This is a genomic window from Halorubrum sp. 48-1-W, assembly GCF_003287355.1.
Classification (GTDB): domain Archaea; phylum Halobacteriota; class Halobacteria; order Halobacteriales; family Haloferacaceae; genus Halorubrum.
The window spans coordinates 56729-113892 of sequence record NZ_QMIM01000016.1; the positions used below are offsets into that span (position 1 = coordinate 56729).

52 protein-coding genes and 4 pseudogenes (2 of these 56 running past the window's edge) are annotated in these 57164 nt (G+C 66.0%); 35 read left to right on the forward strand and 21 right to left on the reverse strand.

Features of this window, described 5'->3' with window-relative positions; translation table 11 throughout:
- Positions 1-756, forward strand: partial view of a bacterio-opsin activator domain-containing protein gene (locus tag DQW50_RS08420; RefSeq protein ID WP_112078846.1) — the end only. It extends 2184 nt beyond the left edge of the window; the window shows 756 of its 2940 coding nt (coding positions 2185-2940); the start codon falls outside the window, past its left edge; its stop codon occupies positions 754-756.
- 111 nt (positions 757-867) lie between these two features.
- Entirely contained in the window at positions 868-1005 is a 138-nt protein-coding gene (locus DQW50_RS08425; RefSeq protein ID WP_112078847.1) for a rubrerythrin-like domain-containing protein, read from the forward strand.
- Between the two features lie 4 nt (positions 1006-1009).
- Here DQW50_RS08425 and DQW50_RS08430 read toward each other — a convergent pair whose 3' ends face one another.
- The gene (locus tag DQW50_RS08430; protein ID WP_112078848.1) at positions 1010-1534 is read right to left on the reverse strand and encodes a multiprotein bridging factor aMBF1; all 525 of its coding nucleotides are present in this window, start codon (positions 1532-1534) and stop codon (positions 1010-1012) included.
- 115 nt (positions 1535-1649) lie between these two features.
- On the opposite strand from DQW50_RS08430, the gene DQW50_RS08435 reads away from it, so the two are divergent.
- Both DQW50_RS08435 and DQW50_RS08440 read left to right on the forward strand, forming a co-directional pair.
- On the forward strand, positions 1650-2336 hold the full coding sequence (locus DQW50_RS08435) for a hypothetical protein (RefSeq protein WP_112078849.1): 687 nt from the start codon (positions 1650-1652) through the stop codon (positions 2334-2336).
- Positions 2337-2445: 109 nt separating this feature from the next.
- Entirely contained in the window at positions 2446-4308 is a 1863-nt protein-coding gene (locus DQW50_RS08440) for a DEAD/DEAH box helicase (protein WP_112078850.1), read from the forward strand.
- 34 nt (positions 4309-4342) lie between these two features.
- On the opposite strand, the gene aroA is transcribed toward DQW50_RS08440, so the two are convergent.
- Positions 4343-5680 (reverse strand): 3-phosphoshikimate 1-carboxyvinyltransferase, encoded by a 1338-nt coding sequence (aroA, locus tag DQW50_RS08445; protein WP_112078851.1) that lies wholly within the window; start codon positions 5678-5680, stop codon positions 4343-4345.
- A gap of 123 nt (positions 5681-5803) precedes the next feature.
- Here aroA and DQW50_RS08450 point away from each other — a divergent pair, with 123 nt between their 5' ends.
- The 6 genes and pseudogenes from DQW50_RS08450 to DQW50_RS08470 all read left to right on the forward strand — a co-directional run bounded on the left by DQW50_RS08450 (position 5804) and on the right by DQW50_RS08470 (position 11959).
- Positions 5804-6949 carry a metal-dependent hydrolase gene (locus DQW50_RS08450; RefSeq protein WP_112078852.1) on the forward strand — a complete coding sequence of 382 codons (1146 nt, stop codon included), beginning with the start codon at positions 5804-5806 and terminating at the stop codon, positions 6947-6949.
- Positions 6950-7120: 171 nt separating this feature from the next.
- Complete coding sequence (locus DQW50_RS08455; RefSeq protein WP_112078853.1) at positions 7121-7927, forward strand: proteasome assembly chaperone family protein; 807 nt, start codon at positions 7121-7123, stop codon at positions 7925-7927.
- Between the two features lie 88 nt (positions 7928-8015).
- The gene (gene trmB / locus DQW50_RS08460; protein WP_112078854.1) at positions 8016-9068 is read left to right on the forward strand and encodes an HTH-type sugar sensing transcriptional regulator TrmB; all 1053 of its coding nucleotides are present in this window, start codon (positions 8016-8018) and stop codon (positions 9066-9068) included.
- A gap of 178 nt (positions 9069-9246) precedes the next feature.
- Positions 9247-10155 (forward strand): annotated as a pseudogene (locus DQW50_RS08465) (mechanosensitive ion channel family protein); the annotation flags it as partial.
- Positions 10156-10244: 89 nt separating this feature from the next.
- Entirely contained in the window at positions 10245-10307 is a 63-nt protein-coding gene (locus DQW50_RS18850) for a hypothetical protein (protein WP_394338582.1), read from the forward strand.
- A 104-nt stretch (positions 10308-10411) separates the two neighbouring features.
- Entirely contained in the window at positions 10412-11959 is a 1548-nt protein-coding gene (locus DQW50_RS08470; protein ID WP_112078856.1) for an MATE family efflux transporter, read from the forward strand.
- Between the two features lie 61 nt (positions 11960-12020).
- Here the strand turns inward: DQW50_RS08470 and DQW50_RS08475 are convergent, their stop codons facing one another.
- The gene (locus DQW50_RS08475; protein ID WP_112078857.1) at positions 12021-12248 is read right to left on the reverse strand and encodes a flagella cluster protein; all 228 of its coding nucleotides are present in this window, start codon (positions 12246-12248) and stop codon (positions 12021-12023) included.
- Between the two features lie 134 nt (positions 12249-12382).
- On the opposite strand from DQW50_RS08475, the gene DQW50_RS08480 reads away from it, so the two are divergent.
- Both DQW50_RS08480 and DQW50_RS08485 read left to right on the forward strand, forming a co-directional pair.
- Positions 12383-13447 carry a Gfo/Idh/MocA family protein gene (locus DQW50_RS08480; protein WP_112078858.1) on the forward strand — a complete coding sequence of 355 codons (1065 nt, stop codon included), beginning with the start codon at positions 12383-12385 and terminating at the stop codon, positions 13445-13447.
- 85 nt (positions 13448-13532) lie between these two features.
- Positions 13533-14723: a DUF418 domain-containing protein gene (locus tag DQW50_RS08485; protein WP_112078896.1), complete on the forward strand. Its 1191-nt coding sequence runs from the start codon at positions 13533-13535 to the stop codon at positions 14721-14723.
- Positions 14724-14749: 26 nt separating this feature from the next.
- Here DQW50_RS08485 and DQW50_RS08490 read toward each other — a convergent pair whose 3' ends face one another.
- The 6 genes and pseudogenes from DQW50_RS08490 to DQW50_RS08515 form a co-directional block, all read right to left on the reverse strand.
- Complete coding sequence (locus tag DQW50_RS08490) at positions 14750-15529, reverse strand: fumarylacetoacetate hydrolase family protein (protein ID WP_112078859.1); 780 nt, start codon at positions 15527-15529, stop codon at positions 14750-14752.
- Positions 15530-15578: 49 nt separating this feature from the next.
- Positions 15579-15989 (reverse strand): hypothetical protein, encoded by a 411-nt coding sequence (locus DQW50_RS08495; RefSeq protein WP_112078860.1) that lies wholly within the window; start codon positions 15987-15989, stop codon positions 15579-15581.
- Positions 15989-16291: pseudogene (locus DQW50_RS08500) on the reverse strand (hypothetical protein); the annotation flags it as partial. The gene DQW50_RS08495 and the pseudogene DQW50_RS08500, both read right to left, overlap by 1 nt.
- A 66-nt stretch (positions 16292-16357) precedes the next feature.
- Positions 16358-16633: pseudogene (locus DQW50_RS08505) on the reverse strand (ubiquitin-like small modifier protein 1); the annotation flags it as partial.
- Positions 16634-16948: 315 nt separating this feature from the next.
- Complete coding sequence (locus DQW50_RS08510) at positions 16949-17473, reverse strand: Lrp/AsnC family transcriptional regulator (RefSeq protein WP_112078861.1); 525 nt, start codon at positions 17471-17473, stop codon at positions 16949-16951.
- Positions 17474-17557: 84 nt separating this feature from the next.
- The gene (locus tag DQW50_RS08515) at positions 17558-18895 is read right to left on the reverse strand and encodes an aspartate aminotransferase family protein (RefSeq protein ID WP_112078862.1); all 1338 of its coding nucleotides are present in this window, start codon (positions 18893-18895) and stop codon (positions 17558-17560) included.
- A 170-nt stretch (positions 18896-19065) separates the two neighbouring features.
- Here DQW50_RS08515 and DQW50_RS08520 point away from each other — a divergent pair, with 170 nt between their 5' ends.
- The 6 genes and pseudogenes from DQW50_RS08520 to DQW50_RS08545 all read left to right on the forward strand — a co-directional run.
- Entirely contained in the window at positions 19066-20544 is a 1479-nt protein-coding gene (locus tag DQW50_RS08520) for a CoA-acylating methylmalonate-semialdehyde dehydrogenase (protein ID WP_112078863.1), read from the forward strand.
- Between the two features lie 241 nt (positions 20545-20785).
- The gene (locus DQW50_RS08525; RefSeq protein ID WP_112078864.1) at positions 20786-22450 is read left to right on the forward strand and encodes an amidohydrolase; all 1665 of its coding nucleotides are present in this window, start codon (positions 20786-20788) and stop codon (positions 22448-22450) included.
- Positions 22451-22642: 192 nt separating this feature from the next.
- Positions 22643-24520 (forward strand): CocE/NonD family hydrolase, encoded by a 1878-nt coding sequence (locus DQW50_RS08530; RefSeq protein WP_112078865.1) that lies wholly within the window; start codon positions 22643-22645, stop codon positions 24518-24520.
- A gap of 4 nt (positions 24521-24524) precedes the next feature.
- Positions 24525-25019 carry a hypothetical protein gene (locus DQW50_RS08535; protein ID WP_112078866.1) on the forward strand — a complete coding sequence of 165 codons (495 nt, stop codon included), beginning with the start codon at positions 24525-24527 and terminating at the stop codon, positions 25017-25019.
- A 54-nt stretch (positions 25020-25073) separates the two neighbouring features.
- Positions 25074-26168 (forward strand): polymer-forming cytoskeletal protein, encoded by a 1095-nt coding sequence (locus tag DQW50_RS08540; RefSeq protein ID WP_112078867.1) that lies wholly within the window; start codon positions 25074-25076, stop codon positions 26166-26168.
- A 105-nt stretch (positions 26169-26273) separates the two neighbouring features.
- Positions 26274-26780: pseudogene (locus DQW50_RS08545) on the forward strand (putative sulfate/molybdate transporter); the annotation flags it as partial.
- A gap of 8 nt (positions 26781-26788) precedes the next feature.
- On the opposite strand, the gene DQW50_RS08550 reads toward DQW50_RS08545, so the two are convergent.
- Both DQW50_RS08550 and DQW50_RS08560 read right to left on the reverse strand, forming a co-directional pair.
- The gene (locus tag DQW50_RS08550) at positions 26789-27748 is read right to left on the reverse strand and encodes a hypothetical protein (protein WP_198664642.1); all 960 of its coding nucleotides are present in this window, start codon (positions 27746-27748) and stop codon (positions 26789-26791) included.
- A gap of 222 nt (positions 27749-27970) precedes the next feature.
- A complete protein-coding gene (locus DQW50_RS08560) occupies positions 27971-28813 on the reverse strand; it encodes a translation initiation factor eIF-2B (protein WP_112078868.1) in 843 nt (280 codons plus the stop codon).
- 95 nt (positions 28814-28908) lie between these two features.
- Here DQW50_RS08560 and DQW50_RS08565 point away from each other — a divergent pair, with 95 nt between their 5' ends.
- The 7 genes from DQW50_RS08565 to DQW50_RS08595 all read left to right on the forward strand — a co-directional run bounded on the left by DQW50_RS08565 (position 28909) and on the right by DQW50_RS08595 (position 35050).
- A complete protein-coding gene (locus DQW50_RS08565; protein ID WP_112078869.1) occupies positions 28909-30147 on the forward strand; it encodes a PLP-dependent aminotransferase family protein in 1239 nt (412 codons plus the stop codon).
- A gap of 108 nt (positions 30148-30255) precedes the next feature.
- Complete coding sequence (locus DQW50_RS08570; RefSeq protein WP_112078870.1) at positions 30256-30651, forward strand: hypothetical protein; 396 nt, start codon at positions 30256-30258, stop codon at positions 30649-30651.
- A 126-nt stretch (positions 30652-30777) separates the two neighbouring features.
- A complete protein-coding gene (locus DQW50_RS08575) occupies positions 30778-31878 on the forward strand; it encodes a GAF domain-containing sensor histidine kinase (RefSeq protein WP_112078871.1) in 1101 nt (366 codons plus the stop codon).
- A gap of 68 nt (positions 31879-31946) precedes the next feature.
- Positions 31947-32885, forward strand: a complete 939-nt coding sequence (gene mch, locus DQW50_RS08580) for a methenyltetrahydromethanopterin cyclohydrolase (RefSeq protein WP_112078872.1) — start codon at positions 31947-31949, stop codon at positions 32883-32885.
- Positions 32885-33430 carry a hypothetical protein gene (locus DQW50_RS08585; protein WP_112078873.1) on the forward strand — a complete coding sequence of 182 codons (546 nt, stop codon included), beginning with the start codon at positions 32885-32887 and terminating at the stop codon, positions 33428-33430. The genes mch and DQW50_RS08585 overlap by 1 nt, the downstream gene beginning before the upstream one ends.
- 88 nt (positions 33431-33518) lie before the next feature.
- A complete protein-coding gene (locus DQW50_RS08590; protein ID WP_112078874.1) occupies positions 33519-34724 on the forward strand; it encodes a potassium channel family protein in 1206 nt (401 codons plus the stop codon).
- A complete protein-coding gene (locus DQW50_RS08595; protein ID WP_198664643.1) occupies positions 34721-35050 on the forward strand; it encodes a nuclear transport factor 2 family protein in 330 nt (109 codons plus the stop codon). The genes DQW50_RS08590 and DQW50_RS08595 overlap by 4 nt, the downstream gene beginning before the upstream one ends.
- A 39-nt stretch (positions 35051-35089) precedes the next feature.
- On the opposite strand, the gene arcS is transcribed toward DQW50_RS08595, so the two are convergent.
- On the reverse strand, positions 35090-36946 hold the full coding sequence (gene arcS, locus DQW50_RS08600) for an archaeosine synthase subunit alpha (protein ID WP_112078875.1): 1857 nt from the start codon (positions 36944-36946) through the stop codon (positions 35090-35092).
- 229 nt (positions 36947-37175) lie between these two features.
- Here arcS and DQW50_RS08605 point away from each other — a divergent pair, with 229 nt between their 5' ends.
- On the forward strand, positions 37176-37667 hold the full coding sequence (locus DQW50_RS08605; RefSeq protein WP_112078876.1) for a hypothetical protein: 492 nt from the start codon (positions 37176-37178) through the stop codon (positions 37665-37667).
- Positions 37668-37759: 92 nt separating this feature from the next.
- Here the strand turns inward: DQW50_RS08605 and DQW50_RS08610 are convergent, their stop codons facing one another.
- The 3 genes from DQW50_RS08610 to DQW50_RS08620 all read right to left on the reverse strand — a co-directional run bounded on the left by DQW50_RS08610 (position 37760) and on the right by DQW50_RS08620 (position 40726).
- Complete coding sequence (locus DQW50_RS08610; protein ID WP_112078877.1) at positions 37760-38203, reverse strand: hypothetical protein; 444 nt, start codon at positions 38201-38203, stop codon at positions 37760-37762.
- 127 nt (positions 38204-38330) lie between these two features.
- Positions 38331-39377, reverse strand: coding sequence for a geranylfarnesyl diphosphate synthase (gene idsA3 / locus DQW50_RS08615; protein WP_112078878.1), 1047 nt, complete (start codon positions 39375-39377; stop codon positions 38331-38333).
- Positions 39374-40726, reverse strand: a complete 1353-nt coding sequence (locus tag DQW50_RS08620; RefSeq protein ID WP_112078879.1) for a ribonuclease J — start codon at positions 40724-40726, stop codon at positions 39374-39376. Before DQW50_RS08620 ends, idsA3 begins: the two co-directional genes overlap by 4 nt.
- 396 nt (positions 40727-41122) lie before the next feature.
- On the opposite strand from DQW50_RS08620, the gene DQW50_RS08625 reads away from it, so the two are divergent.
- Together DQW50_RS08625 and DQW50_RS08630 are read left to right on the forward strand one after the other, a co-directional pair.
- A complete protein-coding gene (locus DQW50_RS08625; RefSeq protein ID WP_112078880.1) occupies positions 41123-41365 on the forward strand; it encodes an LSM domain-containing protein in 243 nt (80 codons plus the stop codon).
- Positions 41362-41538, forward strand: a complete 177-nt coding sequence (locus DQW50_RS08630) for a 50S ribosomal protein L37e (protein WP_112078881.1) — start codon at positions 41362-41364, stop codon at positions 41536-41538. The genes DQW50_RS08625 and DQW50_RS08630 overlap by 4 nt, the downstream gene beginning before the upstream one ends.
- Before the next feature lie 110 nt (positions 41539-41648).
- On the opposite strand, the gene DQW50_RS08635 is transcribed toward DQW50_RS08630, so the two are convergent.
- The 4 genes from DQW50_RS08635 to DQW50_RS08650 form a co-directional block, all read right to left on the reverse strand.
- Positions 41649-42734: a deoxyhypusine synthase gene (locus DQW50_RS08635; protein WP_112078882.1), complete on the reverse strand. Its 1086-nt coding sequence runs from the start codon at positions 42732-42734 to the stop codon at positions 41649-41651.
- Between the two features lie 110 nt (positions 42735-42844).
- Positions 42845-43117, reverse strand: coding sequence for a ubiquitin-like small modifier protein 1 (locus DQW50_RS08640; RefSeq protein WP_112078883.1), 273 nt, complete (start codon positions 43115-43117; stop codon positions 42845-42847).
- A 25-nt stretch (positions 43118-43142) separates the two neighbouring features.
- Positions 43143-44537, reverse strand: a complete 1395-nt coding sequence (locus DQW50_RS08645) for a cation:proton antiporter regulatory subunit (protein ID WP_241964379.1) — start codon at positions 44535-44537, stop codon at positions 43143-43145.
- On the reverse strand, positions 44534-45829 hold the full coding sequence (locus tag DQW50_RS08650) for a potassium channel family protein (RefSeq protein ID WP_112078884.1): 1296 nt from the start codon (positions 45827-45829) through the stop codon (positions 44534-44536). The genes DQW50_RS08645 and DQW50_RS08650 overlap by 4 nt, the downstream gene beginning before the upstream one ends.
- Positions 45830-45948: 119 nt before the next feature.
- Between DQW50_RS08650 and DQW50_RS08655 the strand changes: the two genes are divergently transcribed.
- From DQW50_RS08655 to DQW50_RS08665, 3 genes are all read left to right on the forward strand, one after another.
- A complete protein-coding gene (locus DQW50_RS08655) occupies positions 45949-47115 on the forward strand; it encodes an NAD-binding protein (RefSeq protein ID WP_112078885.1) in 1167 nt (388 codons plus the stop codon).
- Between the two features lie 164 nt (positions 47116-47279).
- Entirely contained in the window at positions 47280-47738 is a 459-nt protein-coding gene (locus DQW50_RS08660; RefSeq protein WP_112078886.1) for a PaaI family thioesterase, read from the forward strand.
- Between the two features lie 427 nt (positions 47739-48165).
- Positions 48166-49248 (forward strand): type I restriction endonuclease, encoded by a 1083-nt coding sequence (locus tag DQW50_RS08665; RefSeq protein ID WP_112078887.1) that lies wholly within the window; start codon positions 48166-48168, stop codon positions 49246-49248.
- Positions 49249-49259: 11 nt separating this feature from the next.
- Here DQW50_RS08665 and DQW50_RS17595 read toward each other — a convergent pair whose 3' ends face one another.
- Complete coding sequence (locus DQW50_RS17595; protein ID WP_127341322.1) at positions 49260-50201, reverse strand: hypothetical protein; 942 nt, start codon at positions 50199-50201, stop codon at positions 49260-49262.
- Between the two features lie 165 nt (positions 50202-50366).
- Here DQW50_RS17595 and DQW50_RS08670 point away from each other — a divergent pair, with 165 nt between their 5' ends.
- The 4 genes from DQW50_RS08670 to DQW50_RS08685 are packed head-to-tail and all read left to right on the forward strand — an operon-like array spanning position 50367 to position 56864.
- Entirely contained in the window at positions 50367-51872 is a 1506-nt protein-coding gene (locus DQW50_RS08670) for a class I SAM-dependent DNA methyltransferase (RefSeq protein ID WP_112078888.1), read from the forward strand.
- A complete protein-coding gene (locus DQW50_RS08675) occupies positions 51865-53187 on the forward strand; it encodes a restriction endonuclease subunit S (protein ID WP_112078889.1) in 1323 nt (440 codons plus the stop codon). Before DQW50_RS08670 ends, DQW50_RS08675 begins: the two co-directional genes overlap by 8 nt.
- Positions 53180-56149 (forward strand): type I restriction endonuclease subunit R, encoded by a 2970-nt coding sequence (locus tag DQW50_RS08680; protein WP_112078890.1) that lies wholly within the window; start codon positions 53180-53182, stop codon positions 56147-56149. The genes DQW50_RS08675 and DQW50_RS08680 overlap by 8 nt, the downstream gene beginning before the upstream one ends.
- Entirely contained in the window at positions 56142-56864 is a 723-nt protein-coding gene (locus DQW50_RS08685) for a M48 family metallopeptidase (RefSeq protein ID WP_112078891.1), read from the forward strand. The genes DQW50_RS08680 and DQW50_RS08685 overlap by 8 nt, the downstream gene beginning before the upstream one ends.
- A 23-nt stretch (positions 56865-56887) precedes the next feature.
- On the opposite strand, the gene DQW50_RS08690 is transcribed toward DQW50_RS08685, so the two are convergent.
- Positions 56888-57164 carry the 3' portion of a DUF429 domain-containing protein gene (locus DQW50_RS08690; RefSeq protein WP_112078892.1) on the reverse strand. Its footprint extends 452 nt past the window's final position, so 277 of the gene's 729 nt are visible here — the last part of the coding sequence; its start codon lies beyond the right edge, outside the window; the stop codon is at positions 56888-56890.

The window sequence follows — 57164 nt, forward strand, 5'->3', positions numbered from 1 at the left end:
GAGGTGTTCGCGGAGCTCGGCGAGACGATCGCCTCCGCGATGGGCGCGATAGAACGGAAGAACGCCCTGCTGACGACGTCGACGACGCGAGTCGAGTTCGCCGTCGAGGACCCGTCGTTTCTCCTCTCGCGGCTGGCGCGTGCCGCCTCGTGTACGGTGGCGTATCAGGGTGGCGCACGCCAGACGGCAGCCGGGAGCTACGTCTTCGTCGACGTGGACGGGGCGACCGTCGAGTCGGTCACAGCGGTCGCACGGGGGCTCCTCGTGGTGGAGTCGGTCAAGGAGATCAACGCGACGGAGACGGGGGGCGTGTTACGGCTACGGCTCTCACGGCCGTTCCTCGCACAGGAACTGGCCGACCACGGGGTTCTGTTTCACGGCGCGTCCGCCACGCCGACGTCGACGAGCATCGTCGTCGACGTCCCCGACAGCGCCGACGTCTCGCGGATCGGCCGGCTCCTGGAGGAGCGATTCGGGGAGACACAGCTCGTCTCGAAGCGCACCCGGGACCGCACGGCCGACCGCGACCTCCACTCACGGTTCCTCGGCGAGGTGACCGAGCGACAGCTCGAGGTGATCCAGACCGCGTACTACGCCGGGTTCTTCGAATCCCCGCGGGAGCGCTCCGGGGAGGAGATCGCCGAGACGCTCGAGATCTCTCCGTCCGCGTTCTACCGACACGCCCGTACCGTCCAGCGAAAACTGTTCTCCACGCTCTTCGAGGAACGGAACGTCGACGGCGCCGGCCCGACGTAGGGTTCAATATTCAACCACGTGAACACGAAAGGGTTGAATACTGAACCACACGCTACTCGGAGGCCCACGGCTACCGTCCGGTAGAGCATCCGAACGGTGCTCACGTATACAATGAGAGACGTGACCCAAGACGCCGGGAGAGCAGCGTACGAGTGTTTCGATTGCGGGACCGTCGTCGTCGGGACGAATCCGGGGACCTGTCCCGAGTGCGAGAGCACGATGCGGAACCGCCGGACTCCGCTCGAGTAGGGGCCTAGTCCTTCCGTTTGACGACGTCGCCGAGCGTCATCGTGCCCGCGTCGTTCGACTCCCAGTCGGCGTCGACCTCCTCGCCCTCGACGAGCGAGACGTCGAGCGCGCGCTCGAGCTTCCGCTGGATCTCGTCGGTGGGGAGGGTGTCGCCGCGCTCGAGTTTCCGGATCAGGCTCGCCTTCTCGTTGAGGTCGTCCGCGAGCTCTTCCTGGCTCAGTCCCTTCGACTCCCGGCCCTGCCGGATCCGGTCGTCGTAGTCGGTGGCGATCTCCTCCATGTCGTCGAACATGTCGCGGCGACGCTGTGACCCGCCCGAGGAGCCGCCGGAGCCGCTGGAACCCCCCGAGGACGAGGGGGTGCCCGAACTGGAGCTCGTCGAGTACTTGCTCCCCGCCGAACTGCTCGGCTCCTCGCGGACCTCCGTGCCGAAGTCCGTACAGGAGCTACACAGCTCCAACTCGGCGCCTTCGACCTTCGTCGTCGTCAGGGAGGCCTGCTCGGCACCACACATTTCACACTGGGGCATATGCGGGGCTAACACAGCCGGTCGTATAAAGGGTGCGCCGCCACCGTCCGATCCCCACGACCGGGACCGTGTGTCGCCGTAACAATCATATGAACCCGTGCTATATCCAGACCCAGTGGCATCCCGACAGGGCGGGCCGGGGAGTGCCGATACACCCCGTCCCGGATCGACGGAGCGTCGCACCACGTCCACGACCGCGTCGCCGGATCGTACGCGACGGGCGCCGACGGCCGGTTCCCTCGCGTCGGAACCGCGGGGCGCCCGACCCGCGGTCGCCCGATCGCCGGAGGACCCTCCCCTCCGCGACCCGAGTTTGTACGCGCTCACGGACCACTTCCGGAAACGGCTCCACCAGCCCGGGAGATACGTCTCCACGCGGACCGTCACCGACGCGATCCGCAGCGGGCAACTCCGCTGGAACCGGACCGACGGCTGGCGGTTCGCGCTCGTCGAGGGTGGGATCCGGTTCGTCGTCGTCGTGAGCGACACCGAGACCGCCTCGCCGGTCGTCGTCACGGGGTGGACCGAGGTGGCGGACCGCGAGGCCGCCCTCGAGGCGGGACGGTTCGACCCGGTCGACGTCGACACCATCGCCCTGCGGGCCGCGCTCAGCGAGGCGGCGGCGGCGATCCCCGACCGGATCCGCCCCCGCGCGGTCACGCGTCCGTTCGTCGTCGGCGGACACCGCCTGGAGACCGACCCCGGCGAACCGTTCGTCCGGTGTGTCGACTGCGGCTGCCGGTTCCGGTCGAAGGACGCGATCACCTCGCGACGCTGTCACGGGCCGTCGCCCGGACGATAGACGGCGACCGTCCCACGGTCCGCCGGCTCGACCCCGTGACCGTGGTCCGCGTGGTCTCGACGGTCCGGTGACGCTACCCATTTCAGCGTCGCTGTCGAACCGGGAAGTGATGACCGACGACACCGGCGATCCCGCCGCCGGCGACAATCCCGAGATGCCCGACGAGATCCCGCTCGATCGGTTTCACGAGGCGCTCGAAGCCGAGGAGCGTCCCGTCGCGACCGCGAGCGAGGTCGCCCGCCGGCTGGGGACGACGCAGGCCGCCGCCCGCGACGCGCTCGCCGACCTGGTCGAGCGCGGGGAGGTGGACCGGCTCGACGTCGAGAGCGACCCCGTCGTCTTCTACCCGACCGACTGGGGCGCGCTGGCGTCCCGCGAGCGCGTGGTCGTCTTCCCGAGCCGCCGGGAGATCGTCGTCGACCGGCCGACGCAGTTCACCCGGGCGCGGCTCTCACAGTTCGCGTACCTCGTCGACACGACCGGCACCGAGCCCGGCACGCGGGGATACCTCTACCGGATCCGCCAGGAGGACGTGTGGGCCGCGCCCTTCGAGGACGCCGACGCGCTGATCGCGAGCCTTCGCTCCGTCCTTCCCCGGCGGTTCGAGCACCTCGAGGAGTGGATCCGCGACCAGTGGCGGCGCGCACACCGCTTCCGGCTGTACACCCACGCGGACGGGTACGTCGTCCTCGAGGCCGCCAACGAGAGCCTGATGGGCAACGTCGCCGAGAGCCACCTCGAGGACGGACAGCTCCGCGCGCCGATCTCCGAGACGGAGGCGTGGGTGAACGAGGACGCCGTCGCGAGCGTCAAACGCGCGCTGTACGACGCCGGCTATCCCGTCGAGGACGACCGCGACCTCGAGACGGGCGACCCGGTCGACGTCGACCTCACGACCGAACTTCGCGACTACCAGGAAGCGTGGGTCGAGACGTTCCTCGAGGCCCGCTCGGGGGTGTACGTCGGGCCGCCGGGCTCGGGCAAGACGGTCGCCGCCATCGCGACGATCGCGGCCGTCGGCGGCGAGACGCTGATCCTGGTCCCCTCCCGCGAGCTCGCCGAACAGTGGCGCGAGGAACTCCTCGCCCACTCCACGGTCGACCCCGCGGACGTGGGGCTGTACCACGGCGGTCGAAAGGAGATCCGTCCGGTCACGATCGCGACCTACCAGATCGCCGGGATGGACCGACACCGGAGCCTCTTCGACTCCCGGGAGTGGGGACTGATCTGTTTCGACGAGGCACACCACGTCAGCGCCCCGGTCTACTCCCGCACCGCCGAGCTCCAGAGCAAGCATCGGCTCGGGCTCTCGGCGACGCCGGTCCGCGAGACGGGAAGCGAGGAGGAGATCTACACCCTGATCGGTCCGCCGATCGGTGCCGACTGGGACGCCCTGTTCGAGGCGGGGTTCGTCCAGGAGCCGGAAGTCGAGATCCGGTACGTCCCCTGGCGCGAGGAGCTGGCCCGGAACGAGTACGCCAGCGCCGACGGGCGGGAGCGTCGCCGGCTCGCAGCGGAGAACCCCGCCAAGGTCGAGGAGGTCCGCTACCTGCTCGCAGCCCACCGCGACAAGAAGGCGCTCGTGTTCATCGAGTACCTCGACCACGGCGAGGCGATCGCCGAGGCGCTCGGGGTCCCCTTCGTCAGCGGGGAGACGCCGCACCACGAGCGTGCGGAGCTGTTCCGGCGGTTCCGCGACGAGGGGAGCGACCTCGACACGCTCGTGGTCTCCCGGGTCGGCGACGAGGGGATCGACCTGCCGAACGCGGAGCTCGCGGTCGTCGCGAGCGGGCTCGGCGGCTCCCGCCGGCAGGGCTCACAGCGCGCCGGACGAACGATGCGTCCCGCGGGCTCCGCGCTCGTGTACGTGCTCGCGACCCGCGGGACGAGCGAGGAGGAGTTCGCCCAGCGGCAGATGCGGCACCTCGCGCGCAAGGGCGTTCGGGTGCGCGAGACGAACGTCGCGGAGTGACGTGTGTACTACCTCATGGACCGTTTCCCCGCGTTCACTCCCCGTGTTCGATCGTCGCGCCCAGGTCTCCCATCGTCTCGAAGAACGCCGGAAACGAGACGTCGACGTGTTCACCGCCGCGGATCGTCGTCGTTCCCTCGGCAACGAGCGCGGCGACCGCGAGCGCCATCACGATCCGGTGGTCCGCCCGGCCGTCGACGGTCGCGCCGCGGAGGTCGCTCTCCGAGCCGTGGACCGTGAGCACGTCCGGCTCCTCGGTCGTCGCTGCGCCGAGCCGTTCGAGCTCCTCGGCCATCGCGGCCACCCGGTCGGTCTCCTTGTAGCGGACGTGTTCGCAGTTGACGATCCGCGTGTCGCCGTCGGCGACCGCCCCGAGCGCCGCGATCGTGGGGAGGAGATCGGGCGTGTCGCCGACGTCGACCTCGACGCCGGAAAGGGCGGACCGCTCGACCGTGATGACGCCCGTCTCGCGGTCCCAATCGATCGACGCGCCCATCCGTTCCACGACGTCGACGATGGCGGCGTCGCCCTGCGCGCTCGGGCGGGCTCCCTCGATCCGGACCGCGCCGTCGGGGGCGGCGGCGACCGCGCCGACAGCGACGAGGTACGAGATGGACGAGAAGTCACCGGGGACCGCGTACTGCCCACCCTCGGGGGCGTACGTCTGGTTGCCGGGGACGACGAACCCGTCCGCGCCGTCGGCAGTCTCGCTGCCGACCGGCTCCGCCGTGATACCGAAGTCGGCGAGGAGCTCGAGCGTGATGTCGACGTAGGGCGCGGACTTGAGCTCCGTCGTCAGCGACACCTCGACCCCGTCGTCGGTGACCGCCCCGGCCATCAACAGCGCGGTGACGTACTGCGAGGAGACGTCGCCGGGGATCGCTACCTCGCCGCCAGAGAGCGGGCCGAAGACGACGAGGGGAGCCTGGCCGTTGCCCCGAGTCGATTCGGCGCGGACGCCGAGGTCGGTGAGCGCCTCGAGAAGCGGTCCCTGCGGCCGCGACCGGAGCGACGAGTCGCCGGTGAGGACGGTTCCGCCGTCGCCGAGCGCGGCGGTACCGGTGACGAGACGGGTCGTCGTCCCCGAGTTCCCGCAGTCGATGACGTCGTCGGGGACCGCGGGACGACCGTCGAAGCCGTCGACGTCGACCGCGTCCCGATCGGGGTCCCACTCCTCGGGGACCGGTTCGACGGAGCCGCCGAAGGCGGTCACGGCGCGGGCGGTCGCCCGGGTGTCGGCCGAGACGAGCGGCGAGGTTACCGTCGCACCGTCGCTGTATCCCGCAGCGAGTAACGCGCGGTGCGTGTAGCTCTTCGAGGGCGGCGCGCGGGCCGTCCCTTCGACCGTGGACCGGGTGACGTGAACGTCCATGTCGTCCCCTGTCGCGCGCGTCGGTAAGTGGGTACCGGATGCGGGACGCTCACATCCGGAACGTGCCGTGATCTCACGTGACCTGCGAGCCGCTTATGTCCCTCGTGGCCGTACCCGCGGCACGTGTTCATCGGTCACGCGCTGTTCGCGTTCGCCCTCGCGGCCCTCCTCGCGGACCGACTGGGCTGGTCTACCGAGCGGGCGCTGGCGCTCGGGGTGGTCGCCGGGGCGTTCGCTGCGCTCCCCGACGTCGACATGGCGTACGCGGCGGTGGCGATCGATCTCGCCAGCCTCTCCGCGGAGTCGCTGACCCGGCCGAGCACCCTCTGGGACGCCACCCGCGACGTCCATCGCGCGTTGACCCACTCGCTCGTCGTGTCGGTCCTCGCCGGCGGCGCGTTCGGCCTCTGGGCGGTCGCGTGGGACCGTCGGCCGTGGGTTCGGGTGGCCGGATCGCTCCTCTCCGTGGCCGTGCTGGCCGTGATCGTCGCGATCGCGTCGGTGCGGAACGGCACGCTCGGGCTGGTCGTCCTCGGGACGTTCGCGGTCGGGGGGCTCGCGCTCGCGACGCTGGGTCGATCACGGACCGACCTCTCCGGACGCGCCGTTGCGGGCGCGGCGGTCTTCGGACTGCTCTCGCACCCGTGGGGCGACCTCGTCACCGGCGAACCGCCGAAGCTGTTCTACCCGTTCGATGTCCAGGTGCTCGACGGGCGGGTGTTGCTCCACGGCGACCCGACGGTCCACCTGCTCGGCGCGTTCGCGCTCGAGTTGGCCGTCGTCTGGCTCGCGGTGGTCGCAGTCGCCACCGTGACCGACCGCTCGTGGCGGGGCGCGGTCGATCCGCGCGCTACTGCCGGGGTGGCCTACGGCGTCGCCGCCGTCCTCATGACGCCGCCGACGCTCGAGGTGTCGTACCACTTCGTGTTCTCCATTCTCGCCGTCGGCGTCGTCTGCGGCGGGTTGCCCGTGACGCCCGGGTCGGCCGGCTGGTGGGGGTGGGCGACCGAGTGGCGGGGGCGGGCGACCGAGTGGCGGGGGCGGACGGCCGAACGCCGGGGGCGGACGGCGAACGCGGGGAGGATCGGCTCCGAACTCTCGCTTCCGGGATCGGACGCGCTCCGCCGGCGGATCGCCGTCCCGCACTCGGCGTTCGAGGTCACGGTCACCGCGCTCGTCGGGATCGCGGCCGCACTGGTCGGATACGCGGCGGTGTACGTTACAGCCGAACTCCTCTCCGTGGCGGTCGGCGGCGTCCTTCCGGCGTGAACTCCGGGCGGCATCCGTCGCGCGTCGGGAACCCGGTACAGCCGGGGCGAGCCGGCCGGAGGTCGGGACGCGTTCTCGGGTCGAACGCGAAGACGTCGGGAGCGCGGGTTCCCGCTCGCGAGTAACGGGGTCGAGGTAAGAAACTAACACCCACGCGGTCGAAGACGACGTATGGGAGACACCGACGACGCACCCGCACGAGCCGGCGAGAGCGACAGTCCCCGGAAGCCGCCCGCGTTTCCGCGCGCCCCCGACCGTCGTCCGTCGTTCAGCGTTACTCACGAATCGTCCCCGAGCGAGACGCTCATCGCGGGGTTCTCGGCGTACGGTCTCGCCGGGCTCACCGCCGTCGACTACCTGATCGACGACCTCGAGCTGGAAGTCCGCGGTCACGTCACTGCCGAGGGGCTCCCCTCGATCACGCCGTTCGCGAAGGGACGGCCCCGCCACCCGACGAGGCTGTACTCCGCGGACGACGTCGACGTGACCGTCCTCGTCGCCGAGCAGTTCGTCCCCTCCGTCCTCGGCGAGTCGCTGGCGACGTCGGTCCTCGAATGGACCGCCGCGAACGACGTGACCGAGATCGCCGTCCTCTCCGGTGTTCCGATCCCACACGGTCCGGAGGCCCATCGGACCTTCTACGTCGCGACCGACGACTACCGCGAGTCCCGGCTACCGGACGCGGAGGTCCCTGCCATGGAGTCGGGCTTTCTCGACGGCGTGAACGCGGCGTTGCTCGAACGTGGGATGGACTCCCCGCTCGGTGTCGGCGTGTTCGTGACGCCCGTCCACGCGCAGGCGCCCGACGTGGAGGCCGCAGTTCGGCTCGTCGAGACGGCCGATGACGTCTACGACCTCGGGGTCGACGCCGGTCCCCTGGAGTCGTTCGCGGCCGAGATCCGCCGCCACTACGAGGACCTCGCGGAGCGGATCGAAGAGCGCGAACCGGAGGGGACCTACGACCGGATGTACATGTGAACGGAGAGGCCGATAGAGCACCCTCCGGAATCACGTACAACTCAGCTCATAGTAAAAAGCTATACCGGTTGCCCTCCTCGACCCGACCATGACGGACGACCTCCGGACGACGCTCGATCACGTCGGGGACCGGTTCAACCTGGGAGAGTACGAGATCGACGCGTACCTCGCGGTGTTGGAACACGGCGAGTTGACCGCGAGCGACATCGCCGACCGGACCGACATCCCGCAACCGCGGGTGTACGACACGGTGCGGAGCCTCGCGGACCGCGGGCTCGTCGAGCTCCGCGAGTCGCGCCCGATGAAGATCGTCGCCGTCGATCCGGACGACGCGTTCGAGGAGCTCCGCTCGTCGTTTACCGAGATGGTCGACGAACTCGAGGCGCGGTACACCGCGCCGACCCGCGAGACCGAGGCGGTGTCGCTCGTGAAGTCCCGATCGACGATCCTGCGCTACCTCGAGGAGGTCATACGCGGCGCGGAGTACGAACTCGCCGTCTCGCTCACGCCCGACCTCCTCCGGCGGTTCCGCGGGGAACTGAGAGAGAAGGTGGAAAGCGGCGTCAGCGTCGAGCTGCTCGTGACGCCGGCCGCCCGCGCGCCCGATCCGGAGGAGTTCGACTACCTCGACGTCGCGACCATCGCGCGCGCACGACGGGGGATCACCACGCCGGTCCTCGCGGTCGGGGACGGGGAGTACTCCGTGTACGCGACCCAGGACGCCCTCCGCGACGACCGCGAGCGGTACGGCGTCATCTTCAACCGCTCCGCGCTCGGGTTCCTCGTCTCCGGGTTCTTCGGAACGGTCCTGTGGACCACGGCGGAGACGCTCGCCGCCGACGGGAAGGCCCGGCCGTTCCCGCGCCGGTACGCCTCGATCCGGCGAGCGGTCAAGGACGTTCGCGAGTTCGACGACGACGACTTCTACGCGACGGTCGAGGGTCGCGACATCGAGACGGGCCAGCCCGTCACGGTCCGCGGACGGGTGGTCGACGTCGCGTTCGAGGACACGGAGGAGGTCGCCTCGCTCGTCGTCGAGACCGACGACGGCCCGGTCGAGATCGGCGGTCGCGTCGCCGCGTTGGAGGACGTGGAAGGCCAGGTGATCGTCATCGGCCGCGGCGCGCCACCCGAGGTCTGACCGGGGCGTCCTGCGAGGGCTGACCGGGGCGTCCTGCGAGGGCTGACCGGGAGCGTCCCGACGCGTTTCCCCTTCCCGCCGGGAGGGATCGTCTCGGATCGCCGTCGACCCCCTCGGACGGGTTGCCGTCCGGTTCCACGGAGGAAACGTTTTTTCGAATGGGAGACGCCGTGTGCGTATGGCACAATCCACGGGGCCGGCCCCGATCGTCGAGTGGGCCTCGTGGCTCGCCGCGATCCCCGGGATCCGACTGCTCGTCGTCGTTCTCTCCGTCGTCGTCGGGGCGGTACTCGCGCGGGTCATCGTTCGGATCATCGGTCGGCCGGTGGCTCGGCGGTTCTCGCGACAGAGCGTCGCACAGACCGTCGTCCGCGGCGTCCGCGTCGGCACGATCGTGGCCGCGTTCCTCACCGGACTCTGGGTGGTCGGGTTCCAGTTCACAGACCTCCTGATCGGGACCGCCGTGCTCTCCGCGGTGGTCGGTATCATCCTCGCGCCGCTCGTCGGGAACTTCATCAACGGCGTGTTCGTCCTCGCGGACCAGCCGTTCGAGATCGGTGACATGGTGGAGTTGGACGACGGGACCCAGGGGTTCATCGAGGACATCACCATCCGGTACACGAAGATATTCACCCTCGACAATACGTTTCGGGTGGTTCCGAACGGCGCGATGCGCGAGCGCGACGTGACGAACTACTCCGCGGAGGACGAACGCACCCGGCGCACCATCGACGTGCTCGTCACCTACGAGGGTGACGTGACGGAGGCCCGCCGGCTGATCGAGCGCGCCGCCCGCGACTGCGAGGCGGTCATCGACGGCGGGCCGGACATCAGGATCGGCGTGGCCCGCTACACCGCGAGCCCGGACTGCCGGATCCACGAGTTCGCCGACAACGGCGTCCTGCTACGGCTCCGCTACTGGGTGAAAAAGCCGTACAAGCTCGGAAAGGTCCAGTCGGACGTGAACATCCGGATCCGCGAGCGGCTCGCGGACGCCGACGTGGAGATGGCGTACCCGCACCGTCAGCTCGTCTTCGACGACGCCTCCGGCGTCGCTGAGGTCGGCGTCCGCGGGACGCCTGTCGGGTCCAAGGCGACGCCCGCTTCCACGGCCGAGTCCGAACCGACCACCGAAGCCGAATCGGCCGATGCGTCCGGATCGGCCGGGGAGTCCGGATCGGCCGACGGGTCCGGATCGGCCGACGGGTCCGGATCGGCCGATGCGTCCGGACCGTCTGAAGGGGTGGAGTCGAGCACCGAGACCGAACGGCCCTGAGACCCCTCTTCGGGCACCACGTTCCGCGATCGGAAGCGTGATATGTCGACTGAGCGGTTATTAGATAGTGAGCGACGAGCCCTCCACTTCCTCCGGAGACGTCCCAGACGACGGGTCGTCGGCGGATTCGATCACCGAAGGGAGCCTCCTCCGGCCGCTGTTCCACCTCGCGTGGCCCATCGTCGTCATCCAACTGCTCCAAGTGACGTACAACGTCGTCGACACGCTGTACCTCGGTCGGCTCTCGGCGGAGGCAGTCGGCGCGATCAGCCTCGCGTTCCCGCTGATATTCCTGCTCATCGCGGTCGCCGGCGGGTTCACCACCGCGGGCGCGATCCTCGTCGCACAGTACACGGGCGCGAAAGGCGACGAGTCGGCGGGTCACGTCGCCGGCCAGACGATCCTCACGGTGGCGGTCCTCTCGGTGTTCATCGGGGTCGGCGGCTACTTCTACACCCGTCCGGCGCTGGAACTGCTTCCCAGCGACGCCGACACCGCCGCAACGGTGATCCCGCTGGCAGCCGACTACATGGAGGTCATCTTCCTCGGGATCCCGCTGATGTTCGGGTTCTTCGTCTTCTCGGCGCTGATGCGGGGGTACGGCGACACGCGGACCCCGATGGCGGTGATGTTCGTCTCGGTGGTTTTGAACGTCCTGCTCGACCCGTTCCTGATCTTCGGGTTCGCCGACAACCCGCTTTTCCGCTGGCTCGCGTCGCTGCCGGGCGTCGCGGCGCTGGACCCCGTCGCGATCGAGGCGTCGTTGCTCGCGTCGACCGGCTTCACCGGGTACGGGATCGAGGGGGCCGCGCTGGCGACGATCCTCGCTCGCGGGGTCGCCACCGCGATCGGGATCTGGGCGCTGTTCGCGACCGACCTCGGTCCCGACGTGGCGCTCGCGGACCTACGGCCGGACCTCGAGTTCATCGAGGACATCTTTCGGCTGGGACTGCCCTCCAGCGTCGAGCAGACGACGAGCGCGCTGGCGATGATCACGCTCACGGCGATGGTCGTCACCTTCTCGCCGCCCGTCGTCGCCGCCTACGGGCTCGGGAACCGGCTCATCTCGCTCGTGTTCCTCCCCGCGATGGGGCTCGGCCGCGCCATCGACACGATGGTCGGACAGAACCTCGGTGCGGAGCGTGCGGACCGCGCGGGCCGCGCCGTGCGTGTCGCGGCGACGGCCGGAGCCGGCGTGATGTTCCTCGTCGCCGTGGTCGCGGTGACGTTCACCGAACCGATCGTCTCCGTCTTCCTCGGGGACGTCCCGAACGCGCCCGCGACCGTCTCGTACGCCGTGGAGTACGTCCGGCTCCGGTCCGTCGAGTTCGCCTTCATCGGCGTCTCGCAGGTGATCCTCGGGGCGTTCCGCGGGGCCGGGAACACCAAGACCGCGATGGTCATCTCCGTGCTCACACTGTGGGTCGGCCGGGTCGCCAGCGTGGGGTACCTCGTGTTCGTCGCTGGCTGGGGCGCGACCGGCGTCTGGGTCGGCATGGCCCTCGGGAACGTCCTCGGCGCGGTCGTCGGCGTCGCGTGGTTCTCCCGTGGGACGTGGGCGGACCGATACATCGACGAGCCCGTATCCGGAGGCGACCCGCTCTCGGAGGACTGATCGACTCCCCCACCGGAGGCCGATCGACGCCGTCTCGAGGACCGAGACGTCGGCGTTCCGGTCAGTGGCGGAACAGGTGGACGGCGTCGTCGTCGCGGACGAGACAGAACCGGGACCCGTCGTTCTCGGGGAACCGCGTCGACGGCTTGGTCGTGGTGAAGAGCCGATCGAACGGCTCCCCGCAGGCTGGACACGCGAGTCCCTCCCGGTTCTCCCAGAGACTCGTCTCACCGGTGTCTCTGAGTTGTTTCAGCGCATGCCGGTGCTCGTGGACGTCGAACTCGGGCATACGCCGGGATCCGCGTCCGAGGGGTTTGAATCCGCGGACGCGAGGACGGTTCGGACGTCGAGGGAGGCATGTCGATCGACGCTTCAGTCGGTCGGAACGTGAATTTTAACAACACCCATTGTGAGTCTTGGACCATGATCAGCGCCAACGACGTCGCGGTCGGGATCGTCGGCCTCGGCGGGATCGGCACCCACCACGCGAGGCAGTTCCTCGACCGGGACGCGAACCTCGTCGGCGGGATGGACATCGACGCGGACGCCAGAGGACGCTTTTACGACGAGTTCGGGGTCGACACCTACGAGGACCCGGAGGAGCTCTACGCCGACTGCGAGGCCGTCCTGATCACCACGCCGAACCGGTTCCACGAGGAGTACGCCACGGGGGCGCTGGAGGCCGGGCTCGACGTGCTCTTGGAGAAGCCGCTCGCACACACCCTCGAGAGCGCGGAGCGGATCGCTGACGCGGCAGCGGACGCGGAGGGGTTCTGTATGGTCGGGTTCAACAACCGGTTCCGGAAACCGGTCCAGGTGATCAAACACTACCAGGACGAGGGTCGCTTCGGCGAGACGAAACACGTCGAAGCGAACTACGTCCGGCGCCGAGGCGTGCCCGGTCGCGGCTCCTGGTTCACCTCCAAAGCGGTCGCCGGCGGCGGCGCACTCATCGACATCGGCGTCCACGCCATCGACCTCGCCCTCTACTTCCTCGACCATCCCGAGGTCGTCGAGGTCACCGGCGAGACACGCTCGGAGTTCGGCGGTCGCGACGACTACGCGTACATCGACACCTGGGGGGGAGACGAGGGACCGGGGGGGTTCGACGTCGACGACTCCGCCTCGGCGTTCATCCGCGGGGCGGACGGCAGCACCGTCTCGCTGGAGGTGGCGTGGGCGGCGAACCGGCCGCCGACCGACGAGTTCGTGATCCGGGGGAGCAGGGCGGGCGCGACGTTCGACCGCGGTCGGGACGAGCTCACGCTCCACGAGGCGAGCGTCGGCGGCGGCCACCACCTCTCGGACACGGACGTGACGACCCGCGACGACGACAGCCACGGGGCCGAACAGGACGTCTTCCTCGAGGCCGTCGCTGGGGGCGAACAGCCCGCGATCAACACGGTCGCGGAGGGGCTGGCCGTCCAACGCGTGATCGACGCGATCTACCGGTCCTCCGAGACCGGCCGCGCGGTCCGACTCGGCTGAACGCGAACGAACTCGGAGAATCGGAGGCCGGCTGTCGACCGGATCACGAACCTATTCGTCGCTGTAGTCCGTGGACCCGCGTATCGTGAGCGACTCGCCCGGACCGACGCCACCCTCCGAACGCATCGTCAGCCTCGACGCGCTCCGCGGCGTGGCCGTCCTCGGCATCCTCGTGATCAACGTTCGGGTGTTCTCCATGCCCGAGACGACACTCCTCAACCCCACCGTCTTCGGCGACTTCACCGGGGCGAACTACTGGGCGTGGCTCGTCGGGCACGTCCTCGCCGAACAGAAGTTTATCACCCTCTTCTCGGCGCTGTTCGGGGCGGGGATCGTCCTCTTCATCGAGAGCAAGGAGCGGAAGGGCCAGCCGGCCATACAGCTTCACTACCGCCGGACAGCCTGGCTGATCGCCATCGGGCTCGCGCACGCGTACCTGTTCTGGTACGGCGACATCCTCGTCGCCTACGGCTTCTGCGGGCTGGCGCTCGTCTTCGCACACGACTGGGAGCCGCGGGCACTCGCCGGGTTGGCGCTCGTCTTCCTGCTCGTCACGCCACTCCTCGAGGTGTTCGCGGGGCTCACTATCGGCGGCGAGGCGATCGCGGGCCAGTGGACACCCGCCGAGTCCGTGCTCCGCGCCGAGGTCGAGACCTATCGGAGCGGCTGGCTCGCCCAACTCGACCACCGCGTCCCCACCGCGTTCGAGCGACAGACCGTCGGCTTCCTCGGCGGCACGTTCTGGCGGGTCGGCGGGACCGTCCTGCTCGGGATGGCGCTGTACAAGTGGGGCGTATTGACCGGCGAACGCTCCACGGCGTTCTATCGTCGGCTCGTCGTGGGCGGAGTCGTCGGGATCGGGATCGTCCTCGCCGGCGTCTGGTACATCGAGGCCAACGACTGGAGCGCGGGCGCGGCGCTGTTCTGGCGACAGTTCAACTACGTCGGTAGCCTCCTCGTCGCCGGCGGCTACGTCGGCGTCGTCACCCTCTACGTGCGGTGGCGACCCGACGGTCCGGCCACGCGGGCGTTCGCGGCGGTCGGTCGGACCGCGTTCACGAACTACCTCCTCCAGACCGTCGTGGCGACGACCGTCTTCTACGGGCACGGGCTCGGGGTGTTCGGCGCCGTCTCCCGCGTCGAGGCGCTCTCGATGGTCGTCGTCTTCTGGGCGATACAGGTGGCCCTCTCGGTGCTGTGGCTCCGGCGCTACCGGTTCGGCCCGGTCGAGTGGCTCTGGCGGACGCTCACCTACGGCGAGCGCCAGCCGATGTAGCCATCTGACCGGCTCGGGCCGAGTTCCTACGCCGACTCCGACCCCGACACGATCCGGTTCGAGAGGGTTCCGACACCCTCGTAGGTGATCTCGACGCGCTCGCCCGGCTCGACGAGCCCGGGGTTCGCGGGGCTCCCGAACGCGACACAGTCGCCGGGTCGGAAGGTGAACCGCCGGGAGAGGTACGAGACGGTTTCGTACGGGTCGAACAGCATGAGTTCGGTGTTCGCGTCCTGTCGGCGCTCCCCGCCGACGGTCGTCGTCACGTCGAGCCCGGTCGGGTCGACGTCCGTCTCGATCCAGGGGCCGAGCGGGGCGGAGCCGTCGAACGCCTTCCGTGCGGTCCGCCCGTTCTGGTCTAACGCGTCGAGGTCGTTCAGGACCGTGTATCCGCGGACCGCGTCGGGGACGTCCTCGGGAGCGAGGTCGCGGCACCGCTCGTCGATCACGGCGACGAGCTCGCCGGCGTAGGTCAACTCGTCGGTCCACTCCGGGTACCGAACCGCACTGCCGTGTGCGACGAGGCTCGCGGGCGGCTTGATGAAGAAGTCCGGCTCCTCGGGTCGCTCGTACGCCATCTGATCGAGCGTCTCCACGTAGTTCCGGCCCACGCAGTAGAGCGCGCCGGGCTCACACGGCGGGAGGAGTCGACCGTCACGGCCGACCTCGTAGGTCCCGCGTGAACCGTCCCCGTCTCGGTCTTTCCCGTGCCGGCCGTTCGCGTCCCCGTCCTCGACGACGACGGTCCCGTCCTCGTACCGGCCGGCCACCGGCCCGTCGGGCGTCAGCAGGCGAGCGAGTCGCATGCCGACGCGTCCACCCGCCGGCGACAAAGCTCCGTCGATGCGGGCGGTCTCACTCCCCCGTTTCCTCGATCCCGATCACGACCGCCGACCGGATCTCGAGGGCCGTCTCGAACTCCGCGCGTCGGCCGGTCGTCGACCCCCACCGTTCGACCGCGGTCTCGTGGGCGCGGGCGACCGCGTCGCGCTCGCGGTCGGCGAAGCCGAGCCGTGCGCCGACCCCGTCCCAGTGGTCGGGCTCGACGAGGAACGTCTCGCGGTCCGGGGCTGACTCGATCCGCTCGTAGCGACGTCGGTACGTCTCGAGACGCGGGCCGAGGTCGGCCTGGACGCGCGCGAGGAGCACCGGAAGCCGGTCGGCGGGGACGCTCGCGAGCGCCGCGGCCTTCAGGAGCGCGTTCCCGTCGATCGGGTGGTCCCCCTCACTGCCTCCAGCACCGTCCCCGGCGGATCCAGCGCCCATCAGCCGCCGGCCCGCATCGCCTTCCGTTTGAACTTCGGGAGCAACTCGTCCAAGACCGACTCCTCGCCCGCGAACGAGACGGTCACCTCCGTGAGCGTGATCGACGCCGCCGCGGTCACCTTCACTGCGGCCAGGGTCGCCCGCCAGTCGTCGCCGTCGACGCGCGTCGCCGACGCGGGGTCGTCGGTGCCGACGAGCTCGCCGCCGAGGTTCTCGAGGTAGTGGGCTGCGAGCCGCCTGGAGATCCCCCGATACGCGACCTCCCTGCGAACCCATCCCGACTCGGCCGGCGGTTCAGTCGGCGGTTCGAGCGGGTCCGATGGTTCGGGTGATTCCGACGACTCCGACGGATCCGCGACGTCCTCCCCGCCGCCGGCGACGGGTGGAAAGACGGAGAGCCGGTCGCCGTCGACGAGTTCGGTGTCGAGCCCCTGGAGGTGTAACACCTCGCGACCGTTCTTCAACACGTTGATCTGCGGTGCGAGGTCGCCGTCGACGATCAGCCGACCGTCCATCCCCTCGTACTCCGCCTCCAGGGCACGGAGCACGTCGCCGACGTCGGAACCGTCGTCGAACTCGTGGACGACGGTCTTTCCCCCGGCAGCCTCCCGAAACGTCGCGAAGAACCGCAACTCCAGTTCCATACTCACCACGTCGGGACGCGGCGGCTTAAAAACGGGCGTCACCGGTGGTGTCCGACCCGTTCGGCGGGTGGAGGTCCGTGGTTCGTCGGCGAGTCGGAAGTGGTGGCTCGGTGGAAACCCGTCGTCACAAGGGGCTCAGTGGGGGTAACACGTCGTCACTGCCACCGGTTTCGGGTTGCTCGTCGAAGGATATAAAACGTCCGTGACTGCGGCCTCGACGGAGAAGGGGTCCGGGAGAGAAGGGGTCCGGGAGAGAAGGGAGACCCGGGTGCTGATCGGTCCGAGGCGGGCGGGGCTGTCGGCGGAGGACCCGTCTCACTCGGTCGGCGGGTCGAGGACGGCGTCTCGAGCTTGCTCAGGGAGGTTCTCCGTGACGGTCCGACCGTTCTCGAACTCGCGCATCACGAACCGCGAGGAGGTCTCGTTGACGCCGTCGATGGCGACCATGCGGTCGATGAGGTCGTTGAGTTGGACGCGACTCTGAACGCGGCTGATGACGACGAAGTCGACGTCGCCCATCGTGTAGAACACCTGCTCGACGCCGTCGATGCGACACAGCGCCTCGCCGACGTCGTCCGAGTACCCACGTTCGTGCGTGACCGAGACGTCCGTGATCGCGACCATCTCCAGCCCGAACGCCATCGGGTCGACGTCGGCCGTGACCCCTCGAATGACCCCGTTGTCCTTGAGCTTGTTCACCCGGTAGTGGACCGCCGACGTCGACAGGTCCAACTCGTCGGCGAGCGTCTCGAGGCTGACGTCGAAGTCCGCCTCGACGCGTTCGAGGATGGCGAGGTCGGTCTCGTCGAGGTCGGGAGAACTCCGGAGCGCGTCGTTCATACACCAGCATCGTGGCGTCGGGTCAAGAAAACCACGTATCGAGACGCCCCGTCTCCGTCCGTGGTGACTGTCCGCGCCCGACCCTTACTCCATCGCGTCGTCGGCGACCTCGAGGCCGGCGTCCACCGCCTCGATGGCCTCGTCGATCTCGGCTCTGCTGATCGGTAGCGGCGGCGCGACGATCAGGGTGTTGATCATGTTCGCGACGTAGGTGCCGTGCTCGTAGGCGGTCGCGGCGACCTCGTCGACCACGGTCGAGCCCTTGCTCACTTTGTCCGCGCGCTCGCCGAACGGGACGCGCTCGCCGGGACGCTTCGTCAGCTCGATGCCGCGGAAGAGGCCGACGCCGCGGGCCTCACCCACGCTCGGGTGGCGTTCGGCGAGTTCGTCGATCCGCTCGCCGAGGTACTCGCCGACCTGACTCGCGTGCTCGATCAGGCCCTCCTCCTCGTACGTCTCGATCGCCGCGACGCCCGCCGCGACGGCGGCCGGATGTCCGGAGTACGTATGGCCGTGACAGAACATCTCGTCCTCGAAGTGGGCGGCGATCTCGTCGCTGACGACCGTGGCACCGAGCGGCTGGTAGGCCCCGGTCAACCCCTTCGCCATCGTCATGATGTCCGGTTCGACGCCGAACACGTCGGCACCGAACCACTCTCCGGTTCGGCCGAACCCGCTCATCACCTCGTCGACGATCAGAAGCGCCCCGTGGTCGTGGGCGATCTCCTTGAGCCGCGGCAGGTACTCGTCCGGAGGGACCAGGATCCCGTTCGAGCCGACGATCGGTTCGACGAGCACCGCCGCGACGGTGTCGCCCTCCAGATGGAGCATCTCGTCGACGTACTCCAGACTCTCCATCGGATCGAGCGTCGAGCCGTAGGCGTACGGGTCGGGGGCCTTGATCGCCCCTGGGATCCCCGGTTCGGCCGCCAGCCGTCGCGGGTCGCCGGTGACGCTTATCGAGCCGTAGGTCGCCCCGTGATACGAGCGGTACCGCGAGACGATCTTCCGGTTACCCGTATAGAAGCGCGCGATCTTGATCGCGGCCTCGACCGCCTCGGTCCCGCTGGTCGAAAAGAACGTCTTCGAGAGGTCGCCCGGCGTGATCTCGGCGAGTTTCTCGCCCAGCTTCGCCCGCGGTTCGGTCGTGTATCCCGGGGCGACGTACGCGGCGTCGGCGACCTGCTCGGCGATGGCTTCCTCGACCCGTTCGGCGGAGTGGCCGAGGTTCGAGCACATGAGTTGACTCGAGAAGTCGATGAACTCGTCGCCGTCGCCGTCGGTGAACCGCACGCCCTCCGCGTGAGTCACCTCCGTGGGGCTGACCTCGCTCTGGAACGACCACGTCCCGAAGACGTGCTCCCTGTCGGTACGTTCGGTCGGATTGAGTCCGTCGGCCGGCGCGGATCCCTGTTTCGACATTGATCGTTGTCAACTATTCACGTGGATTGATTAATCTTTGGCTCTAGCCGCTGAATTAGGAAATTATTCGATGAATATGGGGATCGAGGTCATCTCGTCTCGTCTATCGGGGCTGTCGGACGAAGGCGTCGGAACATACTTACCGACGGGGGAAGACCCGCCCTCAAGGGATGTCACTCGACACCACGCCACCGTGGGGAGACGTACGGAACTACATCGCCGGCTCCTGGCGAGAACCGACCGGGGACGACGGCCAGGACGTGATCGATCCGGGCACCGGTGAGACGCTCACACGCGTCGGGTTCAGCTCGGCTGCCGACGTCGACACGGCGGTCGAGGCCGGCGCGGACGCGTTCGACGAGTGGTCGCGAACGTCGGTCGAAGCGCGGATCCAGCCGCTCTTCGAACTCAAACGGCTCCTCGAGGAACACCAGGACGAACTCGCCGAGGTGCTCGTCCGCGAGCACGGCAAGACGGTCGGGGAGGCAAGGGGCGAACTCCGACGCGGTATCGAGAACGTCGAGGTCGCCTGTGGCATCCCGTCGATGATGCAGGCCGGCCACCTGCCCAACGCCGCGCCCGACATCGACGAGACCGCGGTTCGCAAGCCGCTCGGCGTGTTCGCAGCGGTCACCCCGTTCAACTTCCCCGGCATGATCCCGCTCTGGTTCCTCCCGTACGCGGTGGCGACCGGGAACGCGTTCGTCCTCAAACCCAGCGAGCAGGACCCCGTCGTCGCCGAGCGCCTGTTCGAGCTGATCGACGAGGCGGGCTTCCCCGACGGCGTCGTCCAACTCGTCCACGGCGGCGCCGACACCGTGAACGCGCTCCTCGACCACGACGGCATCGAGGGCGTCTCGTTCGTCGGTAGCACGCCGGTCGCGAAACACGTCTACGAGCGGGCCGCCGTGAACGGCAAGCGCGTCCAGGCCCAGGGCGGCGCGAAGAACCACGTGGTCGTCACCGAGACCGCCGACCTCGAGTTCGCCGCGGACAAGACCGTCTCGTCGGCGTTCGCGTGCGGGGGCGAGCGCTGTCTCGCGAACGACGTCGTCGTCGTCGAGGCGGGCGTCTACGACGAGTTCGTCGACCGCGTCCTCGCGGAGGCGGAGTCCCGGACCGTCGGCTACGGCCTCGACGAGGGGACCGACATCGGCGCGCTGATCACGCCCGAACACGAGGAGCGGGTCCGTGAGCTGATCGCGAGCGGCGTCGACGAGGGGGCGGACCTCCTCCTGGACGGTCGCGACGTGTCGGTCGACGGCTACGAGGACGGCAACTTCCTGGGGCCGACGGTGTTCGGCGACGTCGACCCGGCGATGCGGATCGTCAGGGAGGAGATATTCGGTCCCGTCCTGGGGCTGATGAGCGTCGCGGACATGGACGAGGCGATCGACGTGGTGAACCGGAGCGACTTCGGCAACGCGGCGAGCCTGTTCACCGCGAGCGGGGCCGACGCCCGACGGTTCCGTCACGAGGCCGACGTGGGGAACATCGGCGTGAACGCCGGAACCGCCGCGCCGATGGCGTTCTTCCACTTCGGCGGCCGGAAGGACTCGTTCTTCGGCGACCTCCACGCCCAGGGCCAGGACATGATCCACTTCTACACCGACGAGACGGTGTACATCGAGCGGTGGCCGGACGCCTGAACGCACTATCCCGGACGTCCGAGCCGAGGGGCTGATCCCGGGTTCCCGGCGGTCGCTCGGTCAGGCTCACCGGACCGGCGGTCGCTCGGTCAGGCTCACCGGACCGGCGGTCGCTCGGTCAGGCCCGTCAGACCGGCGGTCGAGGCCGTCACGTCCAACGAGTGGCCGATAGTCGAATCGCCAGATAGACGGGCATTCGTGGCCCAGAAACACTTTTTACTGATTAAATATATCAGTAAATATGATTGCGGACATCGCGCTGATCGACGGGACCGTACTGACGCTCGACGCCGACGGCCGGGAGGCCGAGGCGCTCTCGGCGCGCGACGGACGGATCGCGACCGTCGGGTCGACCGACGAAGTGCTCGACGACGTCGGCCCCGAGACGGCGGTCGTCGACCTCGACGGACGGGCGGCGCTCCCAGGGTTCATCGACACGCACCTCCACGTGCCGATGGGCGGCGCTCGGATGGTCCACGTGAACTGTCGGTCGCCGCCGAACGAGTCGATCGCCGACGTCCAGGAACGCATCCGCGAGCGGGCCGAGGGGACGCCCGACGGCGAGTGGATCGTCTGTTCGGGGTACAACCTCGGGCTGGTGTGGGAGGCCGAGGACCGACACATCGACCGATGGGATATCGACGAGGTCGCGCCCGACAACCCGGTCCAGATCAACAGCGTCGGCGGCCACACCGGGAGCATCTACAACTCCGCGGCGCTCGCTCGCGCGGGCATCGACCGCGACACGCCCGACCCCGAACCGCCGGCGACCATCGAGCGCGACGCGGACGGCCGCCCGTCGGGGTTGGTGAGCGAGGAGGCCGAGATCCCCCTCCACGAGGCGATCCCCGACGAGACCCGCGCGGACCGTCGCGCGAACGTCGAACGAGCGATCGACCGACTCCTCGAGTGGGGCGTCACCACCGCCCACGAGGCGAACACGACGCCCGAGGACCTCCGGATCTACCAGGAGCTCGAGCGCGAGGGCGAGCTGCCGCTCCGACTGGGGACGATGATCCAGGGCGACGCCGGCGAGGACCTCGGCGAGGAGGGGATCGACCTGCTTTCGCGGCTCGCGGAGACGGGCGTTCGCACCGGCTTCGGGAGCGACCGGCTGTTCGTCGTCGGCGTCAAGTACTTCATGGACGGGGCGTTCACCGGCCGGACCGCTGCCATGCGGGACCCCTACGAGGGCGAGCCCGTGCCCGAGGACTCCCCGCAGTACGACGGCGTCCTCCACATCGACCCCGAGTACTTCGCCGAGCGGGTCGAGCGAGCGGTCGAGGCGGGGCTCCGGGTCTGCGTCCACGGCCAGGGCGACCTCGCCATGGACCACATCCTCGACGCCTACGAGGCTGTGCTCGACCCCGACGAGGACCACCGCTTCCGGATCGAACACGCCGGGTTGACCCGGCCGGAGCACCTCGAACGCATGGCTGACCTGGGGGTGTGTGTCTCCTCGTCGATCAGCTTCCTCGGGGCCGACGTCTCGCGCAACTGGGTGTACTGGGGCGACGAGCGGATGGACTGGACGTACGCCGTGGCCGCCCTCCAGGAACACGGGATCCCGACGGCCGGCAACGGCGACTGGCCGGTGGCGACGGGCGACCCTCGCGTCGGGCTTCGAACCGCCGTCACCCGCGAGACGGTGACCGGCGAGGTCGTCGGGCCGGACCAGCGGGTCGCCGTCGAGGACGCGCTCCGGCTGTACGGCCCCGACGCCGCCTACCTCGGGTTCAACGAGGACGAGAAAGGGACGATCGAGCCCGGGAAGCTCGCGGACGTGACCGTCCTCTCGGCGGACCCGCGGGCGGTCGAGCCCGCCGAGATCACCGACCTCGACGTGGAGTACACCGTCGTCGACGGCGAGGTCGTCTACGACGCCGAACGGGGCCACGTGTACTGATAGTGATCACTGCGAATAGTTTCATCGAGAGTGTCGAGAGACCCCGAGTCAGCCGCGTTCGGCACCGATACGGGTCATCGCAGTGGGAAAGACTCGCAGTACTCACTATGAGAGGGACGCTCGGAGCGAGCCGTCGCGGAAATCGGCGGAGTCGACCCGCAGTTTTATGATCCCGGTCCGAAAGCGTGACGTATGGTATCATCGCCCGACTACGGGGTCACGGTCCGTCACGACGTCCGGGTGGAGACCCGTGACGGGACCGCGCTCGCGACCGACGTGTATCGCCCGACGGACCCGGAGACGGGCGAACCGATCGAGGAACCGAAGCCGGCACTGCTCGTCCGGACGCCCTACGACAAGCGCGCCCGCGAACGCGTCGAACAGGCGGGGAACTGGTACGCCGAGCGCGGGTACGTCGTCGCCCTCCAGGACGTCCGCGGCCGGTACGCGAGCGACGGCGAGTTCTACCTGCTCGCCAACGAGGCGGAGGACGGCGCGGACACGGTCGAGTGGCTGGCCGACCGGCCGTACTGTGACGGCCAGGTCGGGACGATGGGCACCTCCTACATGGCGTGGGTCCAGAACGCGCTGGCGACGCAACGGCCGCGGGGGCTGGCGGCGATGTTCGTCAACCAGGGGGCGGCGAACGCGTGGAAGGCGACGCTTCGCCACCACGGGGCCTTCGAGCTCCGGTGGCTCACGTGGTCGCTGACCATCGGCGGCGGGTTCGCGAAACGCGTCCTCGAGGACGAGGACCTCCGTCGACGGATCGCCGAGGTCGACACGCGCGACATGCTCGCGAACGAGCCGGTACTCCCCGGACAGTCCCCGCTCCGACACCTTCCGAACTACGAGGAGTACGTCTTCGATTACGCGCGGACGCCCGGCGACGACGAGTTCTGGACGGACCCCAGCATCAACTTCGAGGCGCACTACGACGAGAGCGCCGACGTCCCGACCGTCTACGCCGGCTCGTGGTACGACTCCTACGCGAAGGCGACCTGCGACAACTTCGAGGGGCTCGCGGACCGAAAAGAGAGCGATCACTTCCTGCTCATGGGCGCGTGGACCCACGGCGGGCAGTCGACGTGGACAAAGCCGTACTCGGGCGAGACCGCCTTCGGCGACGCGATGACCCGGGACTACCTCGAGACGAAGCTGCGCTTCTTCGATCACTACCTCAAGGACCGGGACACGTGGAACGAGCCGCGGGTCCAGTACTTCCGGATGGGCGACGGCGACGGCGGGGTCACGGCGAACGGGCGGCTCGACCACGGCGGCGAGTGGAGGGAGGGAACCGACTGGCCGCTCCCGGACACCGACTTCACCGCGTACTACGCGCACGGGGACGGCAACCTCGCGACCGACCCGCCCGAGGCGACCGACGCGTCGACGACCTACGAGTTCGACCCGCGCGACCCCGTCCCTACCCTCGGCGGGAACTGTTCGTCGTACTACACCTTCGAGCCCCGCGAGGAACAGCTCGAGGACCTCGAGCTCGCCGACCGGCCGACCCTGAGTATCACCGGTCGCGGCGGCTACGACCAGCGGACGCGCCCGGAGACGTTCGGGGCCGACCCGCCGTACGGGCCCGTAGAGGGGCGGGACGACGTGGTCGTGTTCCGGACGCCGCCGCTCGAGGAGGCCGTCGAGGTCGCGGGGCCGATACGCGTCCGGATCCACGCCTCGACGGACGGCCCGGACACCGACTTCACCGCCAAGCTGATCGACGAGTACCCGGCGAGCGAGGCGTTCCCCGCCGGGTTCGCGCTCAACCTCACCGACTCGATCTGTCGGGGTCGCTACCGGAACTACCGCACGGAGCCGGACCTCCTCGAGCCCGGCGAAGTGTACGAGTTCGACCTGGAGCTGTACCCGACCGCGAACGTGTTCGAGCCGGGGCATCGGATCCGGCTTGACGTCTCGTCGTCGAACTACCCGCGGTACGACGTCAACCACAACACGGGCGGCGACCTCTACGCCGACCGGGAGTACCGGACCGCGAGGAACACGGTTCACCACGACGCCGAGCACCCGACGCACGTGGAGCTACCGATCCGGTCGCGGTGAGCGCATGACCCCCGACGACGAGGATCGCGACGAATACGACACGGGAGGGGCGGATGGAAGCGACGCCGACGGCGAGATGACGCTCGTCTTCACGCTCTCGGCCGTCCGCGCGCTCGCCGACCCCGCCGCCGCGTTCGCGGACGCGCGACGGTGGAGCGCGCACGTCGGGGTCGTCGCCAACGACACGAGCGCGGTCGACGACTTCCTGGATCGACACGGCCTCGAGAACGACTACACGCTCCGGGACTGGGACAAGTGGGGCACGCTGGCCGACGTCCGGGAGGCGACGGACACCCCTCGACACGTGTTCGTCGGCACCTCCCGGGAGGACCGCCGGCTCGCCGACACGGTCGGCTGGGAGTTCCGCACGGTTCGCGAGGCCGCCGAGAAGGCCGACTGGGCGCTCGGCGGCCCGGGACCGTCCGATCCCGATACGGGGACGGGCCTCACCGCGCGGCTCCGTCAGGTCGTGAACGACCGGCCGTGGTGGCCGTTCTGACCCGGATACTGTCAAACCAAAAGGTATAGTTCGTGTCCGATACATGCGTCGCGCATGGTCCCTCCACTCAGCCGCTACGGTCGCCGTATCGTCGTCGTACTCCTGATCGTCGGTCTCTTGCTTCCGCTCGCGACGGGCGGCGTCGCAGCCCAGTCCGTTACCGGTGCGTCCGGATCGATCGTCGTCGACGAAGGCGAGACGGTCGACGGGATCGAGGGCGTCGCCGGAACGATCGTCGTCCGGGGGACGGTCACCGGCGACCTCTCAGGTGCCGCCGGATCGATCCGGATCGCCGAGACCGGTCGCGTCGAGGGGAACGTCGACGCCGCCGCCGGTACCCTTGTCGTCGACGGAACGGTCGAGGGCGACGTCCGGACCGGCACCGGCTCCTTCGAACTGACCGACACCGGTCGAGTCGACGGGTCCATCGACGTCGGCGCGGGCTCGATCGTCGTCGACGGGACGGTCGGCGGCGACGTTCGCGCGGCCGGCGACTCGGTCGCCATCGGGCCGAACGCGGAGGTCGGCGGCGAGTTCCGGTACGACGCGGAGGAGTTCACGCGAAGCCCCGACGCGAGCGTCGCGGGCGGCGTCGTCGAGGACGCGAGCCTCCGCGGCGACGCCGGGATCGGCTTCGGGATGGACGTCGCCCCCTCGTGGTTCGGCACCGCCTACGCCTTCGCGGCCAACCTCGTCCTCGGCGCGGTGCTACTCCTCGCGTTCCCCCGATTCTCCCGTGACGTGGCCGCCCGCGTCGAGACCGACCCACTCGCGAGCGGCGGCATCGGGCTCTTGACCCTCGTCTCCGTCCCGCTCGCGCTCCTCCTCGTGACGATCACGATCGTCGGGATCCCGCTCGCGTTGCTCGGGATCGCCGCCTACGTCGCCGCGGTCTGGATCGCCGCCGTGTACGGCCGATACGCGGTGGGGGTGTGGGTCACGCGAAGACTGGGCGCCGAGAACCGGTGGATCGCGCTCGTCGGCGGACTCCTCGGGTTCGCGATCCTCGGGGCGATCCCCATCGTCGGCGGGGTCGTCGAACTCCTCGCGCTACTGCTCGGACTGGGCGCGCTCGCCTTCGGGCTTCGCGACCGGTATCGGCACGGGAGGCGGACGACGGACGGGACGAACCGTTCCGACTTGACGTGACCTCGCGCGGAGTGGAATAACCACATACGGTTTCTCCTCGTCGGATCGTGATGCGTGCCGGTTACCGACAAGCCTCAAGTCAGTCTGCCAGTTTCGTGGGATCGAATGGAGAATTTCGGCGACCAATCGACCCGATCGCGGCTCGAGTTCGACCGGAGAGAGCTCACCGGGGAGATAGGGGATTCGGTTACGGTCATCCCGCTGATCGTCGCGCTGGCGTTGTTGACCGAGGTGTCGCTCCCGCACGTGCTCGTCGGCTTCGGCGTCTTCCAGGTCCTCTGGGGTGTCGCCTACGGGCTCCCGATCTCGGTGGAGCCGATGAAGGCGCTCGCGGCGCTCGCCATCGCCGGGGCGCTCACCTACGCCGAGCTCGCGCTCGCCGGACTCGCGCTGGCCATCGTTCTGCTCGCGATCTGATTCTCGGGGACGCTCTCGGCCGTGGAGTGCTGGATCGGCGATCCGGTCATCCGCGGGATCCAGTTCGCCGTCGGGCTGGTACTGCTCGAAACGGGCGTCCGGATCGGGCTCGAGGACCCGCTGTTCGGGGTCGCGGGGCTCGCGATCGCGGGACTCGCCGTCGTCGTCGGGCGGCGAGAGGCGGGCGAGCTCGCGTCGCCTCCTCAAACGCCGTCCGCGATCCGGCGAGCGACGCGGTCGCGGTCCTCGCGGATCCGGTCGACGAGCGTCGCGATCGACGCCAGCACCGGGTGGTCGGGACCGTCCATCGGCGCGTAGAGGTACCCGTAGAATCCGGTCTCGACGTCGTCGGCGACGCGTTCCGGCGACATCGGCGGGTCCCGAAGCGTCGACTGGCGATCGTCCGCGACGGCCTCACACTCCGACTCGAGCTCGCCGAGCCGTTCCCAGACGTCGATCGAGGCGTCGGCCCGCCGTCCCTGCTGGATCCCGTCGAGGTGCTGGTTCAATCGGCTACGGCGACGATCGATCCCGGAGAGCGTCGTGTCGGCGTCGGCGAGCGCGTCGAGTTCGGCGTCGATGGCGTCCGCGAGCGACCGCCTCGCGGCTGACGCCCGCCGGCTCCGGTCGACGAGCGCGGACTGTAATCCCGGCGAGAGCGTCCCGTTCGACGCCAGCGACACGGTCGTGTCCGGTCCCAACTCCGCCGCGATGCTCTCGCCGACGGTCTCGTCGTACTCCTCGGAGTAGTGTGGTAACGACATTACGGTGTCCCGGTACGTATCGAGGACGCGTCTGAGTCGTATATCGCCGACCCCCCAGTCGCCGGTACCGTGGCGCGTACCGACCACCTGTGTGGCGGGCGCGGACGGTGCCGTCGCCTCCGTCGGACACGGATCGAGCGCGGTGATGCGGTCGGCGAACTCCTCGAAAGCGTCGTGTTCGTCCATGACGCGCCGTCGCTCGCGCCGACAGACCGTCTCCGCGTCGCGGACGTACGCGAACGTGAGGAGCGCGAGCAGTCCCACGAGCGCGACGGCGGTGACGACGCCTGGTTCCGTCGCCGTCGCCGACAGCTCACACGAGAGACTCGTACACTCGGGTTCCAAGGCGGCCTCGCTCGATACCCTGAAGGCGACCTCGCCGCCCCGATTCACGCTCATAATTTCGTTAACACATCGCACATTCAAAACCGTTGTGGCAGGTGTCACGCCGTGAACATCGGATCCCCGTCCCGGGACCGGACGGCCCGTTCGGACGGGGCGCGACCTCGATATCGAGACGACGGGGACGAGTCGGTGGGCCGACAACCCAGCGGACCGACGGGTCGGGTCACGGGCTCTCGGACGCGGCGCTCTCGCGGATCGGCGACCGGGTCGACGCGCTCACTCCACGACGCCGTCGTCCGTGATCACGGTGTCGATCATTCCGACGGGGGTCGCGTCGTAGCTCGGGTTCTCGATCGTCACGCCCTCGACCGGCTCGCGCATCACCTCCACGGCGTCGCGGAACTCGTTTTCGAACCGGAACTCCTCTATCGTCTTCGCGCCGGAGCCGACCGCGGTGATCGGGACGCCGAGCTCGCGGGCGGTGACGACGATCGGGAACGTCCCCACCCGGTTGTAGTAGGTGCCGCCGGTGATACACGTGATCCCGAGCAGGACGCGGTCGCAGTCGCGGAGCGCGTACCCCATCGCGCTGTCGACGACCATCCGCGCGTCGACGCGGTCCATCCCGGCGAGCGCGCGTGCCGTCTTCCGGCCGAGCGTCCGCGGGCGCGCTTCGGTCACGTACACCGTCATGTGTGCCCCCTCGCTGGCGGCCGTCTCGATGGACTCGAGGACGGTCGTGGAGTAGTCGTGGACCAACAGGGTGTCGCCGTCGACGATCCGTTCGGCGGCGTTGGCCGCGGCCGCCGCCTTCGACGTCTCGACGTCCGCGACGACGCGGTCGATGACGTCCTCGAGGAGCTGTTTGGCCCCCTCGACGGTGGTCGGTTCGCCGACGATCGAGCGCTCGACCTCGCGCATCGCGTTGTGGAGCGCGGCGTGGGAGGGGTTCGACCGGCGCAGTACGCCCGCGTTGTGCTCGAGGTCGCGCTCGAACTCGTCGACGGTGATGTACTCACGGTCGAGCAGTTCCGCGAGCGACTCCGTCGCCTTCACGGCCACCGCGGAGGTGCTGTGGGTCCGCATCGCCCGGATCTCGGCGACCGTCTCGTCGATCATGTCCGGAGAGTCGACGTCCCGGTTAAAAGGGATTGCGGGGTTTCGTTCCCCCGCCAGCAGGCTTATATTGGTGAGCGAACGTGTTCATACACGAGATGAACGAGAGCGACGGGTCGAACGGCTACGAACGTCTGTTCGCCGACCCAGTTCGAGAGACGATGGAAGGTGCCGCCTACGGGACGTGGCGGGCGATCACGGCACCGGACGCGGTGTCGCTCGCGTTCGGGTTCCCGTACCCGGACGCGTTACCGAACGATGCGGTCGGCGACGCGGTCGACACGGTGCTGGAGGTCGACCACGAGGACGCACTCCAGTACGCCGGCGGCGACTACGCGGACGCGATCACGGAGACCGTCGTCGATCGGACCCGTGCCCGCGGGATCGACTGTTCGCCCGAGGAAGTCCACGTGGCGAACGGCGCGACCCACGCGCTGGATACGGTCGCACAGACGTTCCTCGACCCCGGTGACCTGCTCGCCATCGAGGCACCCACGTTCATGGGTGCGATACGGCTGTTCCGCAACTACGACCCCGACATCGAGGGGTACGGGATGGACGCGGACGGCCTCGACGTCGACGCGTTCGCCGCCGACCTCGAAGCTCGCGAGGAGGCGGGCGACCCGCTCCCGAAGCTCCTGTACACGGTCCCCGACTTCCAGAACCCGACCGGCGTGACGCTGTCGACCGAGCGCCGCGAGCGTCTCCTCGAACTGGCGGAGCGGTACGACTTCCTGATCGTCGAGGACGACCCGTACGGCCAGCTCCGCTACGAAGGCTCGACGCCGCCGCCGCTCAAATCGCTCGACGAGGACGGCCGAGTGATCCGAGTCGACACGTTCTCGAAGACGATCGCCCCCGGGATCCGGACCGGCTGGGTCGTCGCCGACGAGGCGATAATCAGACAGCTCGACCGGATCAACGCGGGCGGCGAGAACGTGTTGACGCTGGGGCTCGTCTCCCGGTACTGCGAGGCGGTCGACTTCGAGGCGACCCTCGAGGAGCTGTGTGCGGGCTACCGTGAGCGCCGGGACCGTATGCTCGAGACGCTCGAGGACCGGATGCCGTCGGGCACGAGCTGGAGCGAGCCCGAGGGTGGGTTCTTCGTCTGGGTCGACTTCCCCGAGGGGATCGACGCGGAGGAGCTGTTACGGACCGCCGCCGACGAGGGCGTGACGTACCTCCCCGGATCGTACTTCTTCCACGACGACCGCGGTGACGGTCACGCCCGGATCTCCTTCAGCTACGCCGCACCCGACGAGATCGAGGAGGCGATCGCGGCGCTCGCGCGGGCGACGCGCGCCGAGCTGCCGGCAGTCGAGGCCTCCGACGACTGAGGCCGGCGGTCGAGGCCCCGACGACCGGGGACCGCGAACCGGCCCGGTCCGCGTTCACGACGTACCTGCCAGCGACGGGTGTTTATCCCTACCACCCCTCTCGAGGATATGGGCTATCCCGTCACCTACCACTGTCCGCGCTGTGAGACGATCGTCGAGATCGAACGCGAGGGCTACCTCGCGGACAAGGCGGTGACGCCGTACCCCTTCGAGGGATGGACGTACGCCGGTCCCGACGAGTCGTTCGAGGGCGACGAAGCCGACGGCGTCCGGTTCGTCTGCGGCGAGAGCGACGAGGTCGTCTGGGACCCGTACGACGCGGATGACGGAGGTCCCACGGAACCGAACGCGGGATGCGGCGAACCGTTCTACCTCTCGTTCGTTCGCTACGAGGAGGGACGGGAGGTCGACCCACGGGCCGAAAGCGAGTTCGTGCGGATCGATCCGGATCCGCGTCCGTCGGGCCCGACGGGCCCTGACGGTCCCGGCGGCGGCTTCTGGTGACGGACCACGTCGAACCCGCCGGATCGGCGACGTTCGAGCCTCCTGGCGTCCGTCCAGCGACTTCCCGTGACGCCCGTCTCCCGGTTCCGTGAAAACGTTCTTATATGTCCTGGTGAATCCGTCGGTATGGGAGGTCGCCCCGGGGACACGATAGAGGCGCTTCACCGCGTCGCGACCCGTCTCCAGACCGAGGACACCGCGGAGGCGGTGTGTGAACAGACCGTTACGGCGGCGGCCGACGTCCTCGAGTTCCACCAGTGTACCGTGGTCCTCCGGGAAGGCGAGTGGCTCGTGCCGTACGCCGTGTCCGAGGACACCCCACCGGACGGCGCTCGACGGATGCGCGTCGATCAGGGTTTGGCGGGCAAAACGTATCTGACCGACCGGTCGCACGTCATCGAGGAGATCGAACCCGAGGACGAAACCGATCCCGCCAAGGAGTTCTATCGCTCGGCTATCAGCGTCCCGATCGGCGATCGCGGCGTCTTCCAGGCGATCGAGACGACCACGGCCGCCTTCGACGACGACGACGTCGAGTTGGCGGAGCTGCTCGTCAGCCACACGAGCACGGCGCTCGATCGTATCGAGCGCGAGCGCGAACTCCAACAGCAGATCGATCGTCTCGACCAGTTCGCCTCCGCGGTCAGCCACGACCTACGCAACCCGCTGAGCGTCGCCCGGGGACACCTCGAGCTCGCCCGCGAGGAGCGGGACGGCGAGTCGCTTCGGAGCGTCGCGACGGCTCTCGAGCGGATGGAACGGCTCATCGGCGACCTGCTGGCGTTCGCCAAGATCGGTACCGAGGCGATGGAGCCGGAGGCGATCGAGTTGTCCCACCTCCTCGAGGAGTGCTGGGCGGGCCTCGACCGAACGGACGCGACGTTACTCGTCGAAACGGACCGAGCGATCCGGGCCGACCGGGACCAGCTCCGGCAGCTGTTGGTGAACCTGCTCTCGAACGCGATCGACCACGTCGACGGGGACGTGACGATCACCGTCGGGGAGCTCGCCGCCGGCTTCTTCGTGGAGGACGACGGCCCGGGTATCCGGCCCGACGAGCGTGCGTCCGTGTTCGAGGCCGGATACTCGCCCGGCCCGGAGGGGACAGGCTTCGGGCTGAGCATCGCCAAACAGATAGTCGAGGCCCACGGGTGGGAGATCCACGTGACCGACGGGAACGAGGGCGGCGCACGCTTCGAGATCACCGACGTCGAGTTCGCGGATTGACCCGCGTCGCCGCCGGTCCCGCGTCCGCGACCGGCAAACCCCTTAGGTGGGGACGCGAAACGGGGCGTATGGAGAGCATCAACCGGACCGCGATAGAGCTCGTCGACGAGGCGCTCGACTTCGCGGGCGAGCTCGACGTGGTGGGCTACGAGTTGGAGAACGGGGCGACCGTCATCGACTTCGGCGTCGAGGCCAACGGCGGCGTCGAGGCCGGCCTGCTGGTGACCGAGATCCAGACGGCCGGACTGGCGAGCGTGAACACCCGCATGGGCGAGGTCGCGGGCGCGCCCCGCGGGTACGTCGAACTGTCGACCGACCACCCGGCGGTCGCGCTGTTGTGTTCACAGAAGGCCGGCTGGGAGCTGGCGTTCGAGAACGGCTTCGAGGGGCTGGGCTCCGGGCCCGCCCGCGCGCTCGTCGGCCAGGAGACGGAGTTCGAGCGCGTCGGCTACTACGACTCCTCGGAGTTCGCCACCCTCGCGATCGAGTCCACGTCGCTACCCGACGAGACTGTCGCCGAGCACGTCGCCGACCTCGCCGAGGTCGACCCCGAGGGGGTCTTCCTCCCGACGTACGCCACCGGCTCCACGGCGGGCTCCGTCTCGACCGCCGCGCGCGCGGCCGAGCTCGCGGTCTTCCGCCTGCTCGAGGTCGGTTACGAGCCGACGGACGTGCTCTACGCCTCCGGCAGCGCGCCTATCGCGCCCGTCACCCACGACGAGGACCTCGCGATGGGTCGGACGAACGACGCGCTGGCGTACGGTGGGGAGGTCCACCTCCAGGTCGCGCGCGACGACGACCGGTTCGGCGAGATCGTCTCCACCGTCCGCGACGACTACGGCACCCCGTTCGTCGAGGTGTTCGAGGACGCCGACTGGGACTTCTACGAGGTCCCCGAGAGCGTGTTCGCCCCGGCGAAAGTCACCGTCGACGTGGTCGACGGCCCGGTCTACACGGTCGGCGAGACCGACGAGGAGCTACTCGCGGAGTCGTTCGGCTACCGTTGATGCGGCTCAAACCGGTCCCCGAGCCGCCGGCGGAACTGGCGGAGCTTTCGGCGTTCCAACGGGCGGTCCCGCTCGTCCCGGGGAGCACCGACGACTGCTGTGCCCGCCTGCGCGACCGGCGTGACCTCCCGAACCGCCAGCGGGCGAACGATTGGCTCGCGTTCCTCCGGACGCTCGGGCTCGTCCGAGAGACCCCTCGCGGATTCGTCCGAACCGACGCCGATCCGACACGGGAACGCGTCCGCGAGGGGCTCCGCGAGGGGGTCCTGTTCGTCCCCGAGGCGCTCTCGTTGCTACGGTCCGCGTCGCCGGCGGAGCCGGTGACCGCGGACGCGCTCTTCGCAGCGACCCGGGAGTCGGTCCCGCGTCACGACCGCGCGCGAGACGTCGACTGGGAGCGGACCTGGCGAGACCGGGCGGACCGACTCCTCCGCTGGCTCGCCCTCGTCGATCTGGCAGTGCCGGTCGAACGCGGCGGAACCGCGTCCGCAGTCGGGACCGACGAGTCGGGATACGTCGCCGGCGAGGCCCTCGAGAACGCCTGAGTCGGACGCCCATGCGTACGCGATCGGTCCGGATCTCGCCGTTCCACCCCGTGACAAGCCTTTTGCCCGGAGCCGGAGAGGGTTCGGTATGGGACGATTCGACGGGCGACGGCCGCCGGAGACGGTGTCCTACGAGCCCGCGAGCGTGAAGGACCTCCTCGTGGAGATGAAGGACACGGCGGAGCTCCTCATCGACCTCTCGTACTCGGCGGTGCTCCACGCGAGCCCCTCGGTCGCGCGGGAGGTCATCGAACTCGAACACCGGATGGACGTCCTCCAGATGCGTGCCCGGATGAGCCTCATGCTCGCTGCCCGCAACCCCAGCGAGGCGGAGACGCTCGCGCCCGTGCTCGGGGTCGTCGGCGCGGCGGACAAGGTGTCCGACGCCGCGGGCGACATCGCGAAGATCGTGCTCGAGGAGATCGGGCTCCCGGACGCGATGCGCGGCGCGCTCACCGAGGGCGTGGAGACGCTCGTCCGCGGCACCGTCGCCGACGACTCCCCCTACGACGGCCGGACGCTGAAGGACATCGACCTGGAGTCCGCGACGGGCGTTCGCGTCATCGCCATCCGCCGGGACGACGAGTGGATCCTCAACCCCGGGCCGAGGACCCGGCTGAAACGCGGTGACGTGACGCTGCTCCGCGGACCCGAGACCGGCGTCGCGGACGTCTACCCGACCCTGGCCGGCGAGCCGTTCGAGGCGGACGAGCCGGTCGAGCCCGCGATCGACGACCTCGAGCGCGCGGTCGACTCGATCGTGCTGATGAAGAACCTCTCGGAGCTCGCCGTCGACCTGGCGTACGGCTCGGTCCTCTTCGACAACGAGGAACTCGCCGAAGAGGTGAGCAACCTTGAGATCGAGGTCGACGCGCTCCAGTCGCGCTTCGAGGCGTGGACGCTCCGGGCTGCGAAGGAGGCCGACGACCCGGTGTCGCTCCGCGGGCTCATCCACCTCGGCGTCGCGACGGAGGAGATCTCGGACGCCGCCCTCGAGATCACCGAGGGCGTGTTGCGCGACATCGGCGTCCACCCCGTCGTCGAGATGGCCGTCAGGGAGTCCGACGAGATCATCACCCGCACGCAGGTTACGGGGGGGAGCGACCTCGTGGGGACGCCGATCGAGGCCGGCGTCCCCGCCACCGAGATCGCCACCAGCGTCCTCGCGATCCGCCGGCCCGACGAGGGGTGGCTCGTCGGTCCCGACCTCGACACGACGATCCGCGCCGGCGACGTGATCATCTCGAAGGGGACGCGGACCTCCGCCGCGGAGTTCGCGGAGCTGGCGGCGTGACCCGACCGGCCCACAGCTACTACGAGGCGATAGATGCCGGCGACTACGGCCGGCTCGCGGACCTCCTCGATCCGGCGTTCGTCCACGAACGATCCGATCGAACCCTCGAGGGACGCGATCGGTTCGTCGAGTTCATGCGCGACGAGCGGCCGCTCACCGACACCGAACACGTCGTCGACGCGGTATACGAGAGCGGTTCCGGCGTGGCGGTCCGGGGGCGGCTCCTCGACGCTGCCGGCGACGAGCTGTTCGCGTTCGTCGACGTCTTCGCGGTCGAGGACGGGCGGCTGGCCGGGCTGAAGACGTACGTTCGGACCGACGGGTAACGCCCGCGGTCGGTCGCCGGACGAGGGCGATCCCGCGTCCTACTTCTCGTCGACGTGGCGCACCTCGCTGGCGACGCCGCGGGTCGACTCGACCATCTCGGGGCCGGTCATCTCCGCGCGGCCGACCGCGAACGCCCTCGGCCCCTCGATGACGACCTCGTCGCCGACGCGGATCTCGTCGTCGGCGTCGACGACGCCCGGCGCGAGCACGGAGCCGTGCGGGACGAACCCGTCGATCTCGACGCGCTTCGTCGGCGCGTCGCTCTCGACCCACCGTCTCGCGCCGGCGAGCGTGAACGAGAGCGTCCCGTACTGCGGCACCATGGTCGCGAGCTGTTCGCCCGGCTCGCCCTCGCGACCGGCGTCGGGGTCGTCGCCCCACACCTGGAGCTTGGGGTAGCGCCCGGTGGTGCGGATCTCGTCGTCGTCCGGCCCGTTCGTCCCGCCGTCGCCCGAGCCGTTCGTCCCGCTGTCGCCCGAACCGTTCGTCCCGCCGGCGAACACCTCGTCGCCCGCGCCGTCGCCCAGCAGGTAGTCGGCGATCGCCCGGACCGTGTTGTGCTCGCGTTCGCGTTTACTGTAGGCCGGCTCGCCCGACAGCGCTGCGTTCAGCTCCCCGAGTGACTCGTCCGTCGTCGGGTGGTCGACGCAGGTGTACTCGAAGTCGACGTCGACCTCCCCCTCGACGCGCTCGCAGATCTCGCGGTAGCCGTGCTCCGGCACGTGGGCGACGACCCGCGAGTACTCGTTGCGGACCAGATACCGGCGGAGCACCTCGGCGACGAAGTCGATCTCGTCGGCGCTCCAGTCGCCGGTCACGACCGAGTCGTAGTGCTGGGCGGGATACGTCGTCTCAAGCTCCTGCGGGACGACCCCGATGGGCGAGGTCATCGAGACGGTGTGGCCGCGCCACTTGACCGCGTCGTGGAACTGGCGGTGGCTCTGGGAGTCGCTGTAGGGCTTCGTCGCCGAGCAGGGAACCAACACCAGCGGCTGGTCCGAAAAGCGGTTGCGGTACCGGCTCGTCACGCGGTCCGCGAACCGCCGGATCTCGACGCGGTCGAGCGTCTCGGCGGTCGCTGCCGTCACCTCCGCGTCGCGCATCAGCGGCGTCCGTTCCTCGAGGTAGCCCCACTGGTCGTCGAACTCGCGGAACGCGGCGGTGAGCCACCCCTCGTGTCGGGCCTGCCCCTCGACGTAATCCCGCAGTCGACCCGCTCGGATCCGCTCGCGGACGCGGCGCAGCTCGGCGCCGAGCGCGTTCACGTTGTGCTCGGCGCAGTCCGCACGGGTGAACTCCCCGCGGGGCTTCGCGCAGGCCGGACAGGCGCAGGGTAGCTCCGCGAGGTCCTCGAGGAAGTGTTCGGCGTCGGCGGTGAGGTACTTCCCCTGCGTGCCCTTCGTTCGCGCGAGCGACGCGTCGACGAGGTCGACGCCGGCGTACGCGAGCGTCGCGACGTTCAGCGGCGTGGCGACGCCGGCGAGGAGCAACGCCGTGTCGGCCGGAAGCGCCGACTTCGCCGACAGGATCGCGTCGCGGAACGCCTCACCGTGGCCGACGAACCCGCCAGCGTCCGCGAGGACGTAGGCGTCCGCGCCCACGTCTCGCGGGGCCTCGGCGTCGACGACCGCGGCGGTCGGCGCGTCGATCGCGGGATGGTCCACCCGGAACGACTCGCGCACCTCCTCGCGGGTCCCCGCCGGGAACGACCGGTGTGGCAACACGGTGAGCGTCGTCTCGTCCCCCTCGGGTACCTCGCGGTCGGCGGTCCAGAGGCTGCCCGCGTCGACGAGGAACGGGTCCGCGAGCGCCGGCGTGGTCACCGGCTCGGCGAGCCGGAGCTCGCCGAGCCGGGCCGCGCCGTCGCGTTCGTGGACCTCGAAGTGGTCGGTCATACGTCCCCTCGCCGGGGAACGCTCAACTCTCTTGTGTTCCGCGATACAGCCCGCGTTCCGCCGTCCGAGCCGACACATCGGTCACACGAGGGTGAATCTGCCGGGATCGAGGAGAATTCGATCGTGTCCTCCTGACCCGTCTAAAAGCCACGGGTCACCCGACCCGTGGTTGTTTAGTCGGTTCGAAAACGGCAGAAGACGTTTGAACTCCCCCTCACAGTCGTCATCCATGAGCGATGGCGAAACCGACGCCGACGAGATACGGTTTCTGTCCGATAGATACCAACAGTTGACCGAAAACCAGATGGAGAACAACCAGATCATCCACACGACGTTCTACATCAGCGTCGTCTTTTTTGGTGCCATGGTAGGTGTGATTCCGGAGATCGAGACGCGACTCTCCCGGGTGGGGCTATACGCGTTCTCCAGCGGTGTTTTCGTGTCGCTGTTGCTGTGGACGAGAACGTATCTGAACAACAGACGGGTGAACGAAGAGAAGATCAACGAGATACTGACGGAGATGAACCGGGAGGACCGGACGCTAGGAGGGATCACATCGCCCGAGAAGTACTTTCCCGATCCGGGCGATCAGCGTCAGGACTTCTGGACGAAACGGAAGGGTCGGTTCGGTTACAAGGAGATCATGCTACAGTCGTACTACGTCGGGTTGGCTCTTATCGCCGTCCTGGTCGGCCTCGTCGACCTGTTGATCGTGGGGTGATCCGTACGTGTCGATCGTGGGGTGACCCGTACGTGTCGATCGCGGAGTGACCCGTACGTCTCTCGATCGTCCCGTCCGAAGAGCCGACGGACCTACCGAACCTCTTCCATCAGTTCGTTCGCGTTTCGAACGTATTCCTTTCGCGATCCCATGTCGGCGTAGAGGTCGGCGACCACGTGAACGTAGATCGAAACGACGGTCGCGAACGTCAGGTACGGGTCGACGAACCACGTGACGGCGGCTACCCCGGCGAGGACGAGCATGTGACTGAACAGCCGCTGGTCGCGCCACAGGTCGCCGGGCTCGAATATCGACCGCTGATCCACGAAGACCCGACTCGGGCGACGCAGGCACCGCCGGACGTTCCGCCAATCCCCCAGATTGATCCGAGCGATCACGAAGTGATCGACATCGATCAGGACTCCGAGCACGACCACGTACGCCCAAACGAACAGGGGGTGGAGCGACTCCGGAGCGCCGAGGGCGATGGGGACCCCGACCGCCGCGGAAACGAGCGCGTGGTTTCGAGAGTACATCGATGGAAGCGTCTTCGAGGTCGCGGGTAGTTCTGCCGGTCACTGGTTCGTCGCCGACGGGTGAGAAAACGAGATGTTTCCCGCCGGCGCGCGGGCGGGGTGGGTCGTCCGGGCGCGACGACGCAGATCAGTACCCGCGCGTGATGAGGTAGTCCGCGAGGTCTTCGAGGAGCGCGCGCGAGTCGCTCTCCGGGAGCACTTGGAGGTGCTCCTTCGAACGGGCAGTGAGGTCCGCCGCGGTCTCGCGGGCGTACTCGATCGAGCCGGCCGCCTCGAGGACCGCCACCGCCTCGTCGACCTGCGCCTCCGTCACCTCGGCGGGCGTCTCAGCGTCGACGAGCCCGTCGACGTCGACGCCCTCCTGGCGGGCGTGGAGCGTAATGAGCGTCTCCTTACCCTCGACGAGGTCCGAACCACGCTGTTTGCCCAGATCCTCGGAGGGGACGGTGAGGTCGAGCACGTCGTCCTGGATCTGGAACGCCCTGCCGGAGTCGATCCCGTACTGGTACAGCGCGTCCGAGATCGCGTCGTCCGCGCCGAGCAGGACCGCCGCGGTCGAGGCCGCCGCCCCGTACAACACCGCGGTCTTCAGCTCGACCATCTCGAGGTACTCCTCGGGGAGGATGTCGTCGCGGGACTCGAAGGCGACGTCGAGCGCCTGGCCCTCACAGATCTCCGTACACGTCGACGCGAGCAGGCGCATCGCCTCGAGTCCGTCCGCGGGGTCCGCGCCGGTCTCGCTCATGATCTCGAACGCCTTCGAGTAGAGCGTGTCGCCGGCGAGGATCGCCGTCGACACGTCGTACTTCTCGTGGACGGCGGGGACGCCGCGCCGCAGGTCGTCCTCGTCCATGATGTCGTCGTGGATCAGCGTGAACGACTGGATCACCTCGATCGAGACGGCCGCACGCATGACGTCGACGGGCTCGCCGTCGAGCGCGTCGAACTCCCTGAAATCCGCGCTCATGGGCTCGATCCCCGTGACGGCCTCCGCAGCGAGCGTCGTCACCGTCGGCCGGAGCCGCTTGCCACCCGCCTCGAGGATGTACCGGGACGCCTCGTAGAGGCGCTCCGGGCGCTGTACGGGTAACTCCTCGTCGATAGCGGCGTTGACCAGGTCGCGCCGCTCGCGGATGGCGTCGAGCACCCGCGCCTCCGTCGTCTCGGTCGTCATTCGACTATCTGGACGGTGTTGCCGTTTTGCGTGACGTGGAGGTCACGTCCGAGCTTGTACCCCTGGGATTTGGCGAGGTCCACGTACGGCGACCGACCCTTCAGGTCCTGGTGGCCGGGGATGACGTGTTGGGGCTGGAGCGTGTCCAGCATCTCGAAGTGGCCCTCCTCGCGGAGGTGCCCGGAGACGTGGATGTCGTCGAAGATGCGGGCGCCCTGCATCCGGAGTAGCTGTTCGGACTGGTAGCGCTGGCCCTCGTTCGTCGGCTCCGGGATGATCCCCGCGCTGAAGATCACCTTGTCGCCGTTCTCCAGCTCGTAGGGGGTCTCGCCGCGACCCATCCGGGTGAGCATCGCGCGCGGCTCGCCCTGGTGGCCCGTCACGATGGGGAGGAAGTTGCCCTTCCCCTCCTTCATGATGCGCTTGAACGCGCGGTCGACGGACTTCCGGTGGCCGTACATCCCGACGTCGCCCTGGAAGTCGACGAAGTCGAGCCGCTCCGCGGTGCCCGAGTACTTCTCCATCGAGCGGCCGAGGAGCACCGGCTGGCGGCCGATCTCGCGGGCGAACTCGACGAGCGACTTCACCCGGGCGATGTGTGAGGAGAACGTCGTGGCGACGATCCCGCCGGAGTAGTCCTCGACCGACGTGAGCGTGTCGTGGAGGTGCTTCCGTGCGACGGATTCGGAGGGCGTTCGACCCTTCCGGCCGGCGTTCGTACAGTCCTCGATGTAACAGAGGACGCCCTCGTCCTGCCGGCCGATCTCGGCGAACCGGTCCATATCGATCGGGTCGCCGATGACCGGCGAGTGGTCCATCCGCTTGTCGAGCCCGTAGACGATCGCGCCCTCGGGCGTGTGGAGGACCGGGTTGATCGCGTCGATGATGGAGTGCGTGACGTTGACGAACTCCATCTCGATCTGCTCGGAGTCGCCGATGGCCATCGTGCCGCCGGCCTCCATCTTCACGAGGTCGTTGTCGACCTGGAACTTGCCCTCGTCCGCGATCTGCTGTTTGACGAGCTCGATCGTGTACGGGGAGGCGACGACCGGCGCGTCGTACCGATGGGCGAGCTTCGGGATCGCCGCGATGTGGTCGAGGTGACCGTGGGTCGGGACGATGGCCTGGACGTCGCCCTCCAGGTCGCTCATGATCCGGTCGTCCGGGATCGCGCCCATGTCGATCAGGTCGAGGCTGTGCATCTTCTCGGTCTCCACGTTGTCGTGGATGAGGACCTTACTGAGGTTCAGGCCCATGTCGAAGATGACGATGTCCTCGCCCGCACGGACCGCCGTCATCTGTCGACCGACCTCTTCGTATCCGCCGATTGTCGCGATTTCGATTTCCATGGTGTGGTAGTTCGACGCCGTCCGCCGGCGTCTCTCACTGGTTCCCCGCAAAGGAGCCGTCAGCCCCGGCGTCTAACCGCGTGTCGGTGAAGGCCCCGCTACGGCCGAGCCGCCGTCGGCTCACCGTGTCCCGCGGGAGTGTGGTGTTCGCCGATACACCGTGCCGTGTTAAAAACGTCCGGGTTCGACGGCACACTGCGGGAACGGCGAGGCCGGTCGACGGCACACTGCGGGAACGGCGAGGTCGGACATGTAGCGCGAACGCGCCGCACGAATGGGGCGAACGCGCCACACGTGGAACACGTCTCACGTCTCACGTCTCACGTCTCCCCGTGTCCCGTTGAAGGCGTTCGCCTCCCGGTATTTTTAATAGTGCGAGGGGAGGCGGTAGGGACAATGAGTGGACGACCCCTCGACGTGCTCGAAGCGTCGCTCGAGGACCCCGTGACGGTACACCTCAAGGACGGGACGACCTACTACGGGATCCTGGCCGGCTACGACCAGCACATGAACGTCGTCATCGAACCCGAAGCGGGCGTAAGCGACCGTGTCGACGGCGATATCGACGGGGAGTTCGCGGTCGCGATCGAAGACACAACGATTATACGCGGCGATAACGTCGTTTCCATCAAAGCATGACCGGCTCCGGTACGCCCTCTCAAGGGAAGAAGAACAAGACGGTTCACGTGAAGTGTCGCCGCTGTGGCGAGAAGTCCTACCACCGCACGAAGGAGCGTTGCTCCTCGTGCGGCTTCGGGAAGTCCGCGAAGCGTCGCGACTACGCCTGGCAGTCGAAGGCCGGCGACAACTGACGACGGTCCCTTCTCCGTTCCGTCCCTCGACCGCCGCCGTTCCCGATCGCTCCTAGCTCCGCGTCTCGATCGCTCCTAGCCCCACGTCCCGATCATCCCCGTTCCCCGAGTCACTCGACCCGCTCGCGAGCCGCGGCGACGAGAAGCGGCAGGATCACGGTCGCGTCCCCGTAGACGGAGGCGTTGCGCGCGTCCGTCTCCAACTTCCCCCACGAGCGAGCCTCGTCCAACGTCGCCCCCGAGAGCCCGCCGGTCGACGGCGGGTCCATCGTGACCTGGACCGCGTAGTCGTACGCTCGGGGGGTGACGAGCATCGTCTGGAGCGTGAAGTTCTTCGGGACCCCGCCGCCGACGAGTAGACAGCCCGCGTCGTCGGCGTCGAACGCGAGGTCGGTCAGTTCGGTCATGTCGGCCAGCGCGTCGAGCGTGAAGTCGGCCGTCTGGGCGTACATCCACGCCTGGAGGCCCAACACGGAGTCCTGAACGGCCGGACAGTAGACGGGGACGTCCGACTCGTAGGCGGCGGCGGCGACGCCGGCGTCCTCGGCGACGGCCTCGCGTTCGTTCACCTCGGCGTTCGCCCGACCCAACTCCGCACACAGCTCCGCTATCGGGATCGATCCCTCACCGTCGAGCGCCGGGAACACCTCCTCGCGGAGGTGCCCCTCGAACTCGGCGAAGTGCTCCTGGGGGAGATACACGTTGTAGATGCGGTCGACGCCCTCCTCGCGAAGGGTCTCGTCGTGTTCACGGGGCGTCTTTTCGGGGTCGTGGACGCGACCGTGGTGGTGTTTTCCCCCGATCGCCTCGATCGTGTCGTGGGTGAGGTTCGCGCCCGTCGTCACCAGCGCGTCGACGTAGCCGTCGCGGATCAGCTCCGAGACGATCCGGCGCATCCCCGCGGGAACCATCGCGCCCGCGAGCGAGCAGAAGACGGTACAGTCGTCGTTCCCGAACATCTCCGCGAGCACGTCGCCCGCCTCGTGGACGTCGGCCGCGCCGATCCCCGCCTCGCCGTACGTCTCGAGGAGTTCGCCGACGGTCATCCCCGCGCCGACGCGCGCGTGTCCGACGGGATCCTCGCCGAACTCCTTGCGGTGGAGGTGACCGTCGGAGTCCGCCGGGTCACCCTCCTCGCGGTCCGCTGTGCCCCCGGCTTGGTCCGCCGTGTCACCCTCCTCGTGGTCGTCGCTCATGTCCGCCACTCCGGCGTGCGACCGTTTGAAACGACCGATCGCTCCGCCAACAGCACGGGCGGACAAACTGCCGACGGACGGCCGTCGGCGGACAGCCGTCGGGAGTCCGCCTATCCGCCGCTCACCGGCGGGAACAGCGCGAGCTCGTCGCCAGCGTCGAGTCCCGTCTCCATCCCGTCCTCGTGATGGACGTTGCTACCGTTGCGGAGCACATTGATGTGGTCCGCCACGTCGCCGTCGTCGAGGACGCGCTCGCGAAGCTCCGGGCGTGCCTCGAGTAAGGCACCGAGCGCGTCCCCGACCGTGTCACCCGGTTCGACGTCGACCGCGACGACGCGGTCGCCGGCGATCTCCGCGAGATCCGCGAACAACTTCCACTCCATACCCGATCCCCGCGGGGCTGTGTCATTAGCGTTGTGTCACGTCCCCGTCCGTCGAGCCGTCCGCGTCCCCGTCCGTCGAGCCGTCCGCGTCGCCCGCCACGTCTCCCCCGTTCACCGCACCTCCGGCGTCCACCGCGTCACCGGTGTCGACTCCCTCCCCGGCGTCGGCCGAACCCCCGACGCCGGTCGACGCTCCCGGATCGACGGCGGGGCCGGAATCACCGTCGTTCCCGCCACCCTCGACGCGTTTCGCGGCCGACTCGAACCGGCGGATCGCGTCGGGGCGTCCCACCAGAAACGCCGTGTCGCCGCCCGCGAACGCGTACGCTCGCCGGGGGATCGGCTGGATAGCGCCGTCGGCGGGGCGGACCGCGGCGACGACCGCGCTCACCTCGCCGACGGTCGTGCCGACGAGGTCGCTCCCGTCCTCGACGGTCACCGTCGCCATCGTCTCGTCCGCGTTCCGAAGCAGGGAGGCGAACTCGCGGTCGGCCTGCGGCTCCGCGGGCAGCGTCACCAGCCGGTAGCCGCCCTCGACCGGGAGCGCCTCCGCGTCCGACTCGTCGAGCGCGACCGTGACGACGTCGCCGGCGACGCCCCGAAGCTCGCCGGTCGCGATCCGTTGTGGGTCGGGTGTCGTCCGCCAGATCTGGACCATGTCCCCGGCCGTCGCGTTGTTCGGCGGATCGGCGGAGAGTGCGACCGCGGCGCGACCGGGCGCGAGCGTCGGGCCGATCCCGGTCGCTCGCGAGCCGACCGCGAAGTACTCGAGCGTTCCGTCCTTGCCGACGTCGACGTCGACGTAGCCGACGCCGTAGTCCGTCTTCACGCGTTCGACGAGGCGTTCGCGGAGTTGCTCGACGGTGAGGTCGCGAGCGAATATCAGCGTCCGACCGGCCATCTCTGTCTTCTTCTCCGAGGAGACCGGTTCGTAGGTGTCCATGTCCTCGATAGCGTCGGCGGCCGGCAGGGTCACCGGAGTCATCCGGCCCACGCTCCTGACGAACCGGCTCATCTCGCCCTCGATGCCTTTCACCCCCGACAGCGCGAAGACGTCGACGGCGAGCCGGTCGCCCCCGTACCTGCCCACCGGCGAGACGACGGCCGAGAGCGCGAGCGCGGCCACGTTGAACACGACGGCCTCGACGGTGAGCAGCTCGGCCGTCTCCGTACTGACGAGCGCCCCGAGCGACGTCGTGTTGAGGTACAACGCGACGATCGAGACGCCGAGCAGGACCGCGACGCCCTCCGGTATCTCCGACCGGAAGTACCACCGGTAGACGAGCGCGCCCGACGCCGAGACGACCACGGCGAGGACGGCGAACGTGACGAGGGTGACCGCCGCCGCGCGCGGGTCGCCGAACCCCGCACCGCTCGCGGTCGCCACCGGCCGTGGGACACCGGCGACGGTCGCCGTCACGACGCCACCTCCCCGAAGCGGTCGAGCGCGTCACGCGTGCCGACGACGAACAGTTCGTCGCCCGACGACAGCGACTGGGTCCCGCCCGGGGCGACGGTCCACTTCGCGTCGTGACGCGCCGCCAGCACCGCGACGTCGTACGCCTCCCGGACGCCGACCTCGCCGATGGTGTGACCGTCGAGCGCGCCGCCGGCGACGACCGTCACCTTCCGGAACCGCTTGCCCGCCCGGCGCAACAACGTCGTCAGTTCGAACTCCCGGCGCGTCCCGCGCGAGCACACGAGTATCCGCCCGCGTCCGGCGCGCAACAACGGAGCCGCCTCGGACCGGTCGACGGCGACGGTCACGCGACCCTCGCCGCCGGTCGTGGTCCCCGTCTTCGGGGGCGACTCGAGGGGTGACGCCGGCTCGCCGCCGTCGGTCCGGGGATCGTCCGGCCGGCCGCCCTCGGCGCGTGGCTCCGCCTCCGAGGGATCGCCCCCCGCCGCTGTATCCGTTGTACCGGCATCGCCTCCCCCGACGGGCTTCCCGCCGGATCTGGCCGCCAGGAGCGTCCCCTCGACCGTGAGGTCGGCCGTGACGACCCTGACCACGTCCCCGCGTGCGAGTCCGGTCGGGACGAGCGCCGGGACCGAGACGGCCCGTTTGCCCTTCGGAACGCGCTTCGAGAGGCCGCCGGTCGGCGGGGCGGCCGTCACCGTCGCGCGTGCCTCCTCGTCGATCCGGACGCTGACGTCGACGAGTTCGAGCTCCGTCTTCAGCCGTTCGGCGAACCGCGTCTCCAGCTCGGCGAGCGGCACGTCCGCGGGGAACGTCCACTCGCCGTCGGCGATCGCCCGACGCGTCTCGGTCGGCAACGGCGGATACCCCTCCATGTCGCCCACCTCACCGGCGACGGTGACGCGCACCTGGCCGCGTCCGCCGACGAGCTCGACGACGTCCGTCGAGAGCGTGCGTTCACGGAGCTTCCGGAAGGAGACGCGCTTGGGGACGTTCGCACCGAGTTTGTCCCCTTGCGCGTGAGCGTACAGCGAGAGCATCAGGACGACGAGGATCGCCGTGAGGATCGCCGGCGCACGCTCGGAGCTACGGATCGTCTGGTCGTTCAACGCGAGCAGTCCGCCGTTCACGCCCGCGATCGCCAGCGCGAGTGCCACGACACCGAGACCGGGGATCGTCACCCCGGTGAAGTACTTGAAAATGAACCCCAATACTCCCGCGACCAACGCGGGGATTATCCCCGTGAGGACGCCGAGGTAGATGCCGAACAGGATCTCGACCGGGAGCGCCATATCCGGATCATATCCGGCGAGGTTAAACCAGTACCGCCATCACCCCCCGTCCGCGAAACGGTCCCGAGCTGGGTGTCGTCCACGGGGGGTTTAAGTCCGGTGTCGGCTACCGGGTGTCTATGGGGTGGAACCGTGAGTGGGTCTCGGTTCGGGCCTCGGTGTTCCTGACGTTCGCGGTGGCGTTGCTCTCCATCGTCGTCGGCCTGTTACACATCAGCGGCTTCAGCGTTCAGGGACCGCTCTCTCCGTACATTCCGGACCTCGTTCGGCGTATCGTCGGGTTCACCGGGACGATCACCGGCTTCGCGATGCTCGGGAGCGGGTTCGCGCTCAGGCGCGGGTACCGCATCGGCTGGCACTCCACCGCGATCCTGCTCCCGCTGACCGCGATCCAGGGGTTGTTACAGGTGTCGGTGTTCTCGCTGCCGCTCGTCGGGCTTTCCGTCGTCTCCGTCCCGGCGCTCGTGATCAACCGGGGACGGTTCGACCGGGAGTTCACCCCCTCGCCGACACAGCTCGCGGCCGGGGCGGCGCTCGCGGCCGCCATCTCGTACGGGACCGTCGGTTCCTACGCGCTCCGCGACGAGTTCGGCGGCGTCGATACGATCGTCGACGCGTTCTACTTCACCGTCGTCACCGCCTCGACTGTCGGCTACGGCGACGTGACCCCCGACACGGGGATCGCCAAGCTGTTCGTGCTCTCCGCGCTCGTGATGAACGTCGCCGCGTTCGCGGTCGCCCTCGGCGTCCTCCTCACGCCCGCGATCGAGGCACAGCTCTCCAAAGCACTCGGAAAGATGACAGAGAAACAGTTCGACCTCCTCGACGGCCACGTCCTCGTGTTGGGATACGGGGACCTGACGGAACCGGTACTCGAAGAACTCGCGGAGCGGGACGGCATCGAATACGCCGTGGTGACGACCGACGAGGCCGCCGCGCGGCGGCTCGACGAGCGGTCGATACCGGTGCTCACCGCGGACCCGAGCGACGTGGAGCCGCTTCACCGTGCCCGCATCGAGGACACCCGTGCCGTCGTTGTCGCGACCGAGGACGACGCTCGCGACGCGCTCGCGATCCTCACCGCCCGCCAGCTCAACCCGGACGTCCGGATCGTCGCGGCCGCGACCCAGCGGGAGAACATCGACAAGCTCCGACGTGCCGGCGCGGACCAGGTGATCTCCCCGACGACGCTCGGCGGGCACATCCTCATCGACTGCGCGTTCGGGACCGGCGACGAGGGGATCGAGGGCGCCCTCGACGACGCGTTCGACTCCGGAGCGGAGTAGCGGTCGGGTCCGGTTCGGGTCGGGGCGATTCGGTTCCGTAGGCTCCTGGCAACACCACGAACGCACTCCGGTCGTTCCAACGACTTCACGGGTCGTTCCAACGACTTCACGTGTCGGTCGCGGGGATCCCCGGGATACAAGCGGGTCGCCAGCGACGCTGGAACATGGACGGAGAGGACGTCTCGGAGATGGAGCCGCTGACCGCGGAGGCGGTGTCGCTCATCGAACGCCGGATCGAGGAGGAGCACGGGTATCTCTCGTGGCTGAACACGTCGGTCGACGTCGTCGAGCGCGGGCGAATGGTGCTGTCGATCCCGTTCGATCCGAAACTGACGAACGCCGACGGGCGGACGATCCACGGCGGCGTCGCGGCGACGCTGATCGACACGGCGGGCGGGCTCGCCCAGCGGACCGCGTTCGAGGAGCCGCTCTCGGGCGACGTGGCGACGGTGAACCTCAACACGAACTACCTCCGGCCCGCGAACGGCGACCTCGAGGCGGAGGCGACGGTCGTCCGGTCGGGCGGCTCCATCGGCGTCAGCGAGATGTCGGTGACGAGCACGACCGAGAACGGTTCCTCGGAGGTCGTCGTCGGTCAGGGGTCGTTCCGGCTCTTCCGGTGAACGGCCCGGCGGGATCGCCCCACACCGACACCCCTTAGTCGGGGGACCACGACACGTGAACTCGAGGTGGGATGGCAGAGTGGCCCATTGCGCCGGTCTTGAAAACCGGTAGCCCCGCTTCGCGGAATTTCCCCCCGAAATCACCTGATTCCAGCCTTCTACTCCAAGTATTCATTATTGGATAATATAAAGATACGGGATCGATGGGCCGGGCTAAACACTTCCTTTCTTAAAAACAGATGCCGGATGAAAAAGAATAACTCAAATAGTAGTACCTTTAGACAGACTCCGTAATCGACGGCCAGTCTCTGTACAAAAATCGCACCATGAGCGCTTAGGCGAATGGCTCAGTACGTATCAAAAACAGCCAAATTGTGGCAATCACCGGGTACATTGATATGATAACCGTCTGAACCCTCAATCATCTATGAATGAGGACGCTGTGAAAGACTACGTCGATCACGCGCAAGCGACTATTGAGGCGGCCCCACAAATGGATGAGGCCAACACGAAAGCCGCCGTTCTACGTGACTTTCTCGACCTTCTCGACTGGACGATCCCCGATAACACCCAACTGGAATACTCTGTAGAAGCCTTCGGGAAGACCTACAAGGTTGATTACGCTCTCATTCTGGACGGTACTCCCGTTGCCTTTCTTGAAGCTAAAGGCGTAGACACGACGCTTACGGACAAGCATAGAAAACAGTTAGAAGCCTATCTCAAGAACGAAGACGTGAACTTGGGTATCCTCACGAACGGAGAGAAATACGAGTTCTATCGTCGGGAAGTGATTGACACTAAAGTCAACGTGAATACACTCGGAAGAACGGGCCTCCAGAGTCTTCCTGAGAGAGTTACGACACTAAGGGCCTTCACCAAAGACGCGATCCAGAACAACGAGTGGGAGAAGATTCTCAACCGAATCAAGGAACTCCGAGAAGCACGCACGACACTTGAGAGAGAGAAAGAGGATTTAGCGACGGAAGTTGCGGAACTGTTCTCTGAACGGGTTTCGGGGAAGATCACTCCTCTGGCGGAGTCCCAAGCAAAGGAGATGATTGACCGTCTGATCGGTGATATTGAGAACGAAATCAATAGTGACGGGGACTCACCCGACCGAGACGGTTTAGAAGAATCATCTCAAGCTGTAGTTAAGAAAGATCAGACGGATTCCAGCGGGGCTTATCAGATCACGTTCTTTGATGGGGAGAACGAGCTTGCCGAGTTCAGCGCGTCGCAACAGGCCGACGTGTTCATTGAGGCTGTGGATTATCTCGTTAGAAATCATAACCTCATCTCGGAACTTGAGCCACTTCCGTACATTCCGGGGCGGACCCGCCCCATCATCCACGATGAGATTAGTTTTGAAGGGAAGGAGATGAAGCAACCACGGGAACTTGCTGGAGGATATTATCTTGAAGTCAATCTTAGCTCTGGACAAAAACAGAGAGAACTAAACCGGTTGGTTGAGAGGTGTAAGATTAGTATAGTATTCAACTGTAAATGGTAGATCTCTATAGATTACCGGGATCTCATCAAATAGGGTGGGTTCTGAACAGATTGTTCCAGCAGTGGCTTTATTGTCTCTTCCACCTCATGTTTTTCTATAATATCGATCTGATTTCGTAATTCAGAATGATTCTTGAGTTCTGAGAGTCGATCTTCACCAACACCTCTAACTACTGTAATCGTTTGAACAATATCCAATAAGCTTGCTCTTCGTAGTGGATTTTGAATCGCCTCTTTTTCACCGGGTTCATCGTTCGTTCCAGAATAATCTTTGATTTCTATCTGTACAAATTGATGAGGATTAATGGGATATATAACATCGAATTCCGGGTTTGGAGAATAATCGATGAAATCAACCACTAAGTTTCCAACAAAAGATTCTGATAATGGCTTCAATTCAGCCAGTATTTGTTCTTCGAATTCTCCTGCTTCTTTACGTTCTAATGAAAGATCCGCATTTTCATGCTCAATATTTTGTAGAGTGAAGCCCTCTCCGGTATATATATCCACTTCTTCAACACCAATACCGTGATATTGTTCTGCCTTCTTTTCTAATTCAGTTACTAACTTTCCACGCAGATCTCTGGCCGCATTTTTGTTATTTGAAACCAGATGAACAACACCATTAAAATGATGAGAGGGAACAATCACTGTTTCTCCTCTGTTATAATAGACACGGCTCCGTCGATTCGAGGACACATTTCCTATTCTAATATTACCCTCCGGAACAGGGAGAACCTCCTTGATTGGTTCAATCTCTGTCTCCACGATCTCCGCATATTTTTCTTTCAAAGTGTGGGGACTGATTTCCTCGCAAAGTTCTATAGCTGATTTATGAAAAAGAACGTCAGCAGTGTCCTCCCAAGTACGTTCGGGGAGCCGTCGTCGGTAGTTATCATCTGTTTTAATTCCATCTCCTTCCCATGTCAATTGTAAGTGTTCTATAGTGTTCACGTTACTCATTAAGAGATGTAGAACTTAAATCATATTTAAGATAACTTATGATTTGTTTGTATATTAGCATAATTGTATCTCAGTAATCAATATATCATATTACACACTATTTTAAAACCCAACAACACCACAGGAGATATGACCCCCTGAATATACTACTCCTCTATGTCGCTGTCACTCCCCGACCTCGATTCTCACCTCTTCAAATGTGCCGATATAATCCGCGACGCCGTCGATCCGACTGACTACAAAGAGTTCATTCTCCCGCTCGTCTACTACAAGGCGATTTCCGACGAGTACGAGAAGCAATACAAGAAGAACGTTGAGAAGTACGGTGACGAAGACCTCGCCCGACGCCCGAAGCTCTACGACGTTCCCGTTGTTCCCGAAGGCTACCTGTGGAACGACCTCCGAAGCGTCAGCGACAACGTTGACCAAGCTCTGAACGAGGCCTTCGACGCCGTCACCGACGCGAACCCCGAGCTACAAGGCGTCTTTCGAGCCAACTACATAGACGCCGACGCCCTTGACGACGATCGCCTTGGGAAACTGGTTGAACACCTCTCGACACACGACCTCGACAGGGACAGTATCCCGCCGGATATGCTCGGCGAGGCGTACATGGACCTCGTCCGTCAGTTCGCTGAAGAAGAAGGGAAATCAGGCGGTCAGTTCTTCACGCCCCCACATATCGTCAACCTCTGTGTGCGGCTCGTAGACGACTTTGAGGACGGTCAAACGTTCCACGACCCAACGGTCGGATCCGGGGGAATGCTCATTGAGGCGGCCCGCTACTACCGTGAGGAGCAAGGTGGCGACCCTGAGAAGCTTCGGTTCACCGGGCAAGAGATCAACCCGGACATTGCCGCGATCGCGAAGATGAACCTCTCCATTCACGGGCTGAATGGGACCATCGAACGGGAGGACTCTCTCTCGAAACCAGCGTTCACCAACGAGGATGAAAACGAGCTAACGCGGTTCGATCGGGTTCTCGCCAACTTCCCCTTCTCGGCGGATTGGGCGAAAGATGAGCTACAGGACGACCCCTACAATCGATTCGACTGGCACGAGAAGCTCCCCCGAGCGGACCGTGGCGACTACGCATTCATTCAGCACATCGCGAAGCAACTGAAGCTCCCCGACAAGGATGGACATGGGGGGAAGGCGGCGATCGTTATTCCTCATGGTGTTCTGTTCCGGAAACACGAGTCACGGTATCGAAAGGCAATGTTGGAGAACGACATGGTGGAGACGATTGTCGGTCTCCCCCAAAACCTGTTCCAGAACAACTCGATCCCATCGGCTGTTCTTGTGTTGAATACGGACAAAACAGAGGAACGGGAGAACGAGATCCAGTTCATCCACGCCGCTGATGAGGACTTCTACAAGGAACTCTCTAACCAGAACGAACTGACCGAGGAGGGGCTGGACCACATCGTTGAGAATTTCCGTGGGTGGACATCCGAAGAACGAGTGAGTCGAACTGTCCCGTTGGATGAGATTCGGGAGAACGACTACAATCTCAATATCGCTCTGTACGTCGATACGACCGAGCCAGAGGGAGACATTAACGTAGAAGAGGAATTGGCGAAGTTGCGCGATTTACAGGCCGAACGCGGCGAGATAGAGGCGACGATGAATGAACATATGGAGGCGCTAAACTATGAGTGAGGAGGCGACGTTGGACGAATTTACCGACGTGGATAGTGAAGAGAATGACGGGAAACATCAGATCACAGGATTTGGAACGTTCCCATCTGAGTGGGATAAAAAAGCCATTACAACATGTGCTAAAATACGCGATAGCGAACGTATTCCACTCAATTCGCAAGAGAGGGAAGAAAAAAAGCCGGGTAATATACCTTATTATGGAGCAAATGGTGTTCTGGACTATATTGACGAATATATTTTTGACTCAGAACTCATACTTCTCGCAGAAGACGGGGGGCATTTTGAGGAGTATCAAGAGCGCCCTATTGCCTACCGTATTTCTGGCAAGTCTTGGGTGAACAATCACGCCCATATCTTGGAGGCAAGAGATGGTGTTGTAACAGATTATCTTTTTTATTCTCTTGAACACCGCAATTTAGTCCCCTATGTATCGGGTAGTACACGTTCTAAGTTAACTCAGAGTATGCTGAGGAAGGTCAAGATACCTTCTCCATCACTCCCTGAACAGCGCAAGATCGCTACCGTACTCTACACGGTTGACCGGGCGATTGAGAAGACCGTAGAAATGCGGGAACAGGTGGAGCGGGTAAGGGCCGGAATAGCGCAAGACTTGTTCCGTAACGGAATCTCCCAAGGGAACACAAAGGATACGTGGCTCGGTGAAATTCCCGAAGATTGGGACGTAGTACCGTTTTCAGAAATCGTTAATTCTAATCGCAACGGTCTTTACAAATCGAAGGACGCATACGGCGAAGGATACCCGATTGCCAAGATGGGTAACGCTCTTGAGAAGCGTACTCTTGATATGTCCTCTGCGGACAGGCTGGAATTGACTAACGAAGAAAATGAAAAGTACGGGCTAAAAAAAGGCGACCTGATATTTGCCCGGCGCGCTCAAGAAGTGTCTGCGGCTGGTGATTGTTGCTATGTTCCCGAACTTGACGAATTAACTGTTTTTGAGTCTTCACTGATTCGCGTTCGGTTGTCAGAAAGAGCAAATCCTCGATTCTATACACAGTATTTCGATAGTCCCGTAGGTTCCCGTTCAATCGACCGTATTGTAACAGAAACCAGCATTTCGGGAGTAGCAACCAGCGATCTCCTTGATCTGAAAGTCGCTGTACCAAGTCCTACTGAACAAGATGAAATAGCCTCGATTATGTGGCAATTTGATGAGCAAGAGAAGGCACTAAAGAAGGAGATACAGCAGTACAAACGTCTCAAACGAGGCATCCAACAGGATCTTCTCTCTGGGAATATCAGAATGACCGACACTAACATAGAGGTGCCCGACAAAATCACCCAACATGGTTAGCGTCCCCAACGAAGGCGGCGTCGAACGGTCCCTCCTCTCGTGGCTTGACGCCGTCGGTTGGGAAGTACACGGACAAGACGGAAGCCGAGGCGCGAATGTTCTTGATGGAAAGTACGATCGCCGGAGTAACGAGGTCATTTACTGGAACCTACTGAAAGAGCAAATAATCGACCTCAACGACGAAATCACGGAGGACAACGCCGATCGATTCCTCAATTCACTCCGTCGCGAGCTTGACTACGAGAACCTACTGGAAGGCAATCAGAACTTCCATGAACTGCTTACTAAAGGCAAGACATTTGGAATCGAGAACGCCCGCGGCGGCAACGACACGATCTACGTTGACCTGATCGATTTCGACCCGGACGACTTCTTAGAATCAAACCGATTCCACGCTGTCAATCAGTTCTCTGTCTCCCGAGGAGCAACCATTCGCCCGGACGTGACTCTCTTCGCCAACGGGATCCCGCTTGTCACGATGGAACTCAAGTCGGTCGCTCAAGACAACGACTACTACGACGCTATCAGCGACCTTCACCAGTACGAGGAGGACGTTCCCCGGATGTTCATACCCGGACTGTTCAACGTCGCCGCCGACACCATGGAGTTCCGGTACGGCTCTGTAGGTGCCCCTGACGAGTTCTACGAGCTGTGGAACGAGGCTCCCGAACAGTACGCCGACGAGGACAACCAGATGAAACAGGCCGTCCAAGCCCTGTGTAATCCGGCGACCCTCGTGGACGTTCTCAAGAACTTCGTCTTCTTCGAGAAGCGGCCCGGCGGGGACGCCAAGATCATCCCGAGATACACCCAATACTACGCCGTCAACAGGATCCTCGACAGGGTCCGTGACGGGGTCCACGACCGGGGACTCATCTGGCACACTCAAGGCTCGGGGAAGTCGTTCACGATGCTCTATGCGGCCGAGAATCTTCTCTCTCGAAGTGAGGTCGCCCGCAACCCACAAGTCTTCATCATCGTCGATACGGACAAGCTCAACAGCCAAATGCGGGACCAGCTTTCGAACCTCTCGCTGGCCCAATGGACAGAGGCCAAATCCATCGATCACCTCCAAGAACTGATCGAGGAGGGGAGTAGCCAACTCGTTCTCACGACTATTCAGAAATTCCAAGACGTCGAGCCGGACACCCAAGGCAACGACGAGGTGATCGTCATGTCCGACGAGGCCCATCGGTTCATGGAGGCCGATCTCGGAAGCCGTCTTGATGCCGCACTCCCCAACAGTTCGCACTTCGGTTTCACCGGAACTCCCGTGCGGGAAGGGGAACGAGAGAAGGACCGGAACACGTTCACCGAGTTCAGTCCCGAAGGCGAAGACTATCTCCATCGGTATTCGGTCAAACAAGGGATCGAAGACGGCCTCATTCTCCCGGTCTACTTCACCCTCCGGCACGAAATGGAGTGGAAGGTATCCGAGGACGCCCTTGACGAGAAGTTCGAACACGAGTTCCGTGGGATGACGACCGAGGAGAAGCGAGAGTTCATCAGTAAAAACGTCACCAGCCGGACTATGGCCGAACTCGAACCTCGGGTTGATCGGGCCGTCGAAGAGATAGACGACCATTATCAGGAGAAGGTCGCTCCCAACGGCTGGAAGGGAATGGTCGTTACCCCGAGTCGGCGGTCAGCCGCCATGTACGGAGAACGCTTGAGAGAGCGTCGGGGAGAGGACGCCGTCGAAGTCCTCTATACATCCACCAATGACGATCCCGACCTCATTCGGAAGTTCCACACGGACCCCGAGGAGCGCGACAGTATCGTTGAAAGCTTCAAGGAACCCGACGAGGATCCGAGCCTTCTCGTCGTTCACAATATGCTTCTAACGGGCTTTGACGCACCGATCCTGAAGACAATGTACTTAGACCGGAACCTGAAAGACCACAATCTCCTCCAAGCGATCGCCCGAACAAATCGGCCGGCAGATGGGAAACAGAACGGGGAGATTGTCGATTTCCAAGGTGTGTTCGAGAACATTGACGACGCCCTCGACTACGACGCCGAGACGAAGGCATACGCGGCCCGTGACGAGGAAGAGCTATTCGACGATCTCGTTGACCAGTTGGAGACGGTTATGGACATTTTCGACGGGATCCCGAAAGACGACTCCCAAGAAGCTACCAACGCCGCCGTCTCCCGGATCAGCAAGCACCCGGAACGTCGCGAATTCAAACAGGGTTTCCGCCGGCTCCAGAACCTCTACGAATCCGTCGCCCCCGACGGTCGGCTGATCGAGGAAGGGATTCAGGATCAGTACAAGTGGTTAAGCCGTATTCAGGTGGCCTTTGAACGGACGACCTCGGGGAAGGAAGCCCCCGAAGACGATATGCGGGAGAAGACACGCCAGATAATCAACGAAAACGTAGATGTGGGTGAGATCCGCGACGACTTTCCCACCTATAAGCTCGGAGAGGAGTTCCTCGAAGACGTAGAAGAGCTGGACAATCCGGGGGTCAAGGCCTCCCAAATCGCCCATGCTACTCAAGATCACCTCCATCCGAGAACGGGTCAGAATCCACGCTACCAGCGTTTGAGTGAGCGCGTAACTGAGATAGTCGAACGCTGGCAGGGGGGTGACGTGGCTGATCCGGAAGCGGTTGAGGCACTCAAATCAGTTGAGGAGGAAGTCCTTGAAGTTGAGAAAGAAGCTGGTGATGACGCCGACGAACGTGCCAAATACGCTATTGAGACTCATCTACGCGAAGAATTGGACGAGAAATTTGAACGAGGGAAGGCCGCCGACATAGCAAACTCCATTGTCGATCTGTTTGAGGACCGGGTTGACCGTGCGTATCCGGGATGGGAAACGAACAATGCGACCGAACAAGATGTGGAGAAACTGATCCTTGACGTAGTCGCGCTTGAGTACAACCGGCCCGACCTGATCGATGACCCACTCGTAGACGCGATCCGGAATTACCTCGTGAACAATTATCATGCCTGAAACGGCACCTCGGAAGGTCACACTTCAACGGGAGAACGTCGCCTACGAAGTCCGCCATAGCGACGAGGCAACGCAACCACGAATAGATGTAGATATACACGGGGTTCGGGTCGTTCTTCCAGAGGACTCCACCACGGACCCCGAGGAGCTTCTCATGGAGGAGGCCGTGTGGGTTCTGGAAAAGAAGCGGAAATACGACGCCTACCGTGAGCAAATCCCCGATCGGGAATTCGAACCGGGAGAACGATTTCCGCATTTCGGAGAACAGCACGAGATCGTCGTGGAGCAACGACCGTCTTCACAGATAGTCGAGGACGAATTTCGGCTGGCAAAGCACCACGTCGAACAGACTTCTATCAAGCGGGCTTTGGAGACACTTTATCGGCGGAAAGCTCGGGAACTCTTTGAGAAGCGGGCCAATCACTTCGCCGAGGAGATGCGAGTCGAGTACGACAAGATCGAGGTCAGAAATCAACGGACGAAATGGGGATCCTGTTCCACTACCGGGACTCTCGGTTTGAATTGGAGGTTGATGATGGCACCTTCAGATATTGTCGATTACGTCGTTGTTCACGAGCTGGCCCATCTCCGTGAACAGAATCATACTGACGAGTTTTGGTCCCTGGTCGCAGAACACGATCCTGAGTACACGGAACATGCTAAGTGGTTAGAGGAGAACAGTACGTCTCTCATCTTTTCAACAGATGACTTGTAGATAGTAGCGTAGTCTGAGGACAATCACTTTGGCTTGACAATCTCGATTGGGAGTGGCTCCATCTTCGACCGATCCTTCTCTGGATCTTCTGGAAGCGTGGTTTGTTCTTTGTCAAGTAGTTGAGCAGTGTAAGCTAAGACCAGTGAATCAAGCACGTCATCTTTTCCATTCTTGCTAACGCGTCGTGCCCAAGATGGTGGTTCAACAAACGTCTCAATCACATCTTCATAGAGCGATTCAAGCGATTCGTCTTTCGCAAAGAGAACTTCCTTGCGCTCGCGAAGTCCTTCCTCAGTACTC

Excerpts from the sequence above, each read along its gene's own strand:
- DQW50_RS08425 (WP_112078847.1), top strand. The coding sequence starts at position 868 with ATGAGAGACGTGACCCAAGACGCCGGGAGAGCAGCGTACGAGTGTTTC.
- DQW50_RS08430 (WP_112078848.1), bottom strand. The coding sequence starts at position 1,534 with ATGCCCCAGTGTGAAATGTGTGGTGCCGAGCAGGCCTCCCTGACGACG.
- DQW50_RS08440 (WP_112078850.1), top strand. The coding sequence starts at position 2,446 with ATGACCGACGACACCGGCGATCCCGCCGCCGGCGACAATCCCGAGATG.
- aroA (WP_112078851.1), bottom strand. The coding sequence starts at position 5,680 with ATGGACGTTCACGTCACCCGGTCCACGGTCGAAGGGACGGCCCGCGCG.
- DQW50_RS08455 (WP_112078853.1), top strand. The coding sequence starts at position 7,121 with ATGGGAGACACCGACGACGCACCCGCACGAGCCGGCGAGAGCGACAGT.
- trmB (WP_112078854.1), top strand. The coding sequence starts at position 8,016 with ATGACGGACGACCTCCGGACGACGCTCGATCACGTCGGGGACCGGTTC.
- DQW50_RS08475 (WP_112078857.1), bottom strand. The coding sequence starts at position 12,248 with ATGCCCGAGTTCGACGTCCACGAGCACCGGCATGCGCTGAAACAACTC.
- DQW50_RS08480 (WP_112078858.1), top strand. The coding sequence starts at position 12,383 with ATGATCAGCGCCAACGACGTCGCGGTCGGGATCGTCGGCCTCGGCGGG.
- DQW50_RS08490 (WP_112078859.1), bottom strand. The coding sequence starts at position 15,529 with ATGCGACTCGCTCGCCTGCTGACGCCCGACGGGCCGGTGGCCGGCCGG.
- DQW50_RS08495 (WP_112078860.1), bottom strand. The coding sequence starts at position 15,989 with ATGGGCGCTGGATCCGCCGGGGACGGTGCTGGAGGCAGTGAGGGGGAC.
- DQW50_RS08510 (WP_112078861.1), bottom strand. The coding sequence starts at position 17,473 with ATGAACGACGCGCTCCGGAGTTCTCCCGACCTCGACGAGACCGACCTC.
- DQW50_RS08515 (WP_112078862.1), bottom strand. The coding sequence starts at position 18,895 with ATGTCGAAACAGGGATCCGCGCCGGCCGACGGACTCAATCCGACCGAA.
- DQW50_RS08520 (WP_112078863.1), top strand. The coding sequence starts at position 19,066 with ATGTCACTCGACACCACGCCACCGTGGGGAGACGTACGGAACTACATC.
- DQW50_RS08525 (WP_112078864.1), top strand. The coding sequence starts at position 20,786 with ATGATTGCGGACATCGCGCTGATCGACGGGACCGTACTGACGCTCGAC.
- DQW50_RS08530 (WP_112078865.1), top strand. The coding sequence starts at position 22,643 with ATGGTATCATCGCCCGACTACGGGGTCACGGTCCGTCACGACGTCCGG.
- DQW50_RS08535 (WP_112078866.1), top strand. The coding sequence starts at position 24,525 with ATGACCCCCGACGACGAGGATCGCGACGAATACGACACGGGAGGGGCG.
- DQW50_RS08540 (WP_112078867.1), top strand. The coding sequence starts at position 25,074 with ATGGTCCCTCCACTCAGCCGCTACGGTCGCCGTATCGTCGTCGTACTC.
- DQW50_RS08550 (WP_198664642.1), bottom strand. The coding sequence starts at position 27,748 with ATGAGCGTGAATCGGGGCGGCGAGGTCGCCTTCAGGGTATCGAGCGAG.
- DQW50_RS08560 (WP_112078868.1), bottom strand. The coding sequence starts at position 28,813 with ATGATCGACGAGACGGTCGCCGAGATCCGGGCGATGCGGACCCACAGC.
- DQW50_RS08565 (WP_112078869.1), top strand. The coding sequence starts at position 28,909 with ATGAACGAGAGCGACGGGTCGAACGGCTACGAACGTCTGTTCGCCGAC.
- DQW50_RS08570 (WP_112078870.1), top strand. The coding sequence starts at position 30,256 with ATGGGCTATCCCGTCACCTACCACTGTCCGCGCTGTGAGACGATCGTC.
- DQW50_RS08575 (WP_112078871.1), top strand. The coding sequence starts at position 30,778 with ATGGGAGGTCGCCCCGGGGACACGATAGAGGCGCTTCACCGCGTCGCG.
- mch (WP_112078872.1), top strand. The coding sequence starts at position 31,947 with ATGGAGAGCATCAACCGGACCGCGATAGAGCTCGTCGACGAGGCGCTC.
- DQW50_RS08585 (WP_112078873.1), top strand. The coding sequence starts at position 32,885 with ATGCGGCTCAAACCGGTCCCCGAGCCGCCGGCGGAACTGGCGGAGCTT.
- DQW50_RS08590 (WP_112078874.1), top strand. The coding sequence starts at position 33,519 with ATGGGACGATTCGACGGGCGACGGCCGCCGGAGACGGTGTCCTACGAG.
- arcS (WP_112078875.1), bottom strand. The coding sequence starts at position 36,946 with ATGACCGACCACTTCGAGGTCCACGAACGCGACGGCGCGGCCCGGCTC.
- DQW50_RS08605 (WP_112078876.1), top strand. The coding sequence starts at position 37,176 with ATGAGCGATGGCGAAACCGACGCCGACGAGATACGGTTTCTGTCCGAT.
- DQW50_RS08610 (WP_112078877.1), bottom strand. The coding sequence starts at position 38,203 with ATGTACTCTCGAAACCACGCGCTCGTTTCCGCGGCGGTCGGGGTCCCC.
- idsA3 (WP_112078878.1), bottom strand. The coding sequence starts at position 39,377 with ATGACGACCGAGACGACGGAGGCGCGGGTGCTCGACGCCATCCGCGAG.
- DQW50_RS08620 (WP_112078879.1), bottom strand. The coding sequence starts at position 40,726 with ATGGAAATCGAAATCGCGACAATCGGCGGATACGAAGAGGTCGGTCGA.
- DQW50_RS08625 (WP_112078880.1), top strand. The coding sequence starts at position 41,123 with ATGAGTGGACGACCCCTCGACGTGCTCGAAGCGTCGCTCGAGGACCCC.
- DQW50_RS08630 (WP_112078881.1), top strand. The coding sequence starts at position 41,362 with ATGACCGGCTCCGGTACGCCCTCTCAAGGGAAGAAGAACAAGACGGTT.
- DQW50_RS08635 (WP_112078882.1), bottom strand. The coding sequence starts at position 42,734 with ATGAGCGACGACCACGAGGAGGGTGACACGGCGGACCAAGCCGGGGGC.
- DQW50_RS08640 (WP_112078883.1), bottom strand. The coding sequence starts at position 43,117 with ATGGAGTGGAAGTTGTTCGCGGATCTCGCGGAGATCGCCGGCGACCGC.
- DQW50_RS08650 (WP_112078884.1), bottom strand. The coding sequence starts at position 45,829 with ATGGCGCTCCCGGTCGAGATCCTGTTCGGCATCTACCTCGGCGTCCTC.
- DQW50_RS08655 (WP_112078885.1), top strand. The coding sequence starts at position 45,949 with ATGGGGTGGAACCGTGAGTGGGTCTCGGTTCGGGCCTCGGTGTTCCTG.
- DQW50_RS08660 (WP_112078886.1), top strand. The coding sequence starts at position 47,280 with ATGGACGGAGAGGACGTCTCGGAGATGGAGCCGCTGACCGCGGAGGCG.
- DQW50_RS08665 (WP_112078887.1), top strand. The coding sequence starts at position 48,166 with ATGAATGAGGACGCTGTGAAAGACTACGTCGATCACGCGCAAGCGACT.
- DQW50_RS08670 (WP_112078888.1), top strand. The coding sequence starts at position 50,367 with ATGTCGCTGTCACTCCCCGACCTCGATTCTCACCTCTTCAAATGTGCC.
- DQW50_RS08675 (WP_112078889.1), top strand. The coding sequence starts at position 51,865 with ATGAGTGAGGAGGCGACGTTGGACGAATTTACCGACGTGGATAGTGAA.
- DQW50_RS08680 (WP_112078890.1), top strand. The coding sequence starts at position 53,180 with ATGGTTAGCGTCCCCAACGAAGGCGGCGTCGAACGGTCCCTCCTCTCG.
- DQW50_RS08685 (WP_112078891.1), top strand. The coding sequence starts at position 56,142 with ATGCCTGAAACGGCACCTCGGAAGGTCACACTTCAACGGGAGAACGTC.